This is a genomic window from Nissabacter archeti (assembly GCF_018257325.1).
GTDB classification, from domain to species: Bacteria; Pseudomonadota; Gammaproteobacteria; order Enterobacterales; family Enterobacteriaceae; genus Chimaeribacter; species Chimaeribacter arupi.
In genome coordinates this window covers 209,714-267,384 of record NZ_JAERKB010000008.1, presented here as the reverse complement: position 1 = coordinate 267,384, position 57,671 = coordinate 209,714, and the positions used below count along the sequence as shown (strand labels likewise).

At 56.7% G+C, this 57,671-nt stretch carries 44 protein-coding genes and 3 pseudogenes (1 of these 47 cut by a window edge); 12 read left to right on the top strand and 35 right to left on the bottom strand.

Annotated elements, in window-relative coordinates:
• Together ompF and JK232_RS12860 are read left to right on the top strand one after the other, a co-directional pair.
• Positions 1-243 carry the final stretch of a porin OmpF gene (gene ompF, locus JK232_RS12865; RefSeq protein ID WP_072925732.1) on the top strand. The gene continues 861 nt to the left of window position 1, outside the view, so the window shows 243 of its 1,104 coding nt (coding positions 862-1,104); its start codon lies beyond the left edge, outside the window; it ends in the stop codon at positions 241-243.
• 227 nt (positions 244-470) lie between these two features.
• Positions 471-1,661 carry an amino acid aminotransferase gene (locus tag JK232_RS12860; protein WP_072926846.1) on the top strand — a complete coding sequence of 397 codons (1,191 nt, stop codon included), beginning with the start codon at positions 471-473 and terminating at the stop codon, positions 1,659-1,661.
• 70 nt (positions 1,662-1,731) lie between these two features.
• Here JK232_RS12860 and JK232_RS12855 read toward each other — a convergent pair whose 3' ends face one another.
• The 7 genes from JK232_RS12855 to cmoM form a co-directional block, all read right to left on the bottom strand.
• Complete coding sequence (locus JK232_RS12855) at positions 1,732-2,379, bottom strand: MBL fold metallo-hydrolase (RefSeq protein ID WP_212589290.1); 648 nt, start codon at positions 2,377-2,379, stop codon at positions 1,732-1,734.
• Positions 2,380-2,436: 57 nt separating this feature from the next.
• Complete coding sequence (mepK, locus tag JK232_RS12850) at positions 2,437-2,988, bottom strand: peptidoglycan L,D-endopeptidase MepK (RefSeq protein ID WP_072925738.1); 552 nt, start codon at positions 2,986-2,988, stop codon at positions 2,437-2,439.
• A 182-nt stretch (positions 2,989-3,170) separates the two neighbouring features.
• Positions 3,171-5,033, bottom strand: coding sequence for a L,D-transpeptidase (ldtD, locus tag JK232_RS12845; protein WP_101827925.1), 1,863 nt, complete (start codon positions 5,031-5,033; stop codon positions 3,171-3,173).
• Between the two features lie 231 nt (positions 5,034-5,264).
• Positions 5,265-9,713 (bottom strand): chromosome partition protein MukB, encoded by a 4,449-nt coding sequence (gene mukB / locus JK232_RS12840; protein WP_072925740.1) that lies wholly within the window; start codon positions 9,711-9,713, stop codon positions 5,265-5,267.
• Positions 9,710-10,444, bottom strand: coding sequence for a chromosome partition protein MukE (gene mukE / locus JK232_RS12835; RefSeq protein ID WP_072925744.1), 735 nt, complete (start codon positions 10,442-10,444; stop codon positions 9,710-9,712). The genes mukB and mukE overlap by 4 nt, the downstream gene beginning before the upstream one ends.
• Positions 10,425-11,747 (bottom strand): chromosome partition protein MukF, encoded by a 1,323-nt coding sequence (mukF, locus tag JK232_RS12830; RefSeq protein ID WP_072925747.1) that lies wholly within the window; start codon positions 11,745-11,747, stop codon positions 10,425-10,427. Before mukF ends, mukE begins: the two co-directional genes overlap by 20 nt.
• Positions 11,744-12,535 carry a tRNA uridine 5-oxyacetic acid(34) methyltransferase CmoM gene (cmoM, locus tag JK232_RS12825; RefSeq protein ID WP_072925750.1) on the bottom strand — a complete coding sequence of 264 codons (792 nt, stop codon included), beginning with the start codon at positions 12,533-12,535 and terminating at the stop codon, positions 11,744-11,746. Before cmoM ends, mukF begins: the two co-directional genes overlap by 4 nt.
• Before the next feature lie 133 nt (positions 12,536-12,668).
• Here cmoM and elyC point away from each other — a divergent pair, with 133 nt between their 5' ends.
• On the top strand, positions 12,669-13,424 hold the full coding sequence (elyC, locus tag JK232_RS12820; RefSeq protein WP_072925752.1) for an envelope biogenesis factor ElyC: 756 nt from the start codon (positions 12,669-12,671) through the stop codon (positions 13,422-13,424).
• A 14-nt stretch (positions 13,425-13,438) separates the two neighbouring features.
• Here the strand turns inward: elyC and JK232_RS12815 are convergent, their stop codons facing one another.
• The 15 genes from JK232_RS12815 to JK232_RS12745 all read right to left on the bottom strand — a co-directional run bounded on the left by JK232_RS12815 (position 13,439) and on the right by JK232_RS12745 (position 29,540).
• Positions 13,439-14,332 (bottom strand): YcbJ family phosphotransferase, encoded by an 894-nt coding sequence (locus JK232_RS12815; RefSeq protein ID WP_212589289.1) that lies wholly within the window; start codon positions 14,330-14,332, stop codon positions 13,439-13,441.
• Between the two features lie 188 nt (positions 14,333-14,520).
• Positions 14,521-15,270, bottom strand: a complete 750-nt coding sequence (gene kdsB, locus JK232_RS12810) for a 3-deoxy-manno-octulosonate cytidylyltransferase (RefSeq protein ID WP_072925757.1) — start codon at positions 15,268-15,270, stop codon at positions 14,521-14,523.
• Positions 15,267-15,449, bottom strand: a complete 183-nt coding sequence (locus tag JK232_RS12805) for a Trm112 family protein (protein ID WP_072925774.1) — start codon at positions 15,447-15,449, stop codon at positions 15,267-15,269. Before JK232_RS12805 ends, kdsB begins: the two co-directional genes overlap by 4 nt.
• Positions 15,450-15,517: 68 nt before the next feature.
• Positions 15,518-16,768: a winged helix-turn-helix domain-containing protein gene (locus JK232_RS12800; protein ID WP_101827922.1), complete on the bottom strand. Its 1,251-nt coding sequence runs from the start codon at positions 16,766-16,768 to the stop codon at positions 15,518-15,520.
• Positions 16,769-16,858: 90 nt separating this feature from the next.
• Positions 16,859-17,074, bottom strand: a complete 216-nt coding sequence (locus tag JK232_RS12795; protein WP_072925779.1) for a cold-shock protein — start codon at positions 17,072-17,074, stop codon at positions 16,859-16,861.
• Between the two features lie 212 nt (positions 17,075-17,286).
• Positions 17,287-17,496, bottom strand: a complete 210-nt coding sequence (gene cspE, locus JK232_RS12790) for a transcription antiterminator/RNA stability regulator CspE (protein ID WP_072925782.1) — start codon at positions 17,494-17,496, stop codon at positions 17,287-17,289.
• A gap of 323 nt (positions 17,497-17,819) precedes the next feature.
• Positions 17,820-18,812, bottom strand: a complete 993-nt coding sequence (gene lpxK / locus JK232_RS12785) for a tetraacyldisaccharide 4'-kinase (RefSeq protein ID WP_072925786.1) — start codon at positions 18,810-18,812, stop codon at positions 17,820-17,822.
• Positions 18,809-20,557 (bottom strand): lipid A ABC transporter ATP-binding protein/permease MsbA, encoded by a 1,749-nt coding sequence (msbA, locus tag JK232_RS12780; RefSeq protein WP_072925788.1) that lies wholly within the window; start codon positions 20,555-20,557, stop codon positions 18,809-18,811. Before msbA ends, lpxK begins: the two co-directional genes overlap by 4 nt.
• 36 nt (positions 20,558-20,593) lie before the next feature.
• Entirely contained in the window at positions 20,594-22,870 is a 2,277-nt protein-coding gene (locus JK232_RS12775) for a ComEC family protein (RefSeq protein ID WP_338086314.1), read from the bottom strand.
• Positions 22,871-23,104: 234 nt separating this feature from the next.
• Entirely contained in the window at positions 23,105-23,389 is a 285-nt protein-coding gene (gene ihfB, locus JK232_RS12770; RefSeq protein WP_072925795.1) for an integration host factor subunit beta, read from the bottom strand.
• 60 nt (positions 23,390-23,449) lie between these two features.
• Complete coding sequence (gene rpsA / locus JK232_RS12765; RefSeq protein WP_072925799.1) at positions 23,450-25,123, bottom strand: 30S ribosomal protein S1; 1,674 nt, start codon at positions 25,121-25,123, stop codon at positions 23,450-23,452.
• 122 nt (positions 25,124-25,245) lie between these two features.
• Positions 25,246-25,935 (bottom strand): (d)CMP kinase, encoded by a 690-nt coding sequence (gene cmk, locus JK232_RS12760; protein ID WP_072925803.1) that lies wholly within the window; start codon positions 25,933-25,935, stop codon positions 25,246-25,248.
• Between the two features lie 208 nt (positions 25,936-26,143).
• Complete coding sequence (gene aroA / locus JK232_RS12755; RefSeq protein ID WP_212589288.1) at positions 26,144-27,430, bottom strand: 3-phosphoshikimate 1-carboxyvinyltransferase; 1,287 nt, start codon at positions 27,428-27,430, stop codon at positions 26,144-26,146.
• A 117-nt stretch (positions 27,431-27,547) separates the two neighbouring features.
• Positions 27,548-28,633, bottom strand: a complete 1,086-nt coding sequence (serC, locus tag JK232_RS12750; RefSeq protein WP_212589287.1) for a 3-phosphoserine/phosphohydroxythreonine transaminase — start codon at positions 28,631-28,633, stop codon at positions 27,548-27,550.
• A 214-nt stretch (positions 28,634-28,847) separates the two neighbouring features.
• Positions 28,848-29,540 carry a DUF421 domain-containing protein gene (locus tag JK232_RS12745; protein WP_072925809.1) on the bottom strand — a complete coding sequence of 231 codons (693 nt, stop codon included), beginning with the start codon at positions 29,538-29,540 and terminating at the stop codon, positions 28,848-28,850.
• Between the two features lie 237 nt (positions 29,541-29,777).
• Here JK232_RS12745 and ycaO point away from each other — a divergent pair, with 237 nt between their 5' ends.
• The 4 genes from ycaO (at position 29,778) to pflA (ending at position 36,174) form a co-directional block, all read left to right on the top strand.
• A complete protein-coding gene (gene ycaO, locus JK232_RS12740; RefSeq protein ID WP_212589286.1) occupies positions 29,778-31,535 on the top strand; it encodes a 30S ribosomal protein S12 methylthiotransferase accessory factor YcaO in 1,758 nt (585 codons plus the stop codon).
• A 464-nt stretch (positions 31,536-31,999) separates the two neighbouring features.
• Positions 32,000-32,857, top strand: coding sequence for a formate transporter FocA (focA, locus tag JK232_RS12735; RefSeq protein ID WP_072925814.1), 858 nt, complete (start codon positions 32,000-32,002; stop codon positions 32,855-32,857).
• Positions 32,858-32,916: 59 nt separating this feature from the next.
• A complete protein-coding gene (pflB, locus tag JK232_RS12730; RefSeq protein WP_072925817.1) occupies positions 32,917-35,199 on the top strand; it encodes a formate C-acetyltransferase in 2,283 nt (760 codons plus the stop codon).
• Between the two features lie 234 nt (positions 35,200-35,433).
• Complete coding sequence (gene pflA, locus JK232_RS12725) at positions 35,434-36,174, top strand: pyruvate formate lyase 1-activating protein (RefSeq protein WP_072925820.1); 741 nt, start codon at positions 35,434-35,436, stop codon at positions 36,172-36,174.
• A 51-nt stretch (positions 36,175-36,225) separates the two neighbouring features.
• Here pflA and JK232_RS12720 read toward each other — a convergent pair whose 3' ends face one another.
• The 13 genes and pseudogenes from JK232_RS12720 to lrp form a co-directional block, all read right to left on the bottom strand.
• On the bottom strand, positions 36,226-37,371 hold the full coding sequence (locus tag JK232_RS12720; protein ID WP_101827919.1) for an MFS transporter: 1,146 nt from the start codon (positions 37,369-37,371) through the stop codon (positions 36,226-36,228).
• 111 nt (positions 37,372-37,482) lie between these two features.
• Positions 37,483-37,806 carry a 4Fe-4S dicluster domain-containing protein gene (locus JK232_RS23020; protein WP_338086316.1) on the bottom strand — a complete coding sequence of 108 codons (324 nt, stop codon included), beginning with the start codon at positions 37,804-37,806 and terminating at the stop codon, positions 37,483-37,485.
• Positions 37,807-37,830: 24 nt separating this feature from the next.
• Positions 37,831-38,043, bottom strand: a pseudogene (locus tag JK232_RS23015) (4Fe-4S binding protein); the annotation flags it as partial.
• Entirely contained in the window at positions 38,043-38,642 is a 600-nt protein-coding gene (gene dmsD / locus JK232_RS12710; RefSeq protein WP_101857451.1) for a Tat proofreading chaperone DmsD, read from the bottom strand. The gene dmsD and the pseudogene JK232_RS23015, both read right to left, overlap by 1 nt.
• 62 nt (positions 38,643-38,704) lie before the next feature.
• Complete coding sequence (locus JK232_RS12705; protein WP_212589285.1) at positions 38,705-39,568, bottom strand: DmsC/YnfH family molybdoenzyme membrane anchor subunit; 864 nt, start codon at positions 39,566-39,568, stop codon at positions 38,705-38,707.
• 1 nt (position 39,569) lies between these two features.
• Entirely contained in the window at positions 39,570-40,187 is a 618-nt protein-coding gene (locus JK232_RS12700; RefSeq protein WP_072925834.1) for a DMSO/selenate family reductase complex B subunit, read from the bottom strand.
• Positions 40,188-40,197: 10 nt separating this feature from the next.
• Complete coding sequence (gene dmsA, locus JK232_RS12695) at positions 40,198-42,645, bottom strand: dimethylsulfoxide reductase subunit A (RefSeq protein WP_212589284.1); 2,448 nt, start codon at positions 42,643-42,645, stop codon at positions 40,198-40,200.
• Between the two features lie 300 nt (positions 42,646-42,945).
• Positions 42,946-44,238 carry a serine--tRNA ligase gene (serS, locus tag JK232_RS12690; protein WP_072925839.1) on the bottom strand — a complete coding sequence of 431 codons (1,293 nt, stop codon included), beginning with the start codon at positions 44,236-44,238 and terminating at the stop codon, positions 42,946-42,948.
• A 106-nt stretch (positions 44,239-44,344) separates the two neighbouring features.
• On the bottom strand, positions 44,345-45,688 hold the full coding sequence (locus JK232_RS12685) for a replication-associated recombination protein A (RefSeq protein WP_212589283.1): 1,344 nt from the start codon (positions 45,686-45,688) through the stop codon (positions 44,345-44,347).
• A gap of 7 nt (positions 45,689-45,695) precedes the next feature.
• Positions 45,696-46,307, bottom strand: coding sequence for an outer membrane lipoprotein periplasmic chaperone LolA (lolA, locus tag JK232_RS12680; RefSeq protein ID WP_072926853.1), 612 nt, complete (start codon positions 46,305-46,307; stop codon positions 45,696-45,698).
• Positions 46,308-46,482: 175 nt separating this feature from the next.
• Positions 46,483-48,426: pseudogene (locus JK232_RS23075) on the bottom strand (DNA translocase FtsK); the annotation flags it as partial.
• 1,461 nt (positions 48,427-49,887) lie between these two features.
• Positions 49,888-50,448, bottom strand: a pseudogene (locus JK232_RS23070) (DNA translocase FtsK 4TM domain-containing protein); the annotation flags it as partial.
• A 122-nt stretch (positions 50,449-50,570) separates the two neighbouring features.
• Positions 50,571-51,065: a leucine-responsive transcriptional regulator Lrp gene (lrp, locus tag JK232_RS12670; protein WP_072925842.1), complete on the bottom strand. Its 495-nt coding sequence runs from the start codon at positions 51,063-51,065 to the stop codon at positions 50,571-50,573.
• A gap of 611 nt (positions 51,066-51,676) precedes the next feature.
• Between lrp and trxB the strand changes: the two genes are divergently transcribed.
• From trxB to infA, 5 genes are all read left to right on the top strand, one after another.
• A complete protein-coding gene (gene trxB, locus JK232_RS12665) occupies positions 51,677-52,651 on the top strand; it encodes a thioredoxin-disulfide reductase (protein ID WP_072925844.1) in 975 nt (324 codons plus the stop codon).
• A 256-nt stretch (positions 52,652-52,907) separates the two neighbouring features.
• Positions 52,908-54,680: a heme ABC transporter permease/ATP-binding protein CydD gene (cydD, locus tag JK232_RS12660; RefSeq protein ID WP_072925848.1), complete on the top strand. Its 1,773-nt coding sequence runs from the start codon at positions 52,908-52,910 to the stop codon at positions 54,678-54,680.
• A gap of 2 nt (positions 54,681-54,682) precedes the next feature.
• Entirely contained in the window at positions 54,683-56,395 is a 1,713-nt protein-coding gene (gene cydC / locus JK232_RS12655) for a heme ABC transporter ATP-binding protein/permease CydC (protein ID WP_212589281.1), read from the top strand.
• A gap of 27 nt (positions 56,396-56,422) precedes the next feature.
• Complete coding sequence (aat, locus tag JK232_RS12650) at positions 56,423-57,160, top strand: leucyl/phenylalanyl-tRNA--protein transferase (RefSeq protein ID WP_101827909.1); 738 nt, start codon at positions 56,423-56,425, stop codon at positions 57,158-57,160.
• 231 nt (positions 57,161-57,391) lie between these two features.
• Positions 57,392-57,610 (top strand): translation initiation factor IF-1, encoded by a 219-nt coding sequence (gene infA, locus JK232_RS12645; protein WP_002211347.1) that lies wholly within the window; start codon positions 57,392-57,394, stop codon positions 57,608-57,610.
• Positions 57,611-57,671: the final 61 nt, after the last annotated feature.

Here is a 57,671-nt window from a genome sequence, read left to right as displayed (position 1 = left end):
GCTCAGTACCAGTTCGACTTCGGTCTGCGTCCGTCCCTGGCGTACGTTCAGTCCAAAGGTAAAGACATCGAAGGCATCGGCGACGTTGACCTGATCAAATACTTCGATGTGGGCGCGACCTACTACTTCAACAAAAACATGTCCACCTACGTTGACTACCGTATCAACCAACTGGATGACGATAACGCACTGGGTCTCAACAACGACGACATCGTTGCACTGGGTCTGGTTTACCAGTTCTAATCGACTTGCTGCCTGACCCCGGTCAGGTATGCTGAAAGGCAGGGCATTGGCCCTGCCTTTTCTTTTTGCTTTTTTCAGCCTGTCCTGTTGCTTTCCCGCCCTTCCGGTACTTGTCGAACCACCTTCACAAATCACGTACTTTTTGCCGCAAACGGTTGGCAAAGCAGAAACATGGCGTTAACCTGAAGCTTCTGCCCGCTTATCACCAAGCCATGGATATTTCTGACATGTTTGAGAAAATCACCGCTGCCCCGGCCGACCCGATTCTGGGACTGGGCGATCTGTTTCGTGCTGATGACCGTCTGACCAAAATCAACCTCGGGATCGGCGTCTATAAAGATGAAACCGGCCAAACCCCGGTGCTGACCAGTGTGAAAAAGGCCGAGCACTATTTGCTGGACAATGAGACGACCAAAAACTACCTGAGCATTGACGGCATTCCGGCCTTTGCTGAGTGCACCCAGGCTCTGCTGTTCGGCCGCGACAGCGCCATCATCGCTGACCGCCGCGCCCGCACCGCCCAGACACCGGGCGGCACCGGCGCCCTGCGTGTGGCGGCTGACTTCCTGGCCACCCAGACCACCGTGAAACGGGTCTGGATCAGCAACCCGACCTGGCCAAACCATAATAATGTGTTTGGCTCTGCCGGGCTGGAGGTGGTGAATTACGATTACTACGACGCAGAAAACCATACGCTGAATTTTGAGGGTATGCTGGCAAGCCTTGAGGCGGCGCAGGCCGGTGATGTGGTGCTGTTCCACGGCTGCTGCCATAACCCGACCGGAATCGACCCGACGCCGGCGCAGTGGCAACAACTGGCTGACCTCTCCCGCGCCAAAGGCTGGCTGCCGCTGTTTGACTTTGCCTATCAGGGCTTTGCCAACGGGCTGGAAGAGGATGCCCAGGGCCTGCGGATTTTTGCGGCCCAACATGCTGAACTGATCGTGGCCAGCTCCTACTCGAAAAACTTTGGCCTGTATAACGAGCGCGTCGGTGCCTGTACACTGGTCGCCGCGGATGCAGAGAATGCTGACCGGGCGTTCAGCCAGATCAAAGCTACGGTGCGTGCCAACTACTCTAACCCACCGGCGCACGGTGCGGCCGTGGTCGCGACCATTCTCGGCAACGACGCCCTGCGCGCCCTCTGGGAACAGGAGCTGACTGACATGCGCCAGCGCATCCAGCGTATGCGCCAGTTGTTTGTGCATACCCTGCAGGAGAAAGGCGCACAGCAAGATTTCAGCTTTATCATCAAACAGAACGGGATGTTCTCGTTCAGCGGCCTGACCAAAGATCAGGTGCTGCGCCTGCGTGACGAGTTTGGCGTGTACGCCGTGAACTCCGGCCGTGTCAACGTTGCCGGTATGACGCCGGATAACATGGCGCCGCTGTGTGAGGCGATTGTCGCGGTGCTCTGAACCCCAGGCACAAAAAAGCCAGCCGCGAGGCTGGCTTTTTTTATGGCGGCCTGTGCCCGCTCAGCAGGCATTACCACACGGGCGGTTCATCCTGCAGGAAGGGGTTGGTCAGGCGTTCATGGCCCAGCGTGGAGCGTGGCCCATGCCCCGGCAGGAAAGTGACGTCATCTCCCAACGGCAGCAATTTGGTGCGGATGGCGTGGATCAACGCCTGATGGTCACCGCGCGGGAAGTCCGTCCGCCCTACTCCGCCTTTGAAGATCACATCCCCGGATACCAGCATTTTCGCCGCCCGGTTCACAAACACAATGTGTCCCGGCGTATGGCCGGGGCAATGCAGCACATCCAGCTGCATATTGCCCACGGTCACGCTTTCCCCTTCGTCCAGCCAGCGGTCCGGCGTCAGCGGCGCACACTCCGCCAGCCCGAACATCTGACTCTGCGCCGGCAGCGCCTCCAGCCAGAAGCGGTCTTCCGGGTGCGGCCCCACCAGCGGCACGCCGTAATGCTGCGCCAGCTCTGCCGCGGCCCCGACATGGTCGAGGTGGCCGTGGGTCAGCAGGATCTGGGTGACATGGACATTTTTTGCCGCTACCTGGGCGATAATGGTTTCAGCGTCACCGCCCGGATCGACAATCGCCGCGTCATGGGTGGCATTACACCAGATCAAAGAACAGTTTTGCGCAAACGCTGTGACAGGAATGGTAAGAATATTCATAAGGCTCCATGGCCGGTGCAGGACGCCTCCCGCACCGGTTAAAACGCATACGGATACTTAAGACCAGTGGCGTACCGGGCCGGTATCAATATGCACAAAGTTGCTTCGTGGGTAATATCCTACACCACCGGCACGCATTTTTAATGCCGCCTTACGGATATTACTCAGTTGCACGCCTTCAATATGAAAATCCATAGCACGGCCCAGCGTATGGTAGCTGTGTTTAGCCACCCCGCTGCTGTGTTTACGTAAATCATCATTGGTGGCAACAGAACGATAGCCGGAGATTAACTGAATGGGTTTGTTATTTCCCAATAATACCTGCAGGCGATAAAGCTGATCGAACAGTGCGGTATCAATGGTTTTCATTTTATTTGCGCGAAAATCGCGGAACAAATGATTCAGCCTGGACAACTCATCCTTGTTGTAAGACTTCCCGTCAAAGAACTCGGCTTTGAGAGATTCCCCGGTATGCAGATTATTCAGCGTTAATACGCGGGGACGAGGAGTTGAGAGCGTTGCGAACGCCTGCCCTGGAAGCAGTGCGATCCCCATAGCGGCGCCACCGAGCGCCAGCCACTTTCGGCGTTGTTTATCGATTTGATCCATGAACTGTCTGATTACCCGGCAAGAGAGTCAAAAAATAAGCACATTATTTGTGCTGTCCCGAACCATAACTGCCATTGAGGAGCGAGTCAACCCACGCTAAAACAGGCTGACTTGCCGCCCCGGCCGGGGCGGACAAAAATCAACCTATTGATCAGACCGTTAATTCAGTGGAATTGCTGCATTTATTGCAGCAGGCGTTCAGCCTGAGGCAGGATTTGTGCGCCGGATCGCACTGTATTATCGTAATTGTAAATATCTGTACGAAATTGTGGCTTGCCGTCATCGGCAACCCAGGCCGTCAGATAATAAAGCTGTACCGGAATATGGTGACGGATCGGCACATAGGTCGTATTCCCGGCTTCCAGCGTCGAATTAACCCGTGCGTCATTCCAGCCGGCATCCTGTAATAACATGCCAGCCAATACCGATGCTTTATTAACCCGCACACAACCGGAACTTAACGCGCGAATATCTTTCTGGAACAGCGCATGGTTCGGCGTGTCATGCAGGTAAATCGCATCGGAACTCGGCATATTAAATTTATAACGCCCCAGCGAGTTGGTGGCGCCCGGTGCCTGGCGCAGCCGGTACGGGAAGTTTTGCGGCGATACCATACTCCAGTCAATCATCGACGGGTCGATCACTTCCGCATCATTACTCCACCCGCTCAGCACCGTATAGCCGTGGGTTTGCAGGTAACTGGCGTCATGCATCGCCTTGGGAATAATATCCTGGCGAATAAGCGTGGTCGGCACATTCCAGGGCGGGTTGACCACCACATTATTCAGCGCACTGCTCATCAGCGGGGTTTTGCGGCTCGGGCGGCCGACAATCACCCGTGACGACAGCACTTCGCTCCCGTCGCGGTAGTACACCAGCGAATAGTTAGGGATGTTGACCATAATGCCGGTGTTCACGTTCGCCGGCAGAATGCGCAGCCGCTGGATGTTCAGCGCCAGCAGCGTCGCGCGGGTATGGGGCGACACGTTCAGCCATTCGCGCGTGCGTTTCCCAATGACCCCATCTTCGGCCAGCCCTTGCCATTTCTGGAAGCGCTTGACGCCCTCCACCAGATCCGGCGTGTACTGGTTATCCTGGACTTCGGTGGCGGTATCCGGCGTGGCGGCCGGTGGGCTTTGCGGCGTAGGCGGCACATCGTTCACCGGTGCGGCCGCCGGGCTGACGGTCGCCGGTGGGCTGTCCTCATGCGCGGAAGTCTCATCAACGAACAGATCATCTTCCGCAGACGGCTTACTGGCAGCGATTTGTTCCGCCGGGATAGGATCCGGGTCAGCCGTGGCCGGGGCATCGGCATTCATCATGCCGGACCGGGCCAGAATTTCCCGCAATGCCGGAATATCATCGCTCAGCTGGCCCGGCCGCAGGCTCGGGCCGTTAACCAGTTGCGGCCAGGGGCGGCTGTCAGCCAGCATGTCTTTCAGCGCCTGGTGCATACGTGCATATTGCGGGTGCTGCGGTGCCAATGAAGCCAGGTAGTGTTGCAGGCTGGCCGGGTTCTGCGCCTGATGGGCGAGCGCCACCTGCCATTGGTTGATCACCGTGGCTGCCGGCAATGACATTTTGTACGGCGTGCTGCTGTAGAGCCAGTTGCTGCCGTTGGCACTGACGCCCGACACAAACTGCAAGTAACCGAGCATGGCATCAGACAGCACAATGTCGCGCGCCATCCCGGTTAAATCAGGGTTACTCAGTTGACGCACCCACTGGGTAAATTGTGGCTGCACGCCGGAGATGGCCAGCTCCGCGAGTTGCTGCTGGAACAGCTGTACCGCCTGCTCATCCTGCCACATCGGTTGCATATGGCGGGCCGCATAAAGTGAAGACAGCGTATTCAGATAAAAAGGCGTTATCTTTTGCGGCAGCGCAGCCCGCAGTTGGTTACCGGCATCATGTGCGCTCATGTTGCCCGTCGCGTGGGGTAATGCCGGCATCGCCGCATCCGCCCGCAGCGGGGACGCAGTGCCCCAGGCCAGTGCGCAGGCAATGGCCAGACTCTTCAATGTAGTAGGATGTATAAGCATCATCCCTTGCCCCCTGATTAAATACAAATAGATATCAATCATCTACTTGTGCTGAAACATCCTATAAGTATAAAGCAGAACTGGCTTTTTGCTCTTTTGCGGCCGCAATCAGTGAAACCGGGAAAGCGCAGCCGGCCATCTGCCGTGCCAAACAGCGTGGCAGAAAGGCACACAAATGAAAAGCCGCCCGAAGGCGGCTGGAAAGATTTATTTTTCTCAACTATTACGCGCTGCTCAGGCTTCTGCGGCCAGGCTGCGATCCGTTTCCGGTTCACCGGCGGCGAAACCACGCAGCCCCACCACATGCACATGCTCATGGTTCTGCACCACTTTACGCACCAGCTTGTAGGTGGTGCCCTTTTCAGGGCTGATGTTTTCCGGCGCAGCGATGATCAGCTGCATCTCAAGGCGGTCGCACAACTCAAACAGCGTGGCGATCGATTTGGCATCCAGACGGGCTGCCTCATCCAGGAACAGCAGGCGGCAAGGGGAGATGTCTTTGCCGCGCAGGCGGCGTGACTCCTCTTCCCAGCTCTGCACCACCATCACCAGAATCGACATCCCGGTGCCGATGGCCTCCCCGGTGGAGAGCGCCCCACTCTCTGCACGCAGCCAGCCGTCCGATCCGCGGTAGACCTCCACTTCCATTTCCAGATAGTTGCGGTAGTCCAGCAACTCCTCGCCAATGGTTTGCGGGGTGCGCTGGCCCATGTCGATCTGCGGGTTCAAGCGCTGATAGAGTTTCGCCAGCGCTTCAGAGAAGGTCAGGCGGTTGCTGTTGAACAAATCCTGATGCTGTTCCTGCTGCTCGGAGAGCACATCCAGCAGGGTGGCATGGGCTTCACGCACATTGACGTTGAGGCGCACACTTTTCACCTGACCGAACGCCACCGCCTGCAAGCCCTGGTTCAGCATACGGATGCGGTTTTGCTCGCGCTGGATGGTTTTGCGGATGATGTTTGCCACACTCTTCGAGCTGATCGCCAGCTTCTGCTCGCGCGCCGTCAGTTCTTCCGTCAGGCGGCCCAGCTCAATCTCCATCTGTTCGATCGCTTCCACCGGATCATCGGTGCGGATGATGTCCTGGCGGATACGTTCGCGCAGATGCTGGTAGACCGCAATATAGAACTGGATTTTGCGCTCCGGCCGTTTGGGATCTTCAGAAAGGCGCAGCACATCGCGCAGGTGCTCGTTGTCTGATACTGCCAGGCGCAGCGCGCCCAGCGCCTTATCCGACATGGAGCGCAGCTCATCGGCACTCATGTACGCCAGTTCGCGACGGTGCAGGCGGCGTTCGACGCCGTTATCTTTCACCAGACGCATCACGGCGCACCAGCCCGCTTTCGCGGAAACCACCTGCTCACGCAGCTGATGGTAGTCACGCTCTACTTTACGCAGCCGTTTTTGCAGCCCGTCCATTTCGGCTTCGCAGAATGTCAGCTGTTTCTCAAGCTGGTTGCGGCGCGCGCGGTTATGGCTGAGCGCAGCGTGCAACTCATCCCGGCGCGTCCGGGCGCGGGCTTCGGCATCGGCATCGGCCTGAACGCCGATCTCCAGCAGCTCCTGCCCCAGCTCTTTCAGCATGTCGCGTTTCGCGTCATACGAACTTTTCAACGACGCCAGCACCTGGCTGTACTGGGTCAGCTGGGCCTGATGCTGACGCAGCAGGTCACGTGCGCGGCTGCGTTCCGCCTCAGCATGTTCCAGCTGCTGACGCAGTTTGTCATTCAGGTCAGCGTTGTCGTCCAGCATCCCGGCCGATTGGGTATAGCTGAAGTGCGCGCGGCGCTGCACCACTTCGGTCAGGGCGAAGGCCTGCTGCTTGGCCAGCCGCTGGGTATGCTGGGCGTCGGCGTAATCCGCCTTCAGTTGCTCATGCTGTTCCGGGTCGCTTTGCAGTACCGGCACCAGCGGCTCCAGGCGGGCCAGCGCCGCGCCGTGCTGTTGCAGGAAACGGGCCGCCTCCTGTGCTTCCTCCAGCTCTTCGCGGATTTCATCTGCCCGGTCAGCCAGCGTTTCATCACACAGCAACCCCACGCGCGGCAGCAGGCGGTTCAGCAGGGCAATCCCCTCTTTTGCCTGCTCAAACTGCTGGCGCTGTTGCTGGTGCTGGCCCTCATAGGCGGCCAGCGCCCGCTCCAGCTCACCGCGGCGGGTAGTCAGCGCCCGGATTTCCGCTTCCGGATCATCCTCAAAGGCCACGGCCAGATGGGTACCGATAAAGCGGCTGAACGCCTGATGGGCACGCTGGATTTTCTGCACGTCAAACGAGAGCGTGGCGTAGCGTTCCGCCAGCTTTTCGCGTTCCTGATTCAACGTCTCCAGCCGGCTTTCACGGGCGGCGCGGCCAAACAGCGGCACCGACGGGAAGCGGGAGTAACGCCACTGGCGGTCAGCGACTTTCACCAGCACCGCGCGTTCCATCTCTTCCACGCCAAAGACGCTGTCATCAAAGGATTGGGGATCCCCTTCGATCAGATAGAGATCTTCCGGGCACTCTTCCAGGCCGTTGATCTGATCGCGGATCAGCGAGAGATCCGGTACCACGATGGCATGGCGCGACGGGCCATACAGCGCGGAGAAGTACGGCGCATCCTCCAGCGTGACGTCATCATAAATTTCAGAGAGCAGCACACCGCCAAACCGCTCGGCCAGCGCCACCAGGCGCGGATCTTCCGCGCCGCCCGGTTGGCTGAGGCGCTCAATCTGCCCCTCAATCCGGCGTTTGCGTGTGGCCACTTCATCACGTTCAACGGTGGTTTCGCGCTCGCTCTCCAGCAACTGCTGCATGTACTCGGTGACCTGGGTGCTGCTCTCCAGCGCCTCACCGCTCTGCGTGGCGAGCTGGTCGAGTGCTTCCTGCGCGGCCAGCCAGACCGGCGCACGCGCCGTCAGCGCTTTGATGCGCTGCTGCAACTGCTCAGACTCCTGGCGCATCTCCATGCGGTGTTCACCGGCTTCCGCCACCGTGGCGGAGAGCGTTTCAATGCGCTCTTCCAGCTCGTCCTGCACGCCTTCCAACTCTTCCGGCTGGTAGTCACGCCCGGTACGTTTGCAGAACTCCTGCAACTGGCGCTCCGCATCCTGCTGTTCACGCAGGCGCTGCTCCAGTTCGCTCAGGCGCATCCGCAACGGCTGAACCCGCTCCGCCTGGTGCTGCTGGTTGCCCCAGTCACGCAACAGCTCGCGTGCCGTCTGCCAGGCATCACTGCGGCTGACGTCACCGGCGATATTGACCACCAGCTGGTAGGCGGTTTCGAATTGCGTGTGCGCGGCCTCGGCCACGCTCATTTTCTGCTCAAGCTGTAACAGCGTCTCGGTGCTTTCCTGCTCTTTCGCGCGGAACGTCTCCAGCCACGACTCCGCGTTGCCGATCTCCAGATCCGGCAGATCGCAGAGTTCACGCGCGCGGGTCAGCGCATGTAACGCCTGCTGGTACTGGATGGCGCGGGTCTGCTGCACATCCAGCGCCTGCTGGTAATCGGCAAGCTGGCTTTTCAGCTCATCCACTTCGGCCTCGGCCGCTTCAGCACGCGCTTCATGCTCGGCATGCAGCTCGCCGGCTTCGGCCACCACCTCATTCTGTTCTTCCAGCCGGTAGGTCAGCTCGTCGAGGTCGCCCTGGTAGCGCTCGATTTTCTCCTGCTGGCGCATGGCGGTCTGCACCAGATTAAGATGATCGCTCGCGGCCTGGTAATCCGTTTCGAGATCGGATTCGGCACCGCTGTGCTCACTCAGCTCGCGGGCCATTTCCACATGGCGGTACTGCTCGTGCGCCAGCTGTTTGCGGCCCGACAGCAACTCCTGCCGCAACGCCAGGGCGCCGTCCAGATGCACCCGGCGCTCATTGGCGTGGCGCATATAGTCCGCGGCCACGTAGGACGTCGCTTCGGTGATCAGGTGCTTGAAGAGATCGCGGTCTGACTGGGTCACGCGGATCGCTTCCAGCGTCATGCGGTTTTCACGCAGCGCGGCTTCCATGTCCTGGAACGCCTTGCGCACCCCGCTGTTCTCCGGCAACAGGTAGTCGCGCAGCGAGCGGGTAATGGTGCTGGAGATGCCGCCATACAGCGACGCCTCAATCAGGCGGTAGAATTTACTGCGATCGGATGAGGAGCGCAGGCGGCGCGGAATAATCCCCAGATCAAACATCAGGGAGTGGTAATCGGTGATGGAGTTGAACTGCTTGAACTGCACCCCTTCGATCGACTCCACCCGCTCTTTCAGCTCCTGCAGGGAGAGCACGCGTGCCTGGCGTTCACCCACGGTTTCCGTAAGGATCTGCGTCGGTTGCAGGGAAGTCGGCAGCCCCTGGATGGTAAAGGGTTTGATGTCCACTTTACGATCGCGCCCGGCGACCTGTTGCAGGCGCACGCCGACAATCACCCGCTGGTGGCGGGAGTTCACCGTGTCCAGCGCCGAATAGCAGACGCCGGCCCGCAGTTTGCCGTGCAGCCCCTTGTCACGCGAGCCGCTGGTCGCCCCGGCTTCGGTGGTATTACGGAAGTGCAGCAGCGTCAGGTCCGGGATCAGGGCGGTGACAAACGCCGCCATGGTGGTGGATTTACCGGCCCCGTTCCCGCCTGACAGCGTGGTGACCAGCTCATCAAGATCAAAGGTTCTGGCAAAAAAGCCGTTCCAGTTAACCAGTGTCAGTGAGCGAAATTTACCGCGTTCAATCATTCCTGTTCATCCTCTGCACGCACCGGCGCACTGTTGCCGGTCTGTTCGCCTTCGCTGTCGTCGGTATCATCCTGCAGTGACAGGCTGCTCTCCACCGGCATGGCTTCGCCGTCACGGATCATACGCAGTTGCGCCTCGCGCGGGTCATCGCCGCTGCGCACATCGGCGCCAAAGCGGAACACCGCCTCCGTGATACGGAATTTGCTGTTGTCGCCGCCCATGAAATAGACCATGCCGAGGCGGCGCAGGCGGTTCAGTGACGTGCGCACCTTATCCTGCAACTTCTGGCGGTCCAGATCCGAGCCGGTCGAGCGCTGGTTCACAAATTTCAGCAGTTTGTTCTCATCCGCCAGGCTCAGCAGCTCATCATACAGCTCCTGCTGGCTGAAGATGCCCTCATGCGCCAGCCGCTCGGGGCTGAGGTAGAGGTAACAGAGGATCTTGCCGACCATCATGTCCAGCTCGGAGAGCACCGAACGCGGGATCAGGGTGGTAGAGCGCGGGCGCAGGTAGAAGAACCCTTCCGGCGCGCGGATCAGCTCCACGTTGTAGCGCAGGTAAAACTGCTCAATCTCTTCCTGGTAGTCCATCAGGAAGGCATGGTTATCCAGCTCTTCAATGCCGATATGGCGGCCGCTGCGCAACTGGCTGTCGAGCGACGGAAACAGGGGATTTGCCAATGCCTGTGCCAGTTTAACCGGCATAACTGCTTCAATATTTATCGATGACATGGGCCTGCACCTTGGCTCCGTAATCATTGATTGCCTGCCATTCGGCCGGCAATCCGGTGAAATCTGCTTCGGCCACACCAAGGCGTACCGCCTGGTCGACCACGATGCGTGCCACATCAAAATGACGCGCACGCGGGTACTGTGCCAGGTAGTCACGCATGACACTACCCAGGTTAAGCGGGGTGTTCTCGTCACGGTAGACCGCCAGCGCCTGTTCAATCATGGCGGCCAGCTGCTCCCGGATTTCGTTAAATTCTTCAAACTCCAGATCAGGCGGCAGTTCGCCGGTGACCTCTTCATTGCGCAGCGCCAGCTCCTCATCACGCATGTCGAGCAGACGCTCGGCGTTGGCGTAGGTGAGCGTCCAGGGCTGGTCAAAATAGCCCTGCACCGACTGGCGCAGGCGCTGGGCAAAGACCCGGTTCTTGTCCATGTCAATCGCGGTACGGATGAACTTATGGACATGGCGGTCGTAGCCGATCCAGAGGTCAATCGCCTGCTGGCCCCAGCTGATGATGCGGTCCAGCTTGTTTTGCAGGTCAAATACCTGTTTGTCGATAAAGCTCAGATCCATTTCCAGCGGCATCGCCGCCTGGATGCGCAGCAGGTTGGCCTGCAACTTGTCACCGGCCGCCTCCAGGGTATCCTGCAACTCACGCAGCGTACCGGAGGTTTCCGACAGCAGCAGCTCACAGCTGGAGATGGCCGCGCGCCAGTCTTTGTTCAGCAGGGCGGCGATATCCTCTTTCACGCCCTGTTGTTGCTCATCCATCACCCGCTGGCTGAGATCGATGCTGTCAAACACCTCGGCGACCGAATATTTCAGCGGCGCAAACACGTCGCGGTGCCAGTGGAGCTCATCCCCGCCCTCTTCGGCGGCATCGGCGGCGCGCTTCAGCTCCTGGGCCACCATCGACAACTGCATCGAGAGCCGCAGGGTCGAGAACTCCCGCTGGCGGATGTAGTAATCCGTAATGCCGATGCCGAGCGGCGTCAGGCGGTAGATGGCGAGGCCATCCGCCTGTTCACTGGTGAAGCGGTTAATGAGCCGCTGTTTGACCATGTCGTTGATGGCGTTGTTGGCACGCACACTGATGGTTTCACTGGTCTGCTCAAAGCCGTCACTGACGTGGCGAAAGGCATCGATCAATTCGCCTTCACTCATTTCACCGTCAAGGCGTTCGCCGTTGAGGGTGGCGATAGCCAGTAAAAAGGCCAGCCGCTCCGTGGGAAGCGAAATAGCGAAGTCATTTTTCCGTGCCCAGGCGACCAGTTCGGGTACAGTCTGGGAAAATTCACTCATGATTCGTCCTTCACATTCGGTTTGTGCGCCATCACATGGATGTAACGCCCCAAACTCACAAAAGGTTCCTGCCGGCAGTAACGCTGCTCCAGCGCCAGCAGGTCAGCGAACGCTTCTGTCTGCTGCTGTTTATTTTTCAGGTAGTCATGGAATACCCGGACCCCGGTTTTGCCGCGGATCGTCATGCCCATTTCTTCCAGCCAGCGGTAAACCTCCGCCGGGATTAACGGGTAGTCCGGCGCCAGTGAGCGCTTGTTTTTGACCGGCATCCCTTCATTTACATACTCAAAATTGCCGACCACCATATGGCGCATCAGCAACCCGTGATGGTTAAAAAACATCAGTGACAGCGCGCCGCCGGGGGCCAGGCAGGCATTGAGCGCGGCCAGGGCCTGCTGCGGCTCTGCCACCCACTCCAGCACCGCATGGAACAGGATAAGATCCACCGGTTGCGTGAGATGCTGCGCAATATCCTGCACGGCACTTTGCACACACTGCATGTTGTGGCTGACCCCTTTTGCCTGCGCCGCCTCTCTGGCGCGCTGGATCATCTCACCGGAGAGATCGCACAACAAGACCTGATGTCCTAAAGCGGCCAGTTCGCAGGCCATTTTTCCCTCACCGCCGCCGGCATCCAGAATGCGCAGGGGCCGTTGCGGCAACGTCGCCAGCAACCCGGTCAAATCCTGCCAGACAACCGCCTCGCGGATTTTGCCTTTGGTGGTGCCGTAGATATTGCGTGCAAACTTTTCAGCAATATCATCAAAATTGCGGCCGGGTATCGACATGAGGGGTAACAGGCTCCGTAACGGCTGGGGAATTTCGAACCTGCTATTTTGGCACAGGCTGACGTAGAATAAATCTTATTGCCGCGCAAACTTGCCTGGATGTCGTTTTTTCACCCAAAAGGATCGGTTTTTCATGCTTTTTGACCTGAAAAAGTTGCTGGGCGGTCTGATGATGCCGCTCTCTTTTCTGTTGCTGATGATGGGCGTGGCGCTGATTCTGCTGTGGTTTACCCGCTGGCAGCGGAGTGGAAAAGTGTTGTTTTCACTGGCCTGGCTGGTTTTGCTGTTATTAAGCCTGCAACCGGTGGCTGACCGGCTGCTGCGGCCCCTGGAAAATAGCTACCCTACCTACCAGGGTCAGCAGCCGGTGACCTATATTGTGGTGCTGGGCGGCGGCTACACTTTCAACCCGGCATGGGCACCCAGTTCCAACCTGATCGGCAACAGTTTACCGCGCGTTAATGAAGGGATACGCCAATACTTGCGCCATCCGGGGGCAAAGCTGGTGTTTACCGGCGCAGCGGCCCCGACCAACCCGGTAAGCAGTGCCGCCACCGCCGCCCGGGTGGCCGAAAGCCTGGGGGTGCCGGCAGCCGATATTGTGCTGCTGGACACGCCGCGTGATACCGAGCAGGAAGCAGCACAGGTTGCCGGGCTGGTCGGCCAACAGCCTTTCCTGTTGGTGACCTCGGCTAACCATCTGCCGCGGGCGCTGGTGTTTTTCCGCGCCAGGGGGTTGCAGCCGGTTCCGGTTCCGGCCAACCAGCTTGCGATCACCTCGCCGCTTAACTGGTGGGAGCAGGCGATTCCGCAGGCGATGTACCTGTCGCACAGCGAACGGGTCTGGTATGAGGGCCTCGGCCGCGTGTGGCAGTGGCTGAAAAGCTGACGGCCCCCGGTTTGTCAGTCCAGCCACGGCAACAGCTGGCGGGCAGCGTGGGAAAAATGGGCATGATCCAGGCGGCCGGTGTGCAGCAGGCGCGCGACCGCTTCCCACAGCACATACAGCCAGCGCCGCGCGACAAAGGCTTCTGAAACCGGCGCCCGTTGCAGGTAGGCAAAGAGCAGCTCGCCGGACATCCCCTCTTCACACAGGCGGAACAGGTCATATTCCCGTGGTGCCCAGAGCATAATGCCGGGGTTAACCATCGCCAGCAGCTGATCGCTGCGCGGGTCTTTCATCATGCTGCGTAAGGTCAGATTACCGTGAACCAGCACCGCATTATCATCAAAGCCCTGAAACAGGCGCGGCAGCGCGGCGCGCAAACGATAGAGCAGTTCACGATCCACATGCGTCAGCACCGGGGCCTGCACATGGCTGAGGGTCGACCACAGCACTTCTACCCGCTGCTGATACCAGTTACGCCAATTGTTTTCCTGGGTGCTGTCCACCGTTCCGACACACCGGTGGCTGTCTACGCGGTGCCAGGCCAGCAACCCCTCCACAATCTGATCTTTCAGCGTTTCCCAGCGTTGTGGGTTACGTGTTGGCACCTCAACCGGCACACCGCGCAGGCGCTCTATCAGTAACACTTCTTTATAAGGCGGCATCTGCGTCGGCATCAGCCCATAGACGGCCGGCATCCTGACGTCCCCTTCGTGAGTCAGGACAGAGAGTTTATACGCTTCCTGCCGGGCAATGCCGGCGGTCAGAAATCCCTTGGCCAGCAGCGGCACGGCATGGCCCTGCGCATCGTAGAGGCTGAACAGATGGGCATAAGGCTGCTCGCTGATACGCTCAATGCGTGACAGCGGCTCCCCCAGTACCTGACTGAGTTCGGTTTTAAGCTGATCCATGAGGCAGTGATCTCCATTGGTTGAATCAATCCATGATGGAAGTATCACCAGGCTAATTCTTCAATGTAGATCAAGATTGGCGGGATTAACCACACGGCAGCCGAAAGCCGGTAAAGGAGACAAACAAAAAAGGCAGGGAAAAGCAGCAGAGGCTGACAGGCCGGGCAAAATGCCCGGCCGCACAGGGGTCAGCCGGCAAAGGCCGCGCGGACGCGTGCCAGATCCTCAGCGGTATCAACGCCCACGGTCGGCACCGCATGGGCGACGTCGACATGGATTTTCTCGCCGTACCACAACACCCGCAGTTGCTCGAGCAATTCAATATTCTCCAGCGTACTCGGTGCCCAGGTCACATAACGGCGGATAAAACCGGCACGATAGGCATAAATCCCGATATGGCGCAGATAGTGCTCGCCAATGTGCTCGCGCGACTGCGCAAACTTATCGCGATCCCAGGGGATGGTGGCCCGTGAGAAATAGAGCGCAAAGCCCTGGGCATCACGGACGACTTTAACCGCATTCGGGTTAAACGCCTCTTCTGCCGACTCAATCGGCACCGCCAGGGTCGCCATGCCTGCGGCACACCCTGCCAGGTTTTGTGCAACCTGACGGATGATGACCGGTGGGATCATCGGCTCATCACCCTGGACATTCACAATGATATCGTCATCAGAAAAACCATAACGATCAATCACTTCAGCCAGACGTTCAGTGCCGGACTGGTGATCGGCACGGGTCAGGCAGACTTCCCCGCCCGCTGCTTCTACCGCGGCCACAACATCAGGATGATCGGTCGCGACAATGACCCGGTCAGCGCCGGACTCACGCGCACGCTCCATCACATGAACGACCATAGGTTTGCCGTGAATATCGGCCAGCGGTTTGCCGGGCAGCCGGCTGGAGCCGAAACGGGCGGGAATAATGGCAATAAAACTCATGGGTGTGTCTCGTCAGCCGGCAGCGCACGCGCTTCATTTTCCAGCAATACCGGAATACCTTCCCGGACCGGATAAGCCAGGCTATCCGCTTTGCATACCAGTTCTTGTTTTTCTTTGTTGAAATAGAGTTTGCCGTTGCAGACCGGGCACGCCACGATTTCCAATAAACGATGATCCATAATCCCTCCACGCTGGAGATGTGGTTAAAAGCTCAGGGGGCAAAGAATACCATAACCGGCAGAGAGGGTTAATCATCGTCCTGCAAGAATGCGGGCCGGGTTCCACATACCCACCCCTGCTGCCAGTGCGGCTGTAACGCCTCCGGCACCCCGCCAATACGCACCTGCGTGGCCCCATGCCATTGCGCACAGCGGGTGATGGCCTGGGTCAGATCGCGGATGCGCTGCGGCCCCAGCCGCACGCCTGGCTCCAGGTAAAACTGTTTAATCTCGAAGACCTGCGCTTTGCGATGCATTTTGGCATCGGTGCGGCCAATCAGCTCACCGCGCTGCAATACCGGCAACACAAAATAGCCATAGCGCCGTTTCTCCTGCGGCGTATAACACTCGAGACGGTAATCAAACCCAAACAGTTCCAGGGCGCGTTTGCGGTGCCAGACCACCGGATCAAACGGCGACAGCAGCGTGGTCACGCTCGGGCGCAAACGCGTTTCCTGCCGGCAAAGCGGTTGCAGGCTGTGGTGCAGGTAAAATGGCTCGCTGAACCCTGCCACACTCACCGGCACAATTTCCCCCTCATCCAGCAGCGAGGCAATACTCTCGTTGAGCGGCACGTGCTTTAGCCGGTAATAATCCGGCAACCAGTCCGGCTTAAAAATACCCAGGCTGCGGGCGCTGCGGCGTAACATCTCCCGGCGGGCCTCCGCTTCACTCAGGGTGCTGGTTTCATCACACCAACCGGGCCTGACCCGTGACGTCAGATCATACACCCGGTGAAAGTTGCGTCGTTCCGCCACCATGACCTGCCCCAGAGTAAAGAGGGTTTCCAGATGGCGTTTTTCCGGTTTCCAATCCCACCAGCCCGTGCCGCGGCCCTGCACACGGGTAAAATCCGCCGAGCGCACCGGGCCATGCTGTTCAATGTACTGCAACAGTTGCGTCATGGCCGCCTGATGTTCCTGGTGCCAGGCCGCATTGTATTTCCAGCCCATTTTATCGGGGGCCAGCATCCGGTGGCGCAGCAGGCGGAAATCGTCGGCAGGGATAAAGCAGGCCTCATGTGCCCAGTACTCAAACAGCTCACGCTGTGCCAGTGCCTCATCAAGCCAGGATGCAGGATAAGCGCCTAATCGGCTGAAAAGCACCAGATAGGGACTGCGCGCCACCACACTGATGGTGTCGATTTGCAGAAGGCCCATCGCCCGGATAGCGTCCAGCAGATGATGCCGCTGTGGCGGTGAAGCAAGGGGGTGCAATAACTGCTGCGCAGTGAGGTGTAGCGCGCGGGCGGTAGGCAGAGAGAGTGTAAAGCCTGGCATAACGATATCCATTCTTCGTGTAATAACACGGTATTGGATATCGATAGCACACTTTACGCAGCAGGTAAAATCAGGGGAAAACGCGTTGAATCAATGGAAGGCAATAACATCCGCAGCGGATAAACCGTGATTGACGCTGTGGTAACAGGTAAATTCAACCTGCTGTCCTTCCAGGAGAGATTTATTTTTAGTATTGGCAATCGACATACGGCTGACATAAAGATCGCTGCCGCCGTCATTCGGAGAAATAAAGCCATACCCTTTTGCCTGGTTGTACCATTTCACACGGCCTGTTTTTAACATCATATTTTATTTTCCTTAATTTTTGTGAGCATCCTCAGCACGCCTTAGTGGCACCGGATGCTGTTGCTCAATTGTGTCTTCAATAAATAAAACCTTTTTTGAGCTTTTAAAAAACCCGCAGTAGTGCGGGTCTAGAATTGATCAGTTTATGATGAAGGGGAATCAGCACTAGTCTGAATTTACCCGGCTATTCATCATGACTGGGGGTGTCACGCTTAAAGCGCGATAACGTTGGCTGCAGCCGGACCGCGTGGGCTGTCCTGGATGGTGTATTCAACACGCTGGCCTTCAGCCAGGGTTTTGAAACCTTCCGATGCAATAGCAGAGAAGTGAACGAACACATCTTTACCGCCATCCTGCTGCTCAATAAAACCAAAACCTTTGCTTTCATTGAACCACTTAACTTGACCCATTTTCTTGGACATCAGAATTACCTTTTAATTTTTAAATAATTTGCCCTACGGCATACACGGACTGTTTGACAGAAATATTACTGATGGGGGACAACAAGAGGGTTCATCTTTGAAAGCGGAATCGGATGACAACGTTTTGGGAGGAACTGCTGAACTTTAGCTTAACTCTGTAGTAGGTCACACATACTCATAAATAGGTCTGCATCACAGGCAGGCGGCTATTTACTCATAAAGCCCGATTGATAGCAAGTTTTTCCACACTAACAATCGGGTATTTCTGTAAAGTTGTGTCTTTCTGCGCTTAAGTGGCTATTATTGCTCGATAAATAATAACGCTATTTTTTACCGGATGAGGTTGCGGCTAATCCTGACAACAGTGTTAATAATTTTTCTGCCTGCGCGGCAGGAATATCGGCATTCACCGGCAGGTACCACCAGTTTTCCTGCGCAAACGCCCGGCATTTGACTGCGTCTTTCTCCGTCATCAATAAAAGCTCATCGCCGGTAGTCAGGGCAGCCAGTTGCTCAGGCTGGTAGTTCTGGTGGTCAGCAAACGCCACACAGTGATGCGGCCGGACGCCCAACGCCTCCAGCGTGGCGAAAAAGCGCGGCGGATGGCCGATGCCGGCCACAGCAACCACGCTCTTTAACTGCTCCGGCGAACGATGCTCCCCGGTAAGCAGATTGACGGCGTGCCCGGCCTGTAACGTCATGGCAATTTCACCGGACGCAGGCTGGCCGCCGTTGGTGATGACGGCATCCACGTGCTTAAGGCGGCCGGCACGCTCACGCATCGGCCCGGCCGGCAACCACCAGCCATTTCCGAAACGGCGCACACCGTCCACCACCACAATCTCCGCGTCACGTTGCAGGGCGTAATGCTGCAGGCCATCATCCGTGACAATAATATCCACCGGTTCAGAAAGCAGCGCCTGAACCGCATCACGGCGTACCGGTGCCACCGCAACCGGCGCACCGGTGCGCTGGAAAATCAGCACCGGTTCATCCCCGGCTTGCCGGGTAGAGGTTTCAGGCGTTACCCGCAGCGGGTACTGTTCCGCTTTGCCGCCATACCCGCGGGAAACCACCCCTACCCGCAGGCCACGCTGCTGGAGTTGCTCCACCAGCCAGATCACCACCGGCGTTTTACCATTGCCTCCGGCGGTGAGGTTTCCCACCACCACCACCGGCACCGGCGCCCGCCAGCTTTTACGCCAGCCCCACTGGTAACTCAGGCGAATCAGTGAGGACACGGCTCCGTAAAGCCAGGACAGCGGTAATAACAGCAGATACAGCGGTGACCGACCGGCCCAGATCTTTTCTATCATTGGCCAAACTGCATCCGGTAGAGTTGCGCATACGCCCCACCCTGTGCCAACAACGTCGGGTGATTGCCGCGTTCAACGATACGCCCCTCTTCCACCACCAGGATCTCATCTGCGCTCTCAATGGTAGAAAGGCGGTGGGCAATCACCAGCGATGTGCGGTTCTTCTGCAATTCATCCAGGGCTTTCTGAATTGCCCGCTCAGACTCGGTGTCCAGTGCCGAGGTCGCCTCATCCAGGATCAGTACCGGTGAATCACGCAGCAATGCGCGGGCAATGGCAATACGCTGGCGTTGCCCACCCGACAGCAGCACCCCGTTCTCCCCGATAACGGTATCCAGGCCATTGTCCATTTTGCTGATGAAATCCATCGCATAGGCCATGTTCGCCGCTTTCTCAATCTGCTCACGCGAGTACAGGTTCTGGCTGGCATAGGCAATATTATTGGCAATGGTGTCGTTAAACAGGTGTACGTTTTGCGACACCAGCGCGACCTGCCGACGCAGTGAAGACAGGGTATATTCACGCAGATCATGACCATCCATCAGAATTTCGCCCTGCTGGATATCATAGAAACGGGTCAGCAAGTTGGCGATGGTCGATTTACCGGAACCTGAACGCCCGACCAGGGCAACTGTTTTACCGGCCGGAATGTGCAGGTTGATATCACGCAGTGCCGGCGTGTCTTTGCCTGGATAACTGAACGTTACATGGCGGAATTCAATCTCTCCCACAGCACGGGTGACTTCACGGGTACCTTCGTCCTTCTCCTGATCCATGTCCAGAATGGAGAACAAAGTCTGGCAAGCGGCCATACCGCGCTGGAACTGAGCATTCACGTTAGTCAGGGATTTAAGCGGGCGCATCAGGGCGATCATGGAAGAGAAGACCACGGTAATAGTACCGGCCGTCAGGGTCTCCATCACACTCGGGAAGCTCGCTGCATAGAGGACAAATGCCAACGCCAGTGAGGCAATCAGCTGAATAATCGGGTCAGAGATGGAAGAGGCAGAGACCATTTTCATGCCCTGCTGACGCATACGGTTACTGACCTGATTAAAACGCTCTGTTTCAACCTGCTGGCCGCCGAAGATCAGCACCTCTTTGTGGCCTTTCAGCATCTGCTCTGCGCTGGTCGTCACCTGCCCCATCGTATTCTGCATATTTTTACTGATATTACGGAAACGCTTGGAGACCAGGCGGATAGCCACAGAGACAACCGGCGCAATCACAATCAGGATGAGCGACAACTGCCAGCTGTAATAGAACATCATGATAAACAGACCGATAATCGACGCGCCTTCACGCACAACAGTAATCAGTGCACTCGATGAGGAGGAAGCGACCTGTTCTGAGTCATAAGTAATGCGTGACAGCAGGGTACCGGTGGATTGCTGGTCAAAAAAGGAGACCGGCATGCCCATCATGTGGCTGAAAAGGCGGCGACGCATCTGCATTACCACTTTACCGGAAACCCATGAGATACAATAGCTTGAAACAAAGCTGGTGATACCCCGGACTAACATTAATCCAATCACTGCCAGCGGCATCCACAGTAAGATTGAGTTATCCGCTTTGCCGAAGCCGTCATCCAATAAGGGTTTCAGCAACGACAGCATAAACGTATCACTGGCAGCATTAAGAATCAGTGCAATGGCCGCCGCAATCAGGCCTGTTTTAAACGGTGTGATCATCGGCCAGAGGCGACGAAAGGTCTGCCAGGTGGAGAGATCTTTATCATTCATCATGCAATTAACCAGCTTCGTAAGTAATAGCGGCTCATTCTACTCATTATCCCCCTGTACGCCAAACCGCTGGTGATACCATCGGGGCAGAATTTGTTCACGGAAGCCCTTTATTTGCCAGCGATCGTGTGAAAAAAGTACGCTTATCTGCCCTGTCCGGGCTGTCTCCCACCATCCGATACGGTTTTTCTGATAGCGCAGCCTGACCTTTTTAGCGGGCAGGCGCCAGGCATTGAACCGGGAAGCAGAAACAATCGCAGCGTCAGGATTAACCGCCCGCAAAAACGGTGCAATGGAGGAGGTGTTACTGCCGTGATGAGGCACCTGAAGCAAAACAGACGCCAGCGCTGGCCGCTGCTCTCTGAGCAGGGCCTGTTCCGCCTCCCGTTCGATATCGCCGGTCAACAGGATCTGATGGTACCCATCGTTGACGGCCACCACGCAGGACTGATTATTGCCCGCCTGTCCGGCCAGCGTTTTGGGCCACAGGGCACGAAACATTAACCCCCGCCACTGCCAGGTTTCGCCTTGCCGACAGGGCAAACTGGGCAGTCCCTGCTGGGAAGAGCGGATTCTGGCCTGCGGAAAAGCCGCCTGTAAGGTCGCCAGCCCACCTTGATGATCTAAATGGCTATGGCTGATGATGATCTCTTCCAGCTCAACATTGCGCCAGCGTAAGAATGGCAGAATTGTTCGTTGTGCACTGTCTCCCCCTTCCCAACGGTTGCCGGTATCAAAAAGTACGCCCTTCCCCTGTTTTTCAATCAACACCGCCAGGCCATGTCCGACATCAATCATATCCAGCCGCCATGTTTCAGCTGGCTGTTCCATCATATAGACCGCGATTAATAAGAGCGTCGCCAGGCCTATCGCCATATGATTCCGCACGCTTCCCAGACGCCAGGCGATGACGGCTAACCACCCTGCACCACTCCAGAACAGAGCTCGCCTGTCCAGAAAAAACCAGCCAGTTTGCAGAGAAGATAAAGGCATCAGCGCCCAACCCAGCAGGAGGTCTGCCAGAGTCCAGAGGTGCCCGGCTGGCCAGAGCCAGAATGAAACCGATAATGACAGCAACACCAAAGGGACAACCAGGCAGGACACCCAGGGCACCGCCCATAGGTTTGCTGCCAGTGATGCGGCGTTAAACCCGCCAAAGATGCCGGCCTGAAGGGGGATCAGTAAGATGAACATGCTGAATTGCAGATGGAACCAGCGCACCCCTACGCCACGCCAGCCGGTTGCATAGCGGTGCGGCAACGGGCACCAGTGATACCAGAATAGGAGTGCGCTCACCGCAAAACATGAGAGCCAGAAACTGTCGGAAAGCACCAGCAACGGGTCAAACAGCAGCATCAGAGCCATACACCATAGCCCAACCTGCCAGCTGCTGCACCTGACAGAAAATAGCCGCAGGGCCAGCCATACCCCCAGCGCAAGCCCGCTTCTTACGGCGGGTGGGTTCGCCCCCGATAACCCAACATACAGCAGCGCAACCAGGCCGCTCAGTATTAGTGGGAAACTATAGCCTATCCATTTTACCGGCAGAAAAAATTGTATTGCCCGCGCCAGCCACCAGCCAAACAGGGCGGCGACAGCAATGTGTAACCCAGAGATGGCCATTAAATGCGCCACACCGGTTTGTTGCAGCAATCGCCGGGTTTCTGTATCAAGGAAACGGCTTTCCCCGAAAGCCAGCGCCAACAAAATGGCATGATGCCGGTTCTTCGGCATATGGCGCTGGATATAGCTGATAAATTGCTGGCGATAGCTGCATTCGGTCACCACCGGTATCGCATTAAGGACTTTTCCCTCTAAAGGCCGGTGATTAGCGATTGCCCAGCGTTGGCTGTCAAACCCACCTTCATTCAACTGACTGTGTACCGGCCGTAATGCCATGTTTAACTGCCAACGCTGCCCGGCGCATCGTGCAGTTTCTGCCTGAGGCCAGAATGCGGTGACCGTCACCGGCGGGAATAGCCATTTCCCTTCAGCCTTTTGTATCCTGATGGTTGTCCGGTCATTTTGCTGATCAGGCAGGGTAATGGCTGTTACTACGCCTTCAATATCCACATGACGCCGGGAAAGCGCTTCTATCTGCGTTAAGGCAGCGAGGGCATGTATCAGCGCCCATGCCATTGCCAGCAGTACTATCGCCAGCCATGCGGTTGCCGTCACCCGGTAAAAACGCCATAAACCTGCCGCTATGATCAGCAGCAATGCACCAGCCCAGGATGACGGCAATTCCGGCAAGCACATCAATGGCAAGGTGCCAATGACCCATGCTGAGGCAAGATGAGATAGAGAGAGTTTAATCGCGACGCCCGCCCGTAAAAAATTGTTCAGGCAAGCAGTGTGCAGCGGAGTGAAAAGCGGCGGTAAACAGAGAAAAAAGGATTACGAGGCAGGTGCGAAAGAAAGTGCAGTGTTGCAGAAAAGAGCAGACAGAGTGGAATCCGTCTCCCAATCCGGCTGTTTTACTCATAAAAAAACGGTGCCGTCAGGCACCGTTTTATCATCTCTAAGGCAATAACACTATGCCTTGCTATATCAGGCATAAATGTTCGCGCGATCGCGTAGCTCTTTACCCGGTTTAAAGTGAGGAACATATTTGCCGTCCAACTCAACTTTATCGCCGGTTTTTGGGTTACGCCCAACGCGCGGAGCACGGTAGTGAAGTGAAAAACTGCCGAATCCACGAATTTCAATGCGTTCACCTTCAGCCAGCGTACCGGCCATATGTTCAAGCATTTCTTTCACCGCATCTTCAACGGCTTTCGCCGGAATATGAGATTGCTGGCCAGCAAGTCTTTCAATGAGTTCAGACTTGGTCATAGTTCCTCCAAGCTTTGCAGCTAAACTACCGTTTCGGGGCGGCAGGGCCGCCCCCCGTCATTACTCGCCTTTAGCCGCTTTGAAAGCTTCAGCCATAGCGTTAGAGAAGTTACCTTCTTCTGGTTTGTTGTTCACAGAAGCGATGGCATCTTTCTCGTCAGCTTCGTCCTTAGCACGAACGGACAGGCTTACAACGCGGTTCTTACGGTCAACACCGGTGAATTTAGCTTCAACGTCGTCGCCAACATTCAGAACCAGGGTTGCATCTTCAACGCGGTCGCGAGAAGCTTCAGATGCACGCAGGTAGCCTTCTACGCCGCCTGCTAATTCAACTGTAGCACCTTTAGCGTCAACTGCAGTGACTTTACCGGTAACAATAGTACCTTTCTTGTTCATAGACAGGTAGTTATTGAACGGGTCTTCAGCCAGCTGTTTCACGCCCAGGGAGATACGCTCGCGCTCTGCGTCAACTTGCAGAACAACAGCAGCGATTTCGTCGCCTTTCTTGTATTCACGTACTGCTTCTTCGCCTGCAACGTTCCAGGAGATGTCAGACAGGTGAACCAGGCCGTCGATGCCGCCGTCCAGGCCGATGAAGATACCGAAGTCAGTGATAGACTTGATTTTACCTTCAACGCGGTCGCCCTTGTTGTGGGTCTCAGCGAACTGCTGCCACGGGTTGGATTTGCACTGCTTCAGGCCCAGGGAGATACGACGACGTTCTTCGTCGATGTCCAGAACCATAACTTCCACAACGTCGCCAACGTTAACAACTTTGGACGGGTGGATGTTTTTGTTGGTCCAATCCATTTCGGAAACGTGTACCAGACCTTCAACGCCTTCTTCGATTTCTACGAAGCAGCCGTAATCAGTCAGGTTGGTAACACGACCGGTCAGCTTGGTGCCTTCCGGGTAACGTTTAGCGATAGCAACCCACGGATCTTCGCCCAGTTGCTTCAGGCCCAGAGAAACACGGGTACGCTCGCGGTCGAACTTCAGCACTTTAACAGTGATTTCGTCGCCAACGTTCACGATTTCGCTCGGATGCTTAACGCGTTTCCATGCCATATCAGTGATATGCAGCAGGCCGTCAACGCCACCCAGATCAACGAATGCACCGTAGTCAGTGAGGTTCTTAACGATACCTTTAACTTCCATGCCTTCCTGCAGGTTTTCCAGCAGTTGATCGCGCTCAGCGCTGTTCTCGGATTCGATCACGGCACGACGGGAAACAACAACGTTGTTGCGTTTCTGGTCCAGCTTGATGACTTTGAACTCAAGTTCTTTGCCTTCAAGGTGCAGGGTGTCGCGTACCGGACGCACGTCAACCAGGGAACCTGGCAGGAACGCACGGATGCCGTTCAGCTCAACAGTGAAGCCACCTTTAACTTTGCCGTTGATAACACCGGTAACAGTTTCAGCGTCTTCGTAAGCTTTTTCCAGCGTGATCCAAGCTTCATGACGTTTAGCTTTCTCACGGGACAGCAGGGTTTCACCGAAGCCGTCTTCAACTGCATCCAGAGCAACGTCAACTTCGTCACCCACCTGGATTTCCAGTTCACCCTGGGCGTTCTTGAACTGTTCTGCCGGAATAGCAGACTCAGATTTCAGACCGGCATCAACCAGAACGATATCTTTGTCAATGGCAACAACAACACCACGAACGATGGAACCCGGGCGGGTTTCGATGGTTTTTAAGGATTCTTCAAATAGTTGAGCAAAAGATTCTGTCATATTGATAATCTTCAGGATTCTTCAATTTAACGTCCATCTAGCATCCCGCCGGATGGGGTTGTTTCACATGCCCTGCCGCCGTACCTGGCAGCAAGGTAAAAAATTCGTCAGACCGGGGTCTGTTATTTTTGCGTCAGCGCCAGGATATCCCGTGCGTGTGACAGGGCCTTTTCAATCACTTCATTGATGGACATGCTTGTTGAATCAAGCAACAGGGCATCAGAAGCAGGCACCAGCGGCGCAATAGCCCGATTACGATCGCGATCATCGCGTTCTTTTATCTCGGCTAAAAGACGTTCAAAGTTAACACTAAAGCCCTTTTCCTGCAACTGTAGCATACGTCTGTGTGCACGTTCTTCTGCGCTGGCATCCAAAAATATTTTTACAGGCGCATCAGGGAAAACCACTGTGCCCATATCACGGCCGTCGGCAATCAGGCCCGGCAGGTCACGGAATGCACGCTGACGGCGCAACAACGCCTCGCGTACCCGCGGGAAAGCTGCAGCCTGTGACGCAGTATTCCCTACTGTTTCAGTGCGGATCTCGTGGCTGACATCTTCACCTTCCAGAATCACCTCGATCTGCCCGTTGCGCGAGATAAACCGGACATCAAGATGCGCCGCCAGAGGCACCAACGCCTCTTCAGACTGAATATCTACCTGATGGTGCAGCGCAGCCAGCGCCAGCACACGATAGATAGCGCCGGAATCCAGCAGGTGCCAACCGAGTGACTCTGCCAGCGCCTTACACAGTGTGCCCTTACCGGCACCACTCGGGCCGTCAACGGTAATAACCGGGGCTGTGACCGTCATATCTCACTCCTTTAGATTGGGGAAACCCGCTTTATTATCCAGTAGGCTATTTTCAGGTGCAGCATTATACGCTGCCTTGCGCAGAACTGTTACCTTTGCGCAACACCATGAGTAAAATTAACCCCACAAACATTCAGAGAGTCTAGAAGATAGTCAAAATATGGCCGGGATAAAAAAAACGGGCATTATTTGCCCGTTTTGGTCAGCGCTATGCCGGCTGGCTCAGCGAGGCCAGCCGGTCAAAATAGTCCGGGAAGGTTTTGGCTGTGCATTTCGGATCCAGAATGGTGACTGGCGTGTCCGACAACGCCACCAGGGAGAAACACATTGCCATGCGGTGATCGTCATAGGTGCCGATCTCTGCTTTCTGTAGTCTGGCAGGCGGGGTGACGCGGATATAATCGTGCCCCTCCTCCACTTCTGCGCCGACTTTGCGCAATTCTGTTGCCATCGCGGCCAGGCGGTCAGTCTCTTTTACGCGCCAGTTATAAATATTGCGGATTGTGGTTGTGCCCTGGGCAAACAGTGCCGTGGTTGCAATGGTCATTGCTGCGTCAGGGATGGCATTCATGTCCATGTCGATGCCCTGTAACGTTCCGCGGGTGCACTCAATATAAGCATCCCCCCAGGTGATCCGGGCGCCCATCTTTTCAAGCACATCAGCAAAGTGAATGTCACCCTGCATACTGTTGCGCCCGATGCCGGTCACCCGCACGGTGCCGCCTTTGATCGCCGCCGCCGCCAGGAAATAGGAGGCGGAAGACGCATCCCCTTCAACCAGATAGTCGCCCGGTGCCTGATACGTCTGGTTGCCGGTAATGTGGAAGACCTGATAATTGTCGTGATCGACTCGGATACCAAAGCTCGCCATCATATTCAGGGTAATATCAATATAGGGTTTGGACACCAGCTCCCCCTTGATATGGATGACGGTGTCCTGCGGGGCCAGCGGTGCTGTCATCAGCAGCGCCGTCAAAAACTGGCTGGAGACCGAGCCGTCCACCGACACCTCTCCCCCGGTAAACCCGCCATGCAAACGCAGCGGCGGATAGTTTTCCTGCTCAAGGTAGTCAACCTTTGCGCCGCCCTGCCGCAGGGCCTCGACCAGGTGCCCAATCGGGCGCTCTTTCATCCGCGGCTCCCCGGTCAGGGTAATGTCGCCTGACGAGAGGCAGAGCGCCGCTGCCAGCGGCCGCATGGCGGTGCCGGCATTGCCCAGAAACAGTTCCAGGCCATCCGCACGGTGTAACGGCCCGGCATTACCCTCTACTTCACAGCAGGTCCGATCATCGGACAGACGGAACGTCACACCCAGTTTCTCCAGGGCATTCAGCATATGCCGCACATCATCACTGTCGAGCAGGTTGGTGAGCTTTGTGGTGCCCTTTGCCAGCGCAGCCAGCAGCAACGCCCGGTTAGAAACGCTCTTTGAACCGGGAAGGTTAATGGTGCCACTGATTTTGGCGATAGGTTGTAGGGTTAACGAGTCCTGCATGTAAAACACACTCTCTAAAGTCAATCATAAAAGAACCCCGGTTTTAGGCCGGGGTTCCTGGAAAATCATCAGGTTAACAATCTTTTTCTCAGCCAGCGCTACCCCACCGGCGTGGGGTCAGCCGTGGCGGCGCTCAAATTCTGCCATAAAATCGGTCAGAGCCCTGACGCCCTCAATCGGCATGGCGTTATAGATAGACGCCCGCATTCCCCCCACCACCCGGTGGCCTTTCAAGGCATGTAACCCGGCTTTAACAGACTCATCAAGGAATACCTTGTCCAGCGCTGCATCAGCCAGTTGGAAGGGAATGTTCATCCAGGAGCGGTTGGCTTCAGCCACCTCATTACGATAAAAATCGCTCTGATCAATCACACCATACAGCAATTCCGCCTTGGCTTTATTGCGTTTTTCCATCTCAAGCAGCCCGCCCTGCTCTTTCAGCCATTTAAAGACCATGCCGGACAGATACCAGGCAAAAGTAGGCGGCGTGTTAAACATGGAGTCATTTTCAGACAGCACGGTGTAATCCAGAATCGACGGCAGGGCCTGTTTTGCCTTGCCCAGCAGATCGTCCCGTACAATCACCAGGGTCAGACCGGCAGGGCCGATATTTTTTTGCGCACCGGCATAGATAACGCCAAAACGGCTGACATCAATCGGGCGGGAAAGAATGGACGAGGAGTAGTCAGCCACCACCACTTTGTCACCGAAGTCCGGCATATCATGAATGGCGACGCCATCAATGGTTTCATTCGGGCAGTAATGCACATAGGCCGCATCATCATGCAGATCCCATTGGTTCATTGGCGTGACGGTGCGTCGGCCATCCTGCGTGGTCGCCGCATTAATCACATGCGGCGTACAATATTTTTGCACTTCCTGGATGGCGCTGTGGGCCCAGTAACCGCCATCGACATAATCAGCGGTGGTTTTCTCACCCAGCAGGTTCAGCGGTACGGCGGCAAATTGTGCCCGCGCCCCGCCGTGACAAAACAGCACTTTATAGTTGGCCGGGATCTTCAGCAGGTCGCGCAGGTCACGTTCCGATTCTTCTGCCACCTGGATAAATTCTTTGCTGCGATGGCTGATTTCCATGACAGACGTGCCTAACCCATGCCAGTTGCAGAGTTCTTGTTCGGCACGACGCAACACTTCTACCGGCAGCATGGCCGGACCCGCACTGAAATTGAAAACCTGAGTCATTTCCCTTCACCACTCGCTAAGATAACTGTTATGTATGACCAACCTGTTATCGGTTTTATCACTCGAACCCGTGCCCTGCAACGGTTATTCTGCAACGGGAAAGCGCCTTCGGGAAACAACAGCAAGATCCTGTGCTTATACTGTCCCACTCTTCCCCGGTTGTGCCTTTATCTTCTTCCTTATCAGGACGATAATTTGGCAGGATGTTCTGAGTTTACACAATGCGGCGGTGCGTCAGGGCCGTGACCCATTTATCGCTTCCGCATTGCGGGCAGCGGCAGGTTTCCCCCTTTTTCAGGGCGTGAATCAGGCTGCAATGGTGGCAGGCATACTCATCATCTTCCGGGACTTTCTGAAGGAACGTGACGTAATCTGCAGGCATTACCGGCAGGCCGGGCCTGACATGCTCAGGCTCGAAAAAGAAGACGCTGATCCCGCCGTTGACTTCCAGGATCGCCAGCCTGACCTGCCCCAGGTGCTCAACGCCGGCCAGCCGGAATTCCATAAAGAATTCATCGTGGGTGATATTGCGTTTCTTCATAGTGTGCCATTCAAACTGGCCATCCCGTACGATCACCACTGGCTTGCCTTCCAGCCAATTCTGGAACATCCGGTGACGGGACATCAGCCAGGTCGCCAGCCGGTAAAAAATCATGATGGAAATGAAAACGGCGAACACCGGCAATAAAGGCACATCATCATAGAAAGCCACGTCCCCGGCGGCCGACCCCAGCGTCAGAATGATCAACACTTCAAACAGCGACATTTGCCTGACGCCGCGCCGGCCACTGACCTTAAGAAAGATAAACACCAGTACAAAGGTAAATAAACTGCGGGCGGCCACTTCAGCCAAAAACTCCACCGGCGCGTCGTCCAGCAGCATCCGTTGAATATCAAATGCTTTCATGATGTCTTCCCTTTCAGAGCAATGGTAAGTGTGCAGGGCTGAGAGGCGTGCCGCACCGCTGCCGGGCAGGCAACAACAGGCACCGGGGTGCTCAGCCTGCGCTATGATAAAAAATCCCTATTATCAATCCATAAGAATAATCAGTTTCTCCCGGCGACGGCCGCCTCATCAACTCATGGAGCTTAGGAATAAAAGTCCGTATTATGGCGGTTTTCAGTACGATAAAAAGTGAACCCCATGACCCAAACCTTTATTCCCGGCAAAGATGCAGCGCTTGAAGACTCCATCGCCCGCTTCCAGCAAAAACTCACCGATCTGGGCTTCCATATTGAAGAAGCTTCCTGGCTTAACCCGGTTCCCCATGTCTGGTCAGTGCATATCCGCGACCGCGATTGTCCGCTGTGCTTTACCAACGGCAAAGGGGCCAGTAAGAAAGCTGCACTGGCGTCTGCATTGGGTGAATACTTTGAACGCCTGTCGACCAACTATTTCTTCGCCGATTTCTATCTGGGCAAAGAGATTGCCGAAGGCGATTTCGTGCATTATCCGAATGAAAAATGGTTCCCGCTGCCGGAAGACAACAGCCTGCCCCAGGGCATTCTGGATGAGCGCCTGCACGCGTTTTATGATCCGGATCAGGCACTGACCGCCGGTGATCTGATTGATCTCCAATCGGGTAATGCAGCGCGCGGCATCTGTGCCCTGCCGTTTACCCGCCAGTCCGATCTCAATACCGTGTATATTCCGATGAACATCATCGGCAACCTGTATGTCTCCAACGGCATGTCTGCAGGTAACACCGCCAATGAAGCACGCGTCCAGGGGCTGTCTGAAGTCTTTGAGCGTTATGTCAAAAACCGGATTATTGCGGAATCCATCAGCCTGCCGGAAATCCCGCAGGAAGTCCTGGCGCGCTATCCGGGCGTGGTGGAAGCCATTGCCAAGCTGGAAGAGGAAGGTTTCCCGATTCTCTCTTATGACGCCTCACTGGGCGGCCAGTACCCGGTCATTTGCGTGGTGCTGTTCAACCCGGCTAACGGCACCTGCTTTGCCTCCTTCGGCGCGCACCCGGACTTTGGTGTCGCCCTTGAGCGCACCGTCACCGAGTTGTTGCAGGGCCGTAGCCTGAAGGATCTCGATGTCTTTACCCCGCCGACGTTTGATGACGAAGAAGTAGCAGAACATGCCAACCTCGAAACCCACTTTATCGACTCCAGCGGTCTGATCTCCTGGGATATGTTTAAACAGGATGCCGATTACGCCTTCGCTGACTGGGATTTCAGCGGCACGACAGAAGAAGAATTCGCCACCCTGATGGCCATTTTCCAGCAGGAAGACGCAGAGGTGTATATCGCTGACTATGAGCATCTGGGGGTGTACGCCTGCCGTATTCTGGTGCCGGGCATGTCCGATATCTATCCGGCTGAAGACCTGCTGCTGGCAAACAACAGCATGGGCGCTCACCTGCGGGATAAATTGCTGGCGTTGCCGGCCAGTGACTGGTCTCAGGAAGAGTACCTGGCGCTGATCGAGGAGCTGGATGATGAAGGCCTGGATGATTTCACACGGGTACGTGAACTGCTGGGCCTGGCGACCGGTAAAGATAACGGCTGGTATACGTTGCGCGTTGGTGAACTGAAATCCATGCTGGCCCTGGCCGGCGGCGATCTGGATCAGGCACTGATTTGGGCGGAGTGGACGCAGGAGTTCAATGCTTCCGTCTTTACCCCTGAGCGCAGCAACTACTATCGCTGCCTGCAAACCCTGCTGCTGCTGGCGCAGGAACCGGAGCGTGAACCGGCGCAATATTATGCGGCATTTGTGAAGATGTACGGCCAGGACGCTGTGGATCAGGCCTCTGCGGCCTTGAGCGGCGAAAGCCGCTTCCACGGTTTGTTTGCCATTGATGACGAACTGAAAGCCCTGCCGGCCCACCAATCCTTGCTGGCTGCTTATGAAAAATTGCAGCAGGCTAAACGTCGTTATTGGGCGTAAGACTGAGGAGGCGATGGGCATATCCCATTAACCTGCTCTTCTGATCCCGGCTGATTCTTCAGCTCCGGTAATGAATATTTTTACCGGAGCTGTTTTTTCTGAATGTTTTCTTTTGAGGCTTACCGTTTTCTTCACGATTTATCGAGAAAAAAACCGTAGGAATGTTACTTAAGTTAAATCAAAGTAAATAAAATGATGAAAATATACTGCACATTATTTTATGAATTAAACAATAGCACATAAATATCAACTTTATTGGGCATCACCTCAAACCATCATCAAAAATTAATATAAATATTAAAATTTTTTTTCTTCTTATCTATCAAAAAGATAAATTAAAAATTGCTTGTATAATATACAACGCAGGTGCAATCTCCCCACGTATTATGATCTAAATCAACTTTTCTACTATACTGCTTTGTTAGTATCTCTTTGCACTGTCTTAACCATCAGAGAGAGTTAGTGTGAAAGCTGAGAATCCCTTCGATCTTCTTCTTCCGCCCGCCGCAGCAAAAGTGGCCGAAGATGCAGGCGTATATAAAGCAACAAAACACCCGCTGACAACGTTTTATTTAGCGATTACTGCCGGCGTGTTTATTTCTATTGCCTTCGTTTTTTATATTACCGCCACAACCGGCACTGCCGCCGTACCCTATGGGTTTGCCAAGCTGGTTGGCGGGCTCTGCTTCTCATTAGGGCTGATGCTGGTGGTGGTCGGTGGCGCTGACCTGTTCACCTCCACGGTGCTTATCGTGGTCGCGAAAGCCAGCAAACGGATTACCTGGGGTCAGTTAGCCCGTAACTGGATTAACGTTTACCTGGGTAACCTGGTGGGGGCGCTCTTCTTTGTGGCCCTTATCTGGTATGCGGGCGAACATAAAGTTGCAAATGGTCTGTGGGGGCTGAATGTGCTTCAGACTGCCGACCATAAAATGCACCACACGTTTATTGAAGCCGTCTGCCTCGGCACCCTGGCCAACCTGATGGTGTGTCTGGCGGTGTGGATGAGTTATTCCGGCCGCAGCCTGATGGACAAAATGTTCGCGATGTTATTACCGGTCGGCATGTTTGTCGCCAGCGGTTTTGAGCACAGCATTGCCAACATGTTTTTAATTCCCCTCGGCATTGTCATCAAAGAGTTTGCTACACCCGAGTTCTGGCAAGCGGTGGGGGCAACACCTGATCAATTCTCACATCTGACCGTCAGCCATTTTATTGTCGACAACCTGATCCCGGTGACCCTTGGCAATATCATCGGCGGCGGCATTCTGGTCGGGTTGACGTACTGGGCGATTTATTTGCGTGGTGATGCCCATCACTAGCTGTTCAGCATCACTACACCGGGTTTACAAAGAAATTCACATCTTAAGGTAGGTGCATAATGTCCGAGCTTAATCAAAAATTGGCAACCGCATGGGAAAGCTTCCGCAACGGTGACTGGCAACATGAGGTCAATGTCCGTGACTTCATCCAGAAAAACTACACCCCGTATGAAGGTGACGAGTCTTTCCTGGCGGGCGCAACGGATGCCACCACTGCCCTGTGGGCCGATGTCATGGAAGGGGTCAAAATTGAAAACCGCACCCATGCGCCGGTAGATTTTGATACCCATATTGCTTCGACCATTACGTCCCACGATGCCGGCTACATCAATAAAGACCTGGAGAAAATTGTTGGTCTGCAGACAGAAGCCCCGCTAAAACGTGCGCTGATTCCGTTTGGCGGCATCAAAATGGTGGAAGGTTCCTGCAAGGTTTACGGCCGTGAACTCGATCCGCAACTGAAAAAAGTGTTCACAGACTACCGTAAAACCCACAACCAGGGCGTGTTTGACGTCTATACCCCGGACATTCTGCGCTGCCGCAAATCCGGCGTGCTGACCGGCCTGCCGGATGCCTACGGCCGTGGCCGTATTATCGGTGACTATCGCCGCGTTGCGTTGTACGGCATCGATTTCCTGATGGCAGACAAATTTGCTCAGTTCAAATCCCTGCAGGAAAAACTGGAAAACGGTGAAGATCTGGAAATGACCATTCAGCTGCGCGAAGAGATTGCTGAACAGCACCGCGCACTGGGTCAGATCAAAGAGATGGCTGCCAAATATGGTTATGACATTTCCGGCCCGGCCAAAACCGCTCAGGAAGCCGTACAGTGGACTTACTTCGGTTATCTGGCAGCAGTAAAATCCCAGAATGGCGCGGCGATGTCCTTTGGCCGTGTCTCTACCTTCCTGGATATCTACATTGAGCGTGATATCAAAGCCGGCAAACTCACTGAGCAGCAGGCACAGGAACTGATCGACCATCTGGTTATGAAACTGCGTATGGTGCGCTTCCTGCGTACGCCGGAATATGATGAACTCTTCTCCGGCGACCCGATCTGGGCCACAGAGTCCCTGGCAGGGATGGGCGTGGATGGCCGTACGCTGGTCACCAAAAACAGCTTCCGCTTCCTGAACACCCTCTACACCATGGGGCCGTCCCCAGAGCCGAACATGACCATTCTGTGGTCTGAAAAACTGCCGCTGAACTTCAAGAAATTCGCCGCTAAAGTCTCTATCGACACCTCATCCGTTCAGTATGAGAACGATGACCTGATGCGTCCGGACTTCAATAATGATGACTATGCCATCGCCTGTTGCGTCAGCCCGATGATTGTCGGCAAACAGATGCAGTTCTTCGGTGCCCGCGCCAACCTGGCGAAAACCATGCTTTATGCCATCAATGGCGGCATGGATGAAAAAATGAAAATGCAGGTCGGCCCGAAAGAAGCGCCGATGATGGATGAAGTACTGGACTACGATAAAGTGATGGATCGGATGGATCACTTTATGGATTGGCTGGCAAAACAGTATGTGACTGCCCTGAACATCATCCATTACATGCACGATAAATACAGTTATGAAGCGGCCTTGATGGCCCTGCATGACCGTGACGTTTACCGTACCATGGCTTGCGGCATCGCTGGGTTGTCCGTTGCGGCTGACTCCCTGTCTGCCATTAAATATGCCAAAGTCTCTACTATTCGTGATGAAGATGGCCTGGCCGTGGACTTCAAAATCGAAGGTGAATACCCGCAATTTGGTAACAACGATGCCCGCGTGGATGACATCGCCTGTGACCTGGTTGAGCGCTTCATGAAGAAAATTCAGAAGCTGCGCACCTACCGTCACGCGGTACCGACGCAATCCGTGCTGACGATCACCTCCAACGTGGTGTACGGTAAGAAAACCGGTAACACCCCGGATGGCCGCCGCGCCGGTGCGCCGTTTGGCCCAGGTGCCAACCCGATGCATGGCCGCGATCAGAAAGGTGCCGTTGCCTCGCTGACATCTGTTGCCAAACTGCCGTTTGCCTACGCGAAAGATGGTATCTCTTATACCTTCTCTATCGTCCCGAATGCCTTGGGTAAAGATGATGATGTGCGTAAAGCTAACCTGGCCGGGTTGATGGACGGTTACTTCCACCATGAAGCGTCGATTGAGGGTGGCCAGCACCTGAACGTTAACGTCATGAACCGCGAAATGTTACTGGACGCCATGGAGCATCCGGAAAAATATCCGCAATTGACGATTCGTGTTTCAGGTTACGCGGTACGCTTTAACTCGCTGACCAAAGAACAGCAACAAGACGTGATTACCCGTACCTTTACTAAGTCGCTGTAATTGTCCCGGTGATATCAAGGCCCCTGCTCAGGGGCCTTTCACCCCTCACTCCTCTCTGCGCATTCACTTTCCACGCTGAGTGTCGGTTTTGCCGGGCATCTATACTGAAGGTGGCAGGCAAAACCGTTATTCAACGCCGGGCCGGCATTCATACCATGCCAGGTACATCGCTGTACTTCCCGCCGTTTATTTAAATAAGACTGCTGATGAACAGTCACTATTGGAGAGCCCGCAATGTCAGTAAAAGGTCGTATCCACTCTTTTGAATCCTGTGGCACTGTTGATGGCCCAGGCATCCGGTTTATCGTCTTTTTCCAGGGTTGTCTGATGCGTTGCCTCTATTGCCACAACCGCGACACCTGGGACACCCACGGCGGTAAAGAAGTCACGGTAGAGGAACTGGTCAACGAGGCAGTGACTTACCGGCACTTTATGAATGCCTCAGGGGGCGGCGTGACGGCCTCCGGCGGCGAAGCCATTTTGCAGGCGGAGTTCGTGCGTGACTGGTTCCGCGCCTGCCATAAAGAGGGCATCAATACCTGCCTTGATACCAATGGTTTTGTGCGCCGTTATGATCCGGTGATCGACGAACTGCTAGATGTAACGGATTTGGTCATGCTCGACCTCAAACAACTCAATGACAGTATCCACCAGAATCTGGTCGGGGTGTCTAACCACCGCACGCTGGATTTTGCCCGTTATCTGGCTAAACGCAATCAGCGTACCTGGATCCGCTATGTTGTGGTGCCAGGATGGTCAGATGATGATAACTCAGCGCATATGCTGGGTGAATTTACCAAAGACATGACTAACATTGAGAAAATTGAATTGCTGCCCTATCACGAACTGGGCAAGCACAAATGGGTGGCCATGGGTGAAGAGTACAAGCTTGATGGCGTGAAACCACCCAGCAAAGAAATCATGGATCGGGTTAAACATATCCTTGAAGGCTATGGCCACAAGGTAATGTATTAAAAAGGTCTGTCTTAAAAATAAGGCGCGGAGATAATTCTCCGCGCCGCTCTGTCAGGCCGTTGCAATTGGCGTTGAGGAAGCGCCGGCTTTCTTGAAAAGCATCACCATATAAACCAATGCCACCGCCGCAATCATGACAAACAGCAATTGATCCGAATAATGCTGCATTAATATCGCGGTCATGGTGGGGCCGGTCAGGCTGCCAATGGTATAACTCATTAACAACGCCTGATTCATTGCCACCAGCTCATGCGCCGGGACACGTTCACATGCCCAGGCCATCGCAACCGGGTATAAAGTGAAACCTGCACAGCCAAGAATGAACAGCGTAGGTGCCATCGCATAGCCGCTTAACATCGCCACACTGCCCAGCACGATCACAAACACCTGAATGCGCAGCACCAGCAAACGTCCGTAACGATCGGCCAGCCGCCCTACCGGCCACTGCCCGATAATCCCGGCACTGACCAGTAACGCCATCCAGTAGCCGACATTGCCGTCGCTCATTCCCTGATGGGACAGGTACAGCGGCATCAGCCCATACAGGGAGCCCAACACAATCCCGGAAATAATGCAGCCGTTAATGCCTAACCGGGCATCACGGCGTTTCAGCATCGGCCATACCGACGTATGGGGCTGGGTAACATCCTGATAGCCGAAAGCGGCAAAGAACAGCGGCAGCATGGCGAAAAGCACCAGCGCCGTCACCCAGGGCAGCACATTCAGCAGCCCGGTAGGCATCACACCTAACAGGAGTTGCCCGCTTACGGTCGCCAGGTAATAGGTCATCATATACGCCGCCAGTAATTGGCCGCGGTTCTGCACCGTGCCGCTGCGCAGCAATGCACTCTCCACCACCACCCAAATCAGCGCACACCCTATCCCAGCAATGTAGCGGCAGCCCAGCCAGGCCCAGAAGTTGATGGAATAGGCCATTCCGGCCGTCGCCAGGGCGAACACCAGGCAGGAAAAATAGTAGCTGCGATTAAAGCCATAGCGTTTAATCACCGCGCCGGCAATCAATGTCCCGACAAGGTTACCGCAAAAATAAGCAGAGCTGACAAGCCCGATTTGCCAGGTCGGCAATGCTTCGTGGGTCAGCCATAACGGCACCAATGTGTTCAAAACCGCAACAGAAACGGTCAGCAATAAAAGCCCACAGAGCAATAACAGCACCGGGCGAGAGTAGGCAGACATAGTGTGGATGATAATCAGGAGGCGAAGAGTGCGCGCATCATGCCACCCGCCGTTAAAAAGTCAATGCGGTAAAAAACCCCGGCAGCACAAAGTGTTACTCGTTGATTGAAATCATTTATCAATGCTTGCCGGGTGAATGCCGCGCGCCACGGGAATTAATTCAATATGCCCATGATAACAAGCAAGTTTACAGGCGCCGCATCCCCAACATTGTGCAGCAATAATCGATGGCACTTTTTCTTGATTAAAAAATATTGCCGACACAGAACAGGCATTTGCACATACCCGGCATATGACAGCCAGAGGGCTTAAACACCCGGCAGTGATAACCGGGCGCAGATTAATGGCCATTCTGACGTCAGCGGAAAGTGCGCCGGCACGACAATGCTGCGTACACACCAGGCAACCATCACATGCCGCAGTATCGACAACCAATTCTGCCTTTCCCTGAATCAGGCAGATTATGCCTACCGGGCACGCGGCCGCGCACGCTCCGCACCCATTACAGCGTGCCAGAAACACCGTTTCCGGCACGGCCTGGGGCGGCCTGACAGCCACCCGACTTGCTGTCGCAGGCTGAGTGGGCCGGGCTGCATTACGCAGGCTCCGCAATAAGCCGCGACGGCTGATCCGGCGGGAGAGTGTCGCCTTTGGTGTATTGTCAGTACTCATCAGCGATACAGCGTTTTTGCGGGCACCTCGATTTCCCGTGCCTTGTGCCAGCCGGCGAGCGTGAGGCGGGTCAAGGATGCGGCGGCCTGATAAAAAGGATGTCCGGCGGCAGGTTCCAACAGCGTGAGATAACGCGGTGCCCAGGGTAACAGGTGTCCGGCAAGAAACGCATCCACATCTGCCGGGCGCTCCTCCGCCAGCCAGGCGGCCATCAACAACAATAAGCCGATATGATCTTCCGGTTCCTGCGGCGGATGATAGGACGTAATGCCCCGGGCGGCCAGCCAGTGGCGCAGTGCCAGAGTAGAGTCACCAAATACCACGCCGTCCCGATCAAGATAAACCGACCCCCACGGGGGCGCTGCAAGCGCATCAGGCCCAATAAACAGGCGCTGGTAGGCATCATTTAGCGGCTCATGGGCGTGCTGGGCAAACCGTTCAGCAAGCAAAGAGAGTTCGTCATCGGTGCCATAAGGCCAGGCCCTGACCCACGCTGCTGACATAAAAAGCGGCTTCACTGTCTCAAATTCGGGTGCGCCTGGCGGATGATAGAGCAGCGCACCACACAGGCGGCCGGTCAGGGCAAGGTTTTGCAACATGATAATAACCTTTGAAGTAAAAAACCGGCTTATACAGGTGATAAGCCGGTGATAGGAAGGCGCTAACCGCCGTAGGTCAGGCCGACGGTCATATGCAGGCCATAGAAGATCCCGCGCCCAAGCAGCTCACCGGCTACCACCAGCGCCAGACCGCTTGCCAGAATGAAAATGCCGGGCGCTTTTTGGGTGACCTGCGGCACAATCCAACAGCCCAGCCCAATAGCGATTAACGCCAGCCGCCAGCCCAGCAGTGCGCCCAGTGCCGGCACCAAAGAAGACGCCGACTGAACTGAGCTATGGAGAGTGTTTACCGCCGCCACCTGGCTGAACCAGACCACCGCGCTGATGACCAACGCCAGCAAGCTGACTAACGGCAACCACCGCACACTGCCGCGGGCCGCTACGCCCGCCGAGCGCAGGAGCAAGCCGCCCAGCAGTGGGCCGCCGATCAGGGCCGTCAGGGCAAAACTCAGTGAGGTGTACATGGGATCCCAGGTCGGCACGGTCGTGATGTGATAAACACGCCCCATAGCATAGACAAAACCTATGCCTGCCAGGCTGGTTACCAACAGCCAGAGGTTGCTGAGCGCTGTCGGCAATGTCTTGCATACCGCCAACAACCAGTACAAGCCGCCCAGCGCAAAAAACAGTGAGCCGCACGCGATCTCATTGCTGAGGGGCGAGGCACCGAGGCGGTTAAGCGCATTAAATGCCCGCAACGGGGAACCGAGGTGCATGACTGACGCCACAAAAGCCACGCCCATCACCACCCACAGGAAAAACATCCGCATCCGGACAGTGTGTATTACCCGGCTATCCTGTTTTCCCTCCGCCAGCACCCACGCCATCGCGATAAACGCGCCCACCACACACTGCCCTAATACCGTAAAAATGATCAGCGGCCATTCATGCCATCCCGTTCCCATTTCACACCTCCTTTGGATTAGCCAGATGACCGGTGGTGTCTCCTACCGGCCGGCTGTTGGCATTGGGCTTAATCACGATATTCGGCCGGGTAAAGTGCGCGGCAGGCAAGGGAGCAACGCCCGCCAGATCGCCATATTTCGCGCGCAGTTCTTCTATCGGTGCCATGTCCAACGCACGTAACGGGCAAGATTCCACGCAAATAGGCTTTTTACCCTCCGCGACACGGGCGTAGCACCCGTCGCATTTGGTCATATGCCCTTTGGCCGCATTATATTGCGGCGCGCCATAAGGGCACGCCATGTGGCAATAACGGCAGCCGATGCAGACCTCTTCATTCACCACCACAAAGCCATCATCCCGTTTATGCATCGCCCCGCTGGGGCAGACTTTAGTGCAGGCCGGGTCAGCGCAGTGATTGCAGGAGAGCGAAAGATAGTAAGCGAACACATTCTGCTGCCACCCTGCCCCCATTTTTTGCCAACTGCCGCCCGCATATTCATAGACGCGGCGGAAACTGACATCGGGCGTCAGATTTTTAAAATCCTTACACGCCAGCTCACAGGTCTTACAACCGGTACAGCGGCTGGAATCCATATAAAAGCCATATTGGGTTGTCATGATTTGCTCCTTAACCCTCTACTTTTTCGACCTGCACCAGATTGCTGTGGGAAGGGTTCCCTTTCGCCAGCGGAGAAGGCCGTTGGGAGGTCAGCACGTTAATCGAGCCGGCGTGATCGATACGCTGCGCATCAGGCGCATACCAGGCTCCTTCACCCAGGGCCACCACGCCCGGTAAAATGCGCGGCGTCACCCTGGCAGTAATCCGCACTTCACCGCGATCGTTGAAAATACGGATCAGATCACCATTGGCGATTTGCCGTGGCGCGGCATCATGCGGGTTGATCCACATCTCCTGGCGGCAAGCCGCTTTCAATACCTCTACGTTGCCGTAGGTAGAGTGAGTACGGGCTTTATAGTGAAAGCCCGTCAGTTGCAGAGGGAAGCGATGGTTGAGCGGATCATCATGACTTTCAAACCCGGCAGCGTAGATCGGTAAAGGATCAATGACATCACCCTCAGGCAGTTGCCAGATCGCAGCGATCTCCGCCAGTTGCGCGGAATAGATTTCAATTTTGCCGGACGGGGTAGCCAACGGATTGGCAATCGGATCCTGCCGGAATGCCCGATAGGCAATGTGATGGCCCTGGGGATCGCGCTGTTTAAATAGTCCCTGGCGGCGAAACTGGTCAAAATCAGGCAGCTCTGGAATAGCCTTCCGGGATTGCTGGTAGAGGTAACGCAGCCACTGCTCCTGAGTGCGGCCTTCGGTAAACTGCGCTTCGACGCCCAGCCGTTTTGCCAGCGCGCTGGTCATCTCATAAAGGGTTTTGCACTCAAAGCGTGGTGTGATGACTTGATCGGCAAAAATTACGTAGTCCATGTTGCCGCAGGAGGCATCCAGGCAGAAATCCATCTGTTCAGCGGCGGTGCAATCGGGCAAGAGAAGATCGGCGTAGCTCGCCGAGGCGGTCATGTGGTTGTCAATCACCACAATCATCTCACACAGTGAATCATCCTGAAGGATTTCCTGCGTCCGGTTAATATCGGAATGCTGATTGATCAGGCAGTTACCGGCATAATTCCAGATAAATTTAATGGGCACATCTAACTTATCTTTGCCGCGTACCCCATCACGCAGTGCAGTCATTTCCGGGCCACGAAGGATAGCGTCCGTCCACATAAACATGGAAATGCTGGCCTTCACCGGGTTTTCCAGTGTCGGCATCCGCACGAAAGGCATGGCGTATGCCCCTTCGCGGGCACCTGAATTCCCGCCTGAAATACCGACATTGCCGGTCAGGATCGCCAGCATCGCGATGGCCCGGGTAGTTGTTTCACCGTTGGCATGGCGTTGCGGCCCCCATCCCTGGGAGATAAAAGCGGGTTTGGCCTGGCCGATTTCCCGCGCCAGCTGGATAATTTTCGCTTCATGGACGCCGGTAATGGCCGCCGCCCAGGCAGGGGTCTTCGCGGTGGCATCTTTACCCTGGCCCAGGATGTAGGCTTTATAACTGGCCTGCGCCGGAATGCCGGGGGGCAAGGTTTTCTCGTCGTAACCCACACAGTAGGTATCAAGAAACGCCTGATCCACCAGGTTTTCGGTGATCATTATATAGGCTAATGCCGCGGCCAGGGCGGCGTCCGTGCCGGGGCGCAAAGGGACCCATTCATCTTCCCTGCCTGCGCCGGTATCGGTATAGCGCGGGTCAATGATAATCAGGCGGGCGTTGGATTTCTGGCGTGCCTGTTCCAGATAATAAGTCACCCCACCGCCGCTCATCCGCGTTTCACCTGGGTTGTTGCCGAACAGTACCACCAGCTTGCTGTTTTCAATATCAGACGGGCTGTTGCCGTCTGCCCAGCCGCCGTAGGTGTAATTCAGGCCGGCAGCAATCTGGGCCGAGCTGTAGTCACCATAGTGGTTAAGATAGCCGCCGCAACAGTTCATCAGCCGGGCAATCAGGGTTTTTCCCGGCGGCCAGGAGCGGGTCATGGTGCCGCCCAGCGTCCCGGTACCGTAATTCAGATAAATAGCTTCATTGCCATAATCCCGGATAATGTGTTTCAGCGTGCCGGCCAGCGTATCTAAGGCTTCGTCCCAACTGATGCGTTTAAACTTCCCTTCGCCACGCTTGCCTACCCGCTTCATCGGGTACTTCAGACGATCGGGATGCGCGATCCGCCGCCGCATTGAACGCCCGCGCAGGCAGGCACGCACCTGATGCAGCCCTTCATAGTCATCGTCGCCGGTGTTATCGGTTTCTACATAAAGAATTTCATCGTTAACGACGTGCATGCGTAACGGGCAGCGGCTGCCGCAATTAACCGTACAGGCACTCCAGACGACCTTTTCCTGCCTCTGAATTGCCTTTTCCGGCACGGTTTCCGCGCGACCCTGCGCGAAGGGCAATGTTATGCCGCCGGCTGCCCATGCCAGCGCACCAGCACCGCCTTTCATCAAAACGCGGCGGCTGAGGGGGGTTTCCAGTAAGGGGGTTATTTCAGAATCGCTCATGTCATTCCCTTTTCTTGGCTCACAAATGTGTCGTTACGGACACCCTGCGCGGCAACCTGTCGTGTTTTTAATAAAAGGGGCCGTCATCCTGTTCCCCCTCTGCCGCATGACTGGCCGGAAAATACGCCTCTTATCGGGTAAGCACTTTGTTTCGTATCAAGTAAATGCCAATGCCGGGCTCTGCCAATCAGGCAGTGATCAAAAATGGGAAGTGGCGCGAAGAAATGAAAGAAAGGAAGGCAGCACTGAAAAAAGGCATAAAAAAAGCGCCCGCAGGCGCTTTTCAGTCAAACGTTGGCATCAGCCGATGTGGGTCGCGCCGCGCATATAAGGACGCAGCGCTTCTGGGATCTCAATGCGGCCATCTGCCTGCTGATAGTTTTCCAGCACGGCCACCAGCGTACGGCCAACGGCCAGACCGGAACCGTTCAGGGTATGCACTAGGCGCGGTTTCTTCTCGGTTTTGCTGCGGCAACGGGCTTGCATACGGCGTGCCTGGAAATCCCCCATATTGGAACAGGAAGAGATTTCACGGTAGGTATTCTGCGCCGGCAACCACACTTCCAGATCGTAGGTTTTCGTCGAACCAAAGCCCATGTCACCGGTGCAGAGCAGCACTTTGCGGTAAGGCAGGTTCAGCAGCTGCAACACCTTCTCTGCGTGGCCGGTCAACTCTTCCAGCGCCTGCATCGACTCTTCCGGACGTACGATCTGTACCATTTCGACTTTATCGAACTGGTGCATACGGATCAGGCCACGGGTATCACGCCCGTATGAGCCCGCTTCAGAACGGAAGCACGGAGTATGCGCCGTAAGTTTCAGCGGCAGCGACTCTTCTTCCAGGATCTCATCACGCACCAGGTTGGTCAGCGGGACTTCTGCCGTTGGGATCAGCGCATAGTTGCTGCTGGTGGACTCTTCTTCCAACGGTTTGGTATGGAACAGATCTTCACCGAATTTCGGCAACTGGCCGGTACCGTACAGGGTGTCATGGTTGACCAGATAAGGCACATACGCTTCCTGATAACCGTGCTGCTCAGTGTGCAGATCGATCATGAACTGTGCCAGCGCGCGGTGCAGGCGGGCAATCTCCCCTTTCATGACCACAAAGCGGGAACCCGTCAGCTTAACGGCTGCGGCAAAGTCCAGCCCGCCGGCCATTTCACCCAGCTCAACATGGTCACGTACCGGGAAATCATACTGGCGTGGTTCACCCCAGCGGCTGATTTCCTGATTTTCGCTGTCATCTTTGCCGTTAGGCACTGCATCATCCGGCAGGTTAGGGATCGCCAGGGCAATGTCACGAATTTCACTCTGCAGGGCATCCAGCTGCACTTTCGCGCTATCCAGTTTCTCACCCAGTACGTTTACTTCCTGGCGCAGAGGTTCGATATCTTCGCCACGGCCTTTGGCAGCACCGATCGATTTCGATCGTGCATTACGCTCAGCCTGAAGATTTTCGGTTTCGACCTGCAACACTTTACGGCGTTCTTCCAGCGCACGTAATTTTTCCACGTCGAGAGTGAAGCCCCTGCGAGCCAGTTTTTCAGCGACCGCGTCCAGCTCAGTACGCAGTAAATTGGGATCGAGCATGCTAATCCTGTGCTTGTAGTTATTGAATGATATGTAACGAAAGATACCGCGAATAATCGCGGTATCCTGACGGTAATAATGAGATAACCTTACCGCAAGCCACCCATCAGCGGTAGCGTTTTATCGGGCTATTTTGATCCTGTTCAGACAACCATGCCAGCTTTTCACCAATTTTACCTTCCAGCCCACGGCTGGTCGGGAAATAGTACTGGGTGGCCGCCATTTCAGGCGGGAAATAGTTCTCACCGGCCGCGTAGGCGTTGGGTTCATCATGCGCGTATCGGTACTCTGCCCCAAGCCCCATCTCTTTCATCAGCCTGGTCGGTGCGTTACGCAGATGCTCCGGCACGTCAAAATCGTTCTGTTCACGCGCATCACGCATTGCGGCTTTAAATGCGGTATACACAGCATTACTTTTCGGCGCGCACGCCAGATAAACAATGGCCTGCGCAATCGCCCGTTCGCCTTCAGCCGGGCCGACACGGGTAAAACAGTCCCAGGCGGCGATGGCAACCTGCATGGCGCGCGGGTCAGCATTGCCGACATCTTCGGACGCAATAGCCAATAACCGGCGCGCGACATACAGCGGATCCCCGCCGGCCGTAATAATCCGCGCATACCAGTACAGGGCGGCATCGGGTGCGGAGCCGCGTACGGACTTATGCAAGGCGGAGATCAGGTCATAATAGCGATCGCCTTTGTTATCAAAGCGGGCGCTGCGCTCACCGGAGACCTCTTTCAGCAGCGCCGGAGTCAGGGTACGTACCCCTTTCTTATCCGCCTCCGCCATATCTGCCATCATTTCCAGGCTGTTCAACGCCCGCCTGGCATCGCCGTTCACCAGTTCAGCCAGCATACGGCGTGTCTCATCCGGTACCACAATCTGCCGCCCGCCCAGCCCGCGTTTGTTGTCATTCATGGCCTGATCGATCACTTTTTCAATGTCGTCAGGCGTCAGCGCTTTCAGCAGATACACCCGCGCGCGGGACAACAATGCGGAGTTGAGTTCAAACGAGGGGTTTTCCGTGGTCGCGCCAATAAAGGTAATAGTGCCGTCTTCGATATGCGGCAGGAACGCATCCTGCTGGCTTTTATTGAAACGATGCACCTCATCCACGAACAAAATAGTGCGCCGCCCGGCATTGCGGTTTTGCCGCGCCCGCTCAATGGCTTCACGAATCTCTTTAATGCCGGACGTCACCGCAGAAATGCGCTCGACATCAGCCTGCCCATAACGGCCAATCAGCTCAGCCAGTGTGGTTTTGCCGGTACCGGGCGGCCCCCACAGGATCATAGAGTGCAGGTGACCGGCTTCAATGGCACGCGGCAACGGTTTGCCGGGGGCCAATAAATGCTGCTGGCCGATATACTCGGCCAGCGTTTCAGGCCGCATCCGTGCAGCCAGGGGTTGGAACTCGTTCTGTGAAAAATCGAGTGACAAATTACTCACGCGCACCTCACTGGCGCTGGTCGTCCAGCGTCACCCCCTTCGGCGGGGTAAATTTGAATTTCCCGGCATCAACAGCGCCATTCTGCTGAGTTTTCAGGTTATAGGCGCTGCGCTGCCCATCCTGCTCTACAGCGGTAAAGCTTTTGATCGTGCCGTCATTGGTCACGGTAATGGCGAACTGCTTCAGGTTGCCGTTGGCGGATTTCGGCGTCAGCTCAAAATTATCGCCCTGCTGTTTCACATCGTAGTTCGCCCAGTCGCTGCTGCTGTTACGGGTGATCAACATAAACGGCGTGTTACCGGTGGCGTTCTTCAGCCAGGTCGCCGTGACCTGCTCAACAAAAGGATTATAGAACCACAGTGTTTCGCCGTCAGAGACCAGCACGCTTTCGTCCGGGGATGTCATATGCCAGTTAAACAGATTCGGGCGTTTTACCCACAGTTCACCTTCGCCCTGCTGGACGTCAGATCCATCATCTGCGGTGACTTTCTGGGTAAAACTGGCGTGGAAACTGTTTACTTTGCCCAGGCGGCTTTTCAGATCGCTGCTGGCATCCGCCAACACGGAGGCTGAGGTAAATGCCGCCAACAGGCAGCCTGCTGCTAATAATTTTTTCATTCTGACCATGACCTCATACATTCCATGATTACCGGGACACACTAATGATTTCATTAGCTAAGTGGTGTAACTGTATCGGATTGTGGTTTGCCGCCGGTAGGTTATTTATCTCAAAACGCCTGCTTTTACGCTTCTTTGCATAAGGGCCGCGATGCGGCCCTTATCAGTGGAGAGATTACTCGTGCGGAGGCGGTGCCAGCACATCGCGGTTGCCGTTGTGCCCCGGCTCACTGACGATCCCCTGCGCTTCCATCTGTTCAATGATACGTGCCGCCCGGTTATACCCGATGCGGAACTGGCGCTGCACCCCGGAAATCGAGGCACGGCGCTTATCAATCACAAAAGCGACAGCCTGGTCAAACAGCGGATCCAGCTCCTCATCACTGTCAAGGCCACCGCCGCCCTCGCCCTCTTCAGCGCCACTGGTGATGCTGTCGATATAACGTGGGCGCCCGCGGGCTTTCCAGTCCTGTACCACGGCGTGCACTTCCTGATCGCGCACGAAGGCGCCATGCACACGCACCGGGATAGAGGAGTTAGGTGCCATATAGAGCATGTCCCCCATGCCCAGCAGAGACTCTGCGCCGCCCTGATCCAGGATGGTACGCGAGTCAATTTTACTGGAGACGGTAAAGGCGATACGCGTCGGGATGTTGGCTTTAATCAGGCCGGTGATCACATCCACCGATGGCCGCTGGGTAGCCAGCACCAGGTGAATACCGGCGGCACGCGCTTTTTGCGCCAGCCGGGCGATCAGTTCCTCAACCTTTTTACCCACGGTCATGATCAGGTCAGCAAACTCGTCAACCATCACCACGATGTAAGGCTCACGCTCCAGCACCGGTGGTGTGATGTCCATGCTGTCGGTGGGTTTCCAGAACGGATCGGGGATCGGGCGGCCCATTGCTTCAGCCTGGTCAACCCGCTCGTTATAGCCGGCCAGGTTACGTACCCCTAACGCGGACATCAGCTTATAGCGGCGCTCCATCTCGCCTACGCACCAGTTCAGCGCATTGGCCGCTTTCTTCATGTCTGTGACCACTTCGGTTAACAGATGAGGAATGCCTTCATAGACCGACAGCTCAAGCATTTTCGGGTCAATCATGATAAAGCGCACATCTTCCGGCTTCGCTTTATACAACATGCTGAGGATCATGGCGTTAACGCCCACAGACTTACCGGAACCCGTCGTACCGGCAACCAGCAAGTGCGGCATTTTCGCCAGATCGGCCACCACCGGCTGACCGGAAATATCTTTACCGAGCACCACAGAAAGCGGTGAAGGGTTGTCACGGAAGGCCGGGCAGTCCAGCACTTCGCGCAGATAGACCGTTTGCCGTTTGGTGTTCGGTAACTCCAGCCCGACATAAGGCTTGCCGGGGATCACTTCGACCACACGCACTGCAGACGTTGAGAGCGAGCGGGCCAGATCGCGTGACAGGTTGGAAATACGCGCGGCCTTCACGCCCGGCGCCAGATCCAGCTCAAAGCGGGTGATGACCGGCCCCGGCAGAATATCGACGACATCTGCCTTTACGCGGTAGTCAGCCAGGCTGGCTTCCACCAGCCGGGCTTTCTGCTCCAGCGCAAACATGTCGACCGGTGCCACTTCGGTAGGCGCAGCCGTCAGCAGATCCAGCGTCGGCAGCGGCGTAGTGGGCTTCTCCAGCGGCTGATCGTGACGCACCAGGAACGGGTGGAACAGGCTGTCCATTGCCGGTTTAGGGGTATCCTCAACCGGCGGCGAATAGGCCTCTTCCGGTTCTGCGCGATAAACCGGCTGCTCGGGTTGCCGTGCCGGTTGCGGTGCTTCCGGGCGATAAGCCGGGGTTGCCGGTTCAGGCCGGTAAGCGGCCGGTTCTGCCGGGCGGGCCGGTTCTGCCGGGCGGGCCGGTTGCGGCGCTTCCGGGCGGTAAGCCGGGGTTGCCGGTTCAGGCCGGTAAGCGGCCGGTTCTGCCGCACGGGCCGGTTGCGGCGCTTCCGGGCGGTAAGCCGGGGTTGCCGGTTCAGGTCGGTAAGCGGCCGGTTCTGCCGGACGGGCTGGTTGCGGCGCTTCCGGGCGGTAAGCCGGGGTTGCCGGTTCAGGTCGGTAAGCGGCCGGTTCTGCCGGACGGGCAGGTTGCGGCGCTTCCGGGCGATAAGCCGGGGTTGCAGGCTCTACATGGTAAGCAGGTGCCTGCTGCGGCGCCTGGTAAGCGGCCGGTGGCTGTTGAGCCGGCGCGTAGGCAGGCGGCGGCGTCACGGCGTCCGTCTCCGGCGGCAATGTAAACATCGGCTCTGACGAGGCATTATCCGTCAGGTCATCCGCCGGTGAGAAGGAGAACGCATTGGTGTTGCGGGCCATACTGGCCGCTGCCGCAGTCACCGCAGCTGACGCCACAGACGCGGCAGCCAGGCCGCTGCCCTGTCCCGCCGCAGGGCCAGACGGTGCCGCAGGCGGTGTGCTGCCGTAGCGCGCCTGTTCCCGCGCAGCGAAGGCGGTACGCAGGCTATCTTCATCTTCATGCAACGGTTCTGCCGCTGGTTGCGGCGCGGCGTCAGAGACCGTGTTATGCGGTGTGCTGTAACGCTGCTGCTGTTGCTCGGCAAACGCGCGGCTCAGGGCGGCCTCTTCATCGGCGTCCGCCTGCGCGACAGCAGGGGTTTCTTCCGCCTGATAACCGGCACCATAGCGTTGCTGCTGTTGCTCAGCAAATGCCGCACCCAGCGCCTCTTCATGAGCGGCATCCTCGCCATCATCTGAGGCGGCGGAGGCCTCACGGGCGGCCTGTTCTGCCTGGCGTTGTGACGGCAGTTTAATGCCATAAGACGCCAGTTCACGCCGGGTAGGGATACGTACCGGGTTTGGTCGCGGCAATTCCGGGCCAATGCCCTGTTTCACCTGCGGGTTGCTTTCACTCACCGCGCTGAACGCAGGCATAAAGGTCGCACCTGCTACAGACGCATCGTCTGCATCAGCCTGGCGTGATGCCCCGCCCAGTACGTTGCCGTTAGCCGGCAGATCGTCACTCTCCTGCTGAGCCGCTGAGAAATCGAAAGGTGAATGGGCCGTTTCCGCGTCCTGCCAGTTGCCAAGGCGCGGGCCTTCATCCTCATCGGCCAAAGGCTCAGGGCGGCCGCCGGTAAGGTGGGTCGGGGTGGGCGTGACCTGCGGCGGTGCCTCTGCCTCTTCCGGCAGTTCAAAGCGGTAGCGCGGCGGAGCCGGTTGCACGGCCTCAGCAGCGGCAACCACAGGCGTTGCATCCACCGGGTTTACCGGCGCGGCGGCAGGGGCCTGCGCCACCGGTGCCACGTGCTCAGCCGGAGCAGCCGGAGCAGCCGGAGCAGCCGGAGCAGCCGGAGCAGCCGGAGCAGCCGGAGCAGCCGGAGCAGCCGCGAGGGTAGCCGCAGACGGTGCGGAGAACAATACATCGTCGTCGTCCGCGGTGGTCAGCTGAGGCACGGGTTCCGCCGTGTCATGGCGCACAGCCGGCACGTCCGGCAACGCCTCTTCCTCGTCCTCATCATCATAAGGATCGTCATGGCGCGAGCGGTTGGTCATAAAGGTGGCCGCACCCAGCACGACCCCACCGATGCGTTCAGCAATCGTCAGCCAGGACCAGCCGGTAAACAGCGTAAAAGCGATCGCCCATACGCCGAGCAGGGCCAGCGTCGCGCCCATGCTGTTGACCCACGGCGTCAGCGCGTTGCTCAGCAGGCTGCCGATTACGCCGCCGGAGGCGAAGTAATAGAGATCATCGATGTTCAGCGCCGCCAGACCACAGGAGGTCAGCACCAGCGCCAGCACGCCGATAAGCCGCAGGGAAAGGGTGAAGTAATCGATGTATTCACTGCTGCCGCGCTGGCGGTAAGAGGCCCAGCACATCATCAGCATCAGGGGAGGAATGGCATAGGCAAACACACCAAAGGTGAAGAACAGCGTATCAGCCATCCAGGCACCGACTCCGCCACCCACATTATGAATCGGCTCATGCCACGCTGTCTGTGACCAACTGGGGTCAGAAGGATTAAAACTGAGCAGCGCTGCCATGAGATAAATCCCGAAAAGCGCAATAAGCACCAGCAAGGCTTCAAGTAACCGCCGGCTGCCGCTGACTTTTTTCAGGCCAAACTCTTTATCTTCTGTGTATTCCTGGCTCAAGAAAGGCTCTCCAGGTTCCTGTGAACTGAAATAGCAACAGCGCCGGGAACCCTTCCCGGCGCGTGGGCTGTATGGATAAACAGGAGTGTAGCGAATATATTCAGGTTTTGCACCTGCAGGTTTTACCGGGTCTTGATGACCAGACGGTTACTCTGTTTCACTTCTTCCATTACCACATACGTACGGGTGTCATTGACGCCCGGCAGGCGCAACAGCGTTTCGCCCAACAGTTTGCGGTAAGCGGACATATCCGGCACACGGGTTTTCAACAGATAGTCGAAATCCCCGGAGACCAGATGACACTCCTGGATATCTTCCAGCTTCTGAACTGCAGCATTGAATTGCTCAAAAACATCCGGCGCACCACGGTTGAGGGTGATCTCAACGAACACCAGCAGCGAGGCATCCAGATAATGAGGATTGAGCAATGCGGTATAACCATGAATGAAATTCTGCCGCTCAAGGCGACGGACACGCTCCAAACACGGCGTAGGGGATAACCCTACCCGTTTAGAAAGCTCGACGTTGGAGATGCGGCCATCCTTTTGTAATTCATTCAGGATGTTGCGATCTATGCGGTCGAGATCTTTTCCCGGTCGTTTTTTGTTGTCTGCCATTATTATTGTCTCTCTTCTGTCCTTCCCTGTCTTTACACACCCTGCCAACTTCATGTGTTAAGGGTTTGTCCCAAGCGAATACCCAATGCCTGTGTTTGCCGCCAGACACGACGCTCCACCCTTCCCGGCGCTTGCCTGTCAACCGGCACCGTTCAGTGATGAAATCTGGCTAACAGAAGAATTAATCGCTGAATATTCTGCCGGTGAGGCATGGCAGAACGCTTTGCGTGTGTTTAATTTCTTCTTGCAGAGATGTTTTCGCAAATGCGCAGCCGATTGTCAAAGTAAAAGAACCAAAATCAGAAGAACGTGCCAGATTAAAAAATAACCACAGGGCACTTTATAGTGGATTCCGCTGTACAGCAGCGCATCGGCCGGAAAGCATGAGCCGCGCCAACGCTTGATATCACAGCATTTATCACTGTCTTCCCTTTACACACCGCGTGGGACGCAGTCGATTGCTTTTTCACACATTTCCGTTTCTGACTAATTAAAAATAGGTAAAAACTATCAAACAAATTGATAACAACATCAGCGCACTCTTTTGTTAGCGAGATAATTTCCCTACAATCGCTTTCATTAGATTATTCCGCAGGCGGAGACGAAAATTCATGGATACAGTGAAACACAGTAAGTTGTTGATTCTGGGCTCAGGCCCGGCCGGTTATACCGCAGCAGTCTATGCGGCGCGTGCCAATTTGCATCCGGTTCTGGTGACCGGTATGGAGAAAGGCGGCCAGCTCACCACCACCACAGACGTCGAAAACTGGCCGGGTGATCCGGAAGGCCTGACCGGCCCGCTGCTGATGGAGCGGATGCATGAGCACGCAGCCAAATTCAACACTGAAATCCTGTTTGACCATATCCACAGTGTTGACCTGCAAACCCGCCCGTTCCGCCTCACCGGCGACAACGGCGTGTATACCTGTGATGCGCTGATCATTGCCACCGGGGCTTCCGCACGCTACCTGGGCCTGCCGTCTGAAGAAGCGTTCAAAGGCCGCGGCGTGTCTGCCTGCGCCACCTGTGACGGCTTCTTCTACCGTAACCAGAAAGTCGCGGTGGTCGGCGGCGGCAACACCGCGGTGGAAGAGGCGCTTTACCTCTCCAACATCGCCTCTGAGGTTCACCTGATTCACCGCCGTGACACTTTCCGTGCGGAAAAAATCCTGATTGACCGCCTGAACGAAAAAGTGGCCAGCGGCAACATCGTGCTGCACACCAACCGCACCCTGGATGAAGTGGTCGGCGATCAGATGGGCGTGACCGGCGTGCACCTGCGCACGGCGCTGACGGATGAGATCGAGAAAGTGGAGGTCGCAGGCGTCTTTATTGCTATCGGCCACAGCCCGAACACGGCGATTTTCAACGGCCAGCTGGAACTGGAAAACGGCTATATCAAAGTTCAGTCCGGCCTGCACGGCAATGCGACCCAGACCAGCATCCCCGGCGTCTTCGCCGCCGGTGACGTGATGGACCACAGCTACCGCCAGGCGATCACCTCCGCCGGTACCGGTTGTATGGCCGCCCTGGACGCCGAGCGCTACCTCGATGGACTGGCTGCGGCACAATGCAGCGCTGAGTAACCCGCACTGACTGATTTCTTTCAGAAAATTATGCGAAAAGGCGGCCTCCGGGCCGCCTTTCTATTTTCAGCCCGGCCACTGACGCGGTAACATGTGCGCGGTCGTGAAAATAGACCTTCAACGATCAGGGATTTGGCACCCGTGCCATATTTTTTCATGCGCTTATCTTTCCCGTCGGCCGGTATTGGCCGCTGCCGGTAATGCGCATGCCACCGCTATGCAGCCCTTTGCATGTTCTGTGCGGACAGATGGCCTGATGAATAAAACAAGACAACAAGAATTACTCCAGTGGCTCCGTCAACAGCGTGCGCCTGCGCGTCGCTGGCTGCAGGTGTCTATGCTGCTCGGCGTGTTCAGCGGCCTGCTGCTGCTGTTGCAGGCGGCCCTGATGGCGACCTTGCTGGATGCGCTTATCGTGCACGCTCTGCCGCGCGAATCCCTGCTGAAACTCTTCATCCTGCTGGCGGTGGCATTCCTGCTGCGCGGCCTGCTGGCGCTGATGCGTGAACGCGTGGGTTTCCAGTGTGGTGTGCAGGTGCGCCGGCTGATCCGCCAGCGTGTGCTCGACCGGCTGGCGCAGCTTGGCCCGGCCTGGATCAGCGGCAAACCGGCAGGCAGTTGGGCAACGCTCATCCTGGAACAGATTGACGATATGCAGGAGTATTATGCTCGCTACCTGCCGCAGATGTTTCTGGCAGGCATTATCCCGCTGATGATCCTGCTTGCGATTTTTCCGCTTAACTGGGCCGCCGGGCTGATTCTGCTGGTGACCGCCCCGTTGATCCCGCTGTTTATGGCACTGGTCGGGATGGGGGCCGCTGATGCCAACCGGCGCAATTTTGCCGCGCTGGCACGCCTGAGCGGCAATTTCCTCGACAGCCTGCGCGGCCTGGACACCCTGCGCCTGTTCCACCGGGCACATGCAGAGCGCCACGCCATCCGCCAGGCGTCAGAGTCTTTCCGGGCGCGTACCATGGAGGTGCTGCGGCTGGCCTTTCTCTCCTCCGCGGTGCTGGAGTTTTTTGCTTCGGTGTCGATTGCCGTCGTCGCGGTCTATTTCGGCTTCTCCTATCTCGGTGAGCTGCATTTCGGCAGCTACGGCACCGGCGTCACGCTGTTTGCCGGTTTTCTGGTGCTGATTCTGGCACCCGAATTCTTCCAGCCCCTGCGCGACCTCGGCACCTTTTACCATGCCAAGGCGCAGGCAGTCGGCGCCGCTGAAACGCTGGTCACCTTTCTGACCCGGCAGCCGGATGAGCGGGCACCGGGGCAAGGCGATACGCCGTTCAGCGCCGATGCACCGGTGAGCCTGGAGGCAGACGCGCTGGAGATCCTCTCGCCGGACGGCAACGTGCTGGCCGGGCCGCTGACTTTCCGGGTTGCGGCCGGTCAGCGCATCGCGATCGTCGGGTTGAGCGGGGCCGGGAAAAGCTCCCTGCTGAATGCCCTGCTCGGTTTCCTGCCCTACCGCGGCACGTTGCGGGTAAACCAGCAGGCCTTAGAGACGCTTGAGCCACTGAGCTGGCGGCAGCACATTGCCTGGGTCGGGCAAAACCCGCACCTCCCGGCAGCCACCGTGCGGCAAAATATCCTGCTGGGTAACCCGGAGGCAACGCCCGATGCGCTGCACACCGCCCTGGCGCGCGCTTACGTGGATGAATTTTTGCCGCTGTTGCCTGACGGCCTCGATACCCCCATCGGCGACCACGCGGCCCGCCTCTCTGTCGGGCAGGCCCAGCGGGTGGCCGTAGCGCGGGCGCTGCTGGCCCCCGGCCGGTTACTGTTGCTGGATGAACCCGCCGCCAGCCTGGACGCCCACAGCGAACAGCGGGTCATGGCGGCGCTTGGCGAGGCGGCCACACACCAGACCACATTGCTGGTTACGCACCGGCTGGAAGATACCCGGCAATGCGATGAAATCTGGGTAATGCAGCACGGCCAGATTGCCGAACGCGGCCACTACGATCACCTGTGCACTCAGGCGGGCCCCTTCGCCCGCCTGCTGGCCCAACGCAGCGGAGAACTCTGACCATGCGCCTGCTCTTGCCCTATCTCGCCCTTTACCGTCGCCACAGCGGCCGCATGTTGCTCGGCATCCTGCTGGCGATTGTGACGTTGCTGGCCAGTATCGGCCTGCTGGCCCTCTCCGGCTGGTTCCTGGCGGCGTCTGCCGTGGCCGGGTTCGCCGGGCTGTACAGTTTTAACTATATGCTGCCGGCGGCCGGGGTTCGCGGTGCCGCTATTTTCCGCACTGCCGGGCGCTATGCTGAACGGCTGGTCAGCCACGACGCGACTTTCCGCGTGCTCTCCCACCTGCGGGTGGACACGTTTTCCCGCATTATGCCGCTGTCACCCGGCGGGCTGGTGCGCTTTAAACAGGCGGACCTGCTTAACCGGCTGGTGGCGGACGTCGACACGCTGGACCATCTCTACCTCCGGGTGATCTCGCCGCTGGTCAGCGCGCTGGTGGTGATTCTGGTGGTGGCGGCCGGGCTGAGCTGGCTGGATCTCACCCTGGCCCTAACACTTTCCGGCATCATGCTGGCATTGCTGCTGCTGTTGCCGCTGATGTTCTACCGCGCCGGTAAACCGGTCGGCCGGGCGCTGACTACGTTGCGCAGCGACTACCGCATCCAGCTCACCGCCTGGCTTCAGGGTCAGGCGGAACTGGTGATTTATGGCGCCGGTGGCCGCTTCCGGCAGGCGCTGGACGCCACGGAGCAGCAATGGCAGCACCAGCAGCAGCAGCAGGCGATGCTGAGCGGGTTGGCGCAGGCGATCATGATCGGGGCCACCGGGCTGACGGTCACGCTGATGTTCTGGCTGGCAGCGGGCAGCATGGATTCCACAGGGGCGTTGATGGCGCTGGTGGTGTTCGCCACGCTGGCCGCGTTTGAAGCACTGGGGCCGGTCGCCGGGGCGTTCCAGCACCTTGGGCAGGTGATTGCCTCCGCCGGGCGGTTGCAGGCCATCACCGGCCAGCAGCCAACAGTGACGTTCCCGCCTCAGGGCGTGGCGGCGGCCTCACCCGCCCTGACGTTGGATAATGTCAGCTTTACTTACCCCGGCCAGCCGTTCCCGGTGGTGAAAGGCGTCACGCTACACGTGGATGCCGGGGAACATATCGCGCTGCTCGGCCGCACCGGCTGTGGTAAATCGACCCTGCTTCAGCTGCTGACCCGCGCCTGGGATGTGCAGGCCGGGAGCATCCAACTGGGCGGCCACCCGATTGCAGACTATGATGAAGCCACCCTGCGCCGCACTATGACGCTGGTGCCGCAGCGGGTGCATGTGTTCAACAGCACACTGCGTGACAACCTGCGGCTGGCCGCGCCGGAGGCGGAGGATGCCCGGCTGTCTGAGGTGCTGCATCAGGTCGGGCTGGGCGCGCTGCTGGAAAACAGCGGCCTGAACAGCTGGCTGGGTGAAGGCGGGCGGCCGCTCTCGGGTGGTGAGCAACGGCGGATAGGCATTGCGCGTGCGCTGTTGCATGATGCGCCGCTGGTGCTGCTGGATGAGCCCACCGAGGGGCTGGATGCCGAAACCGAACAGCAGATCCTGGCGCTGCTGCGCCGGCACTGCCGGGGTAAAACGCTGATCATGGTGACGCACCGCCTGCATGGCCTGCACCACCTGGATCGGATCTGCGTGATGGATGACGGTAAACTCCTTGAGCAGGGGTCGCATCACCTCCTGCTGGCGGCCGGCGGCCGTTATGCGCACTTCCAGCAACACCTGGCCTGATACCCGACAACGGAAATAAGGAGCGTTATGCGTGTCGTACAACTTTCGCCTCACTCGCTGTTATTTCCTCACGCGGAAAGCGCCTTGCGTGAGCCGAACGGGCTGCTGGCCGTCGGGGGTGATCTCTCCCCTGCCCGCCTGATGTCCGCTTACCGTTGCGGCATTTTCCCCTGGTTTAACCCCGGTGAAATGATTTTATGGTGGTCGCCCGATCCGCGTGCGGTGCTGTTCCCGGCGGATCTGCACATCAGCCGCAGTATGCGCCGCTTTCTGCGCCACTGCCCGTTCAGCTTTACCCTGAACCATGCGTTTAAGCAGGTGGTGGACGCCTGCGCCGAAGCACGCAGTGACGGCACCTGGATAGGGCCGCAGATTGCGCGGGCCTATCATCGGCTGCACCAGGAAGGGATCGCGCACTCCATTGAAGTCTGGCTGGGCGGCGAGCTGGTGGGCGGGATGTATGGCGTGGCGCAAGGCAGGCTATTTTGCGGCGAATCGATGTTCAGCCGCAGCACTAACGCCTCGAAGGCAGCGATGGTGGTGTTCTGCCACCATTTCACCGGGCACGGCGGCCAATTGCTGGATTGCCAGGTGCTGAATGACCATACCGCATCACTGGGTGCGACAGAGATCCCGCGCCGGGCATTTCTCGCCGCCTTACGGGAAATGCAGCAGCAAACCCTGGCGGAGGGGTGCTGGCAAAAGCAGGTATTATCGCTGCCGCCCACCCTGTTCACGCCTGCCGCATCCGGCCCGCGCCCTTGACAGGCCGCCCCGGCGGCGGCATTGGCTGAAATTAATTCCATGCCGGGCGCAGAAATGTGGTATCATTTTCTTTCACCATACCCCTGATTTATGTACATTTTTGGTTGCGTCTCCCACCATATCCGGTTTAACAACCACTTAGGGCGGAGCGAATGCCTCCTTTACATAATGTGGGTTTTTCGGCATTATCTTGCCGGTTAAAAACTAAGGTAGTAAAACCTAGAGGACTCGATGGCCAAAGAAGACAATATTGAAATGCAGGGTACCGTGCTTGATACGCTGCCGAACACCATGTTCCGCGTTGAATTGGAAAACGGACACGTGGTTACCGCACACATCTCCGGTAAAATGCGTAAGAACTACATCCGTATTCTGACGGGCGACAAAGTCACTGTTGAGCTGACCCCGTACGACCTGAGCAAAGGCCGCATTGTCTTCCGTAGCCGTTAATCGGCGCATCTCCCGCTGATCTATTCCGGCGAACAATCAGGGAATTTATCCCTTGCGCCCT

Coding starts and splice junctions, on each gene's coding strand:
- JK232_RS12860 (WP_072926846.1), top strand. CDS start 471: ATGTTTGAGAAAATCACCGCTGCCCCGGCCGACCCGATTCTGGGACTG.
- JK232_RS12855 (WP_212589290.1), bottom strand. CDS start 2,379: ATGAATATTCTTACCATTCCTGTCACAGCGTTTGCGCAAAACTGTTCT.
- mepK (WP_072925738.1), bottom strand. CDS start 2,988: ATGGATCAAATCGATAAACAACGCCGAAAGTGGCTGGCGCTCGGTGGC.
- ldtD (WP_101827925.1), bottom strand. CDS start 5,033: ATGATGCTTATACATCCTACTACATTGAAGAGTCTGGCCATTGCCTGC.
- mukB (WP_072925740.1), bottom strand. CDS start 9,713: ATGATTGAACGCGGTAAATTTCGCTCACTGACACTGGTTAACTGGAAC.
- mukE (WP_072925744.1), bottom strand. CDS start 10,444: ATGTCATCGATAAATATTGAAGCAGTTATGCCGGTTAAACTGGCACAG.
- mukF (WP_072925747.1), bottom strand. CDS start 11,747: ATGAGTGAATTTTCCCAGACTGTACCCGAACTGGTCGCCTGGGCACGG.
- cmoM (WP_072925750.1), bottom strand. CDS start 12,535: ATGTCGATACCCGGCCGCAATTTTGATGATATTGCTGAAAAGTTTGCA.
- elyC (WP_072925752.1), top strand. CDS start 12,669: ATGCTTTTTGACCTGAAAAAGTTGCTGGGCGGTCTGATGATGCCGCTC.
- JK232_RS12815 (WP_212589289.1), bottom strand. CDS start 14,332: ATGGATCAGCTTAAAACCGAACTCAGTCAGGTACTGGGGGAGCCGCTG.
- kdsB (WP_072925757.1), bottom strand. CDS start 15,270: ATGAGTTTTATTGCCATTATTCCCGCCCGTTTCGGCTCCAGCCGGCTG.
- JK232_RS12805 (WP_072925774.1), bottom strand. CDS start 15,449: ATGGATCATCGTTTATTGGAAATCGTGGCGTGCCCGGTCTGCAACGGC.
- JK232_RS12800 (WP_101827922.1), bottom strand. CDS start 16,768: ATGCCAGGCTTTACACTCTCTCTGCCTACCGCCCGCGCGCTACACCTC.
- JK232_RS12795 (WP_072925779.1), bottom strand. CDS start 17,074: ATGATGTTAAAAACAGGCCGTGTGAAATGGTACAACCAGGCAAAAGGG.
- cspE (WP_072925782.1), bottom strand. CDS start 17,496: ATGTCCAAGAAAATGGGTCAAGTTAAGTGGTTCAATGAAAGCAAAGGT.
- lpxK (WP_072925786.1), bottom strand. CDS start 18,812: ATGATAGAAAAGATCTGGGCCGGTCGGTCACCGCTGTATCTGCTGTTA.
- msbA (WP_072925788.1), bottom strand. CDS start 20,557: ATGATGAATGATAAAGATCTCTCCACCTGGCAGACCTTTCGTCGCCTC.
- ihfB (WP_072925795.1), bottom strand. CDS start 23,389: ATGACCAAGTCTGAACTCATTGAAAGACTTGCTGGCCAGCAATCTCAT.
- rpsA (WP_072925799.1), bottom strand. CDS start 25,123: ATGACAGAATCTTTTGCTCAACTATTTGAAGAATCCTTAAAAACCATC.
- cmk (WP_072925803.1), bottom strand. CDS start 25,935: ATGACGGTCACAGCCCCGGTTATTACCGTTGACGGCCCGAGTGGTGCC.
- aroA (WP_212589288.1), bottom strand. CDS start 27,430: ATGCAGGACTCGTTAACCCTACAACCTATCGCCAAAATCAGTGGCACC.
- serC (WP_212589287.1), bottom strand. CDS start 28,633: ATGACTCAGGTTTTCAATTTCAGTGCGGGTCCGGCCATGCTGCCGGTA.
- JK232_RS12745 (WP_072925809.1), bottom strand. CDS start 29,540: ATGAAAGCATTTGATATTCAACGGATGCTGCTGGACGACGCGCCGGTG.
- ycaO (WP_212589286.1), top strand. CDS start 29,778: ATGACCCAAACCTTTATTCCCGGCAAAGATGCAGCGCTTGAAGACTCC.
- pflB (WP_072925817.1), top strand. CDS start 32,917: ATGTCCGAGCTTAATCAAAAATTGGCAACCGCATGGGAAAGCTTCCGC.
- pflA (WP_072925820.1), top strand. CDS start 35,434: ATGTCAGTAAAAGGTCGTATCCACTCTTTTGAATCCTGTGGCACTGTT.
- JK232_RS12720 (WP_101827919.1), bottom strand. CDS start 37,371: ATGTCTGCCTACTCTCGCCCGGTGCTGTTATTGCTCTGTGGGCTTTTA.
- dmsD (WP_101857451.1), bottom strand. CDS start 38,642: ATGTTGCAAAACCTTGCCCTGACCGGCCGCCTGTGTGGTGCGCTGCTC.
- JK232_RS12705 (WP_212589285.1), bottom strand. CDS start 39,568: ATGGGAACGGGATGGCATGAATGGCCGCTGATCATTTTTACGGTATTA.
- JK232_RS12700 (WP_072925834.1), bottom strand. CDS start 40,187: ATGACAACCCAATATGGCTTTTATATGGATTCCAGCCGCTGTACCGGT.
- dmsA (WP_212589284.1), bottom strand. CDS start 42,645: ATGAGCGATTCTGAAATAACCCCCTTACTGGAAACCCCCCTCAGCCGC.
- serS (WP_072925839.1), bottom strand. CDS start 44,238: ATGCTCGATCCCAATTTACTGCGTACTGAGCTGGACGCGGTCGCTGAA.
- lolA (WP_072926853.1), bottom strand. CDS start 46,307: ATGAAAAAATTATTAGCAGCAGGCTGCCTGTTGGCGGCATTTACCTCA.
- lrp (WP_072925842.1), bottom strand. CDS start 51,065: ATGGCAGACAACAAAAAACGACCGGGAAAAGATCTCGACCGCATAGAT.
- trxB (WP_072925844.1), top strand. CDS start 51,677: ATGGATACAGTGAAACACAGTAAGTTGTTGATTCTGGGCTCAGGCCCG.
- cydD (WP_072925848.1), top strand. CDS start 52,908: ATGAATAAAACAAGACAACAAGAATTACTCCAGTGGCTCCGTCAACAG.
- cydC (WP_212589281.1), top strand. CDS start 54,683: ATGCGCCTGCTCTTGCCCTATCTCGCCCTTTACCGTCGCCACAGCGGC.
- aat (WP_101827909.1), top strand. CDS start 56,423: ATGCGTGTCGTACAACTTTCGCCTCACTCGCTGTTATTTCCTCACGCG.
- infA (WP_002211347.1), top strand. CDS start 57,392: ATGGCCAAAGAAGACAATATTGAAATGCAGGGTACCGTGCTTGATACG.